This is a genomic window from Parafrankia colletiae (assembly GCF_001854655.1).
GTDB classification, from domain to species: Bacteria; Actinomycetota; Actinomycetes; order Frankiales; family Frankiaceae; genus Parafrankia; species Parafrankia colletiae.
Genome location: NZ_MBLM01000130.1, coordinates 1 through 57,539, shown reverse-complemented (window position 1 = coordinate 57,539; position 57,539 = coordinate 1). Strand labels below are relative to the sequence as shown.

General features: G+C 69.9%; 48 protein-coding genes, 1 tRNA gene and 2 pseudogenes (1 of these 51 running past the window's edge). 23 read left to right on the top strand and 28 right to left on the bottom strand.

Annotated features, from left to right (window positions below):
* The 6 genes from CC117_RS20935 to CC117_RS20910 form a co-directional block, all read left to right on the top strand.
* Positions 1-40: the 3' portion of an ABC transporter ATP-binding protein gene (locus CC117_RS20935; protein WP_071086728.1), read on the top strand. It extends 1,835 nt beyond the left edge of the window; only the last 40 of its 1,875 coding nucleotides appear in the window; the start codon falls outside the window, past its left edge; its stop codon occupies positions 38-40.
* Positions 33-1,943: an ABC transporter ATP-binding protein gene (locus tag CC117_RS20930; protein WP_071086725.1), complete on the top strand. Its 1,911-nt coding sequence runs from the start codon at positions 33-35 to the stop codon at positions 1,941-1,943. Before CC117_RS20935 ends, CC117_RS20930 begins: the two co-directional genes overlap by 8 nt.
* Positions 1,944-1,993: 50 nt before the next feature.
* Positions 1,994-3,076, top strand: a complete 1,083-nt coding sequence (locus CC117_RS20925; RefSeq protein ID WP_071086905.1) for an LLM class flavin-dependent oxidoreductase — start codon at positions 1,994-1,996, stop codon at positions 3,074-3,076.
* A 71-nt stretch (positions 3,077-3,147) separates the two neighbouring features.
* Positions 3,148-3,843, top strand: a complete 696-nt coding sequence (locus tag CC117_RS20920; protein WP_071086723.1) for a VWA domain-containing protein — start codon at positions 3,148-3,150, stop codon at positions 3,841-3,843.
* A complete protein-coding gene (locus CC117_RS20915; RefSeq protein ID WP_071086721.1) occupies positions 3,840-4,829 on the top strand; it encodes an LLM class flavin-dependent oxidoreductase in 990 nt (329 codons plus the stop codon). The genes CC117_RS20920 and CC117_RS20915 overlap by 4 nt, the downstream gene beginning before the upstream one ends.
* A 297-nt stretch (positions 4,830-5,126) precedes the next feature.
* Positions 5,127-6,941 carry a PP2C family protein-serine/threonine phosphatase gene (locus CC117_RS20910; protein ID WP_241830292.1) on the top strand — a complete coding sequence of 605 codons (1,815 nt, stop codon included), beginning with the start codon at positions 5,127-5,129 and terminating at the stop codon, positions 6,939-6,941.
* A 4-nt stretch (positions 6,942-6,945) separates the two neighbouring features.
* On the opposite strand, the gene CC117_RS20905 is transcribed toward CC117_RS20910, so the two are convergent.
* Both CC117_RS20905 and CC117_RS20900 read right to left on the bottom strand, forming a co-directional pair.
* A complete protein-coding gene (locus CC117_RS20905; protein WP_071086719.1) occupies positions 6,946-7,419 on the bottom strand; it encodes a PPOX class F420-dependent oxidoreductase in 474 nt (157 codons plus the stop codon).
* A 54-nt stretch (positions 7,420-7,473) separates the two neighbouring features.
* Positions 7,474-8,478, bottom strand: a complete 1,005-nt coding sequence (locus CC117_RS20900) for a ribonuclease BN (RefSeq protein ID WP_071086717.1) — start codon at positions 8,476-8,478, stop codon at positions 7,474-7,476.
* A 245-nt stretch (positions 8,479-8,723) separates the two neighbouring features.
* Here CC117_RS20900 and CC117_RS20895 point away from each other — a divergent pair, with 245 nt between their 5' ends.
* The 4 genes from CC117_RS20895 (at position 8,724) to CC117_RS20880 (ending at position 12,735) form a co-directional block, all read left to right on the top strand.
* A complete protein-coding gene (locus tag CC117_RS20895; protein WP_071086714.1) occupies positions 8,724-9,308 on the top strand; it encodes a lytic polysaccharide monooxygenase auxiliary activity family 9 protein in 585 nt (194 codons plus the stop codon).
* Between the two features lie 182 nt (positions 9,309-9,490).
* Positions 9,491-11,095: a flavin monoamine oxidase family protein gene (locus CC117_RS20890; RefSeq protein WP_071086712.1), complete on the top strand. Its 1,605-nt coding sequence runs from the start codon at positions 9,491-9,493 to the stop codon at positions 11,093-11,095.
* Between the two features lie 528 nt (positions 11,096-11,623).
* Positions 11,624-12,475: a hypothetical protein gene (locus tag CC117_RS38185; protein WP_198541927.1), complete on the top strand. Its 852-nt coding sequence runs from the start codon at positions 11,624-11,626 to the stop codon at positions 12,473-12,475.
* A 187-nt stretch (positions 12,476-12,662) separates the two neighbouring features.
* Positions 12,663-12,735: transfer RNA gene (locus CC117_RS20880), tRNA-Lys, on the top strand.
* A gap of 21 nt (positions 12,736-12,756) precedes the next feature.
* Here the strand turns inward: CC117_RS20880 and CC117_RS20875 are convergent.
* The 4 genes and pseudogenes from CC117_RS20875 to CC117_RS20865 all read right to left on the bottom strand — a co-directional run bounded on the left by CC117_RS20875 (position 12,757) and on the right by CC117_RS20865 (position 15,268).
* On the bottom strand, positions 12,757-13,395 hold the full coding sequence (locus CC117_RS20875) for a site-specific integrase (RefSeq protein ID WP_084132516.1): 639 nt from the start codon (positions 13,393-13,395) through the stop codon (positions 12,757-12,759).
* Between the two features lie 97 nt (positions 13,396-13,492).
* Positions 13,493-13,728 (bottom strand): annotated as a pseudogene (locus CC117_RS36530) (IS4 family transposase); the annotation flags it as partial.
* Between the two features lie 492 nt (positions 13,729-14,220).
* The gene (locus CC117_RS20870; protein ID WP_071086708.1) at positions 14,221-14,520 is read right to left on the bottom strand and encodes a hypothetical protein; all 300 of its coding nucleotides are present in this window, start codon (positions 14,518-14,520) and stop codon (positions 14,221-14,223) included.
* A 397-nt stretch (positions 14,521-14,917) separates the two neighbouring features.
* Positions 14,918-15,268: a COG4315 family predicted lipoprotein gene (locus CC117_RS20865; protein ID WP_071086706.1), complete on the bottom strand. Its 351-nt coding sequence runs from the start codon at positions 15,266-15,268 to the stop codon at positions 14,918-14,920.
* Between the two features lie 370 nt (positions 15,269-15,638).
* Between CC117_RS20865 and CC117_RS20860 the strand changes: the two genes are divergently transcribed.
* Positions 15,639-16,877 carry a PP2C family protein-serine/threonine phosphatase gene (locus tag CC117_RS20860; protein WP_071086705.1) on the top strand — a complete coding sequence of 413 codons (1,239 nt, stop codon included), beginning with the start codon at positions 15,639-15,641 and terminating at the stop codon, positions 16,875-16,877.
* 785 nt (positions 16,878-17,662) lie between these two features.
* Here CC117_RS20860 and CC117_RS20855 read toward each other — a convergent pair.
* The 3 genes from CC117_RS20855 to CC117_RS20845 form a co-directional block, all read right to left on the bottom strand.
* Positions 17,663-17,956 carry a hypothetical protein gene (locus CC117_RS20855; protein ID WP_071086703.1) on the bottom strand — a complete coding sequence of 98 codons (294 nt, stop codon included), beginning with the start codon at positions 17,954-17,956 and terminating at the stop codon, positions 17,663-17,665.
* 87 nt (positions 17,957-18,043) lie between these two features.
* Positions 18,044-18,244, bottom strand: a complete 201-nt coding sequence (locus CC117_RS20850) for a hypothetical protein (RefSeq protein WP_071086701.1) — start codon at positions 18,242-18,244, stop codon at positions 18,044-18,046.
* 16 nt (positions 18,245-18,260) lie between these two features.
* Positions 18,261-18,593, bottom strand: coding sequence for a hypothetical protein (locus CC117_RS20845; RefSeq protein ID WP_131803108.1), 333 nt, complete (start codon positions 18,591-18,593; stop codon positions 18,261-18,263).
* Between the two features lie 517 nt (positions 18,594-19,110).
* Here CC117_RS20845 and CC117_RS20840 point away from each other — a divergent pair.
* Together CC117_RS20840 and CC117_RS20835 are read left to right on the top strand one after the other, a co-directional pair.
* Positions 19,111-20,895: a polysaccharide deacetylase family protein gene (locus CC117_RS20840; RefSeq protein ID WP_071086697.1), complete on the top strand. Its 1,785-nt coding sequence runs from the start codon at positions 19,111-19,113 to the stop codon at positions 20,893-20,895.
* Between the two features lie 573 nt (positions 20,896-21,468).
* Entirely contained in the window at positions 21,469-21,774 is a 306-nt protein-coding gene (locus CC117_RS20835; protein WP_071086696.1) for a hypothetical protein, read from the top strand.
* A gap of 1,001 nt (positions 21,775-22,775) precedes the next feature.
* On the opposite strand, the gene CC117_RS20830 is transcribed toward CC117_RS20835, so the two are convergent.
* From CC117_RS20830 to CC117_RS20815, 4 genes are all read right to left on the bottom strand, one after another.
* Complete coding sequence (locus tag CC117_RS20830) at positions 22,776-23,324, bottom strand: hypothetical protein (RefSeq protein WP_071086694.1); 549 nt, start codon at positions 23,322-23,324, stop codon at positions 22,776-22,778.
* Positions 23,325-23,642: 318 nt separating this feature from the next.
* Positions 23,643-24,386 carry an SDR family NAD(P)-dependent oxidoreductase gene (locus tag CC117_RS20825; RefSeq protein WP_071086691.1) on the bottom strand — a complete coding sequence of 248 codons (744 nt, stop codon included), beginning with the start codon at positions 24,384-24,386 and terminating at the stop codon, positions 23,643-23,645.
* Positions 24,383-24,988 (bottom strand): carboxymuconolactone decarboxylase family protein, encoded by a 606-nt coding sequence (locus tag CC117_RS20820; protein WP_071086689.1) that lies wholly within the window; start codon positions 24,986-24,988, stop codon positions 24,383-24,385. Before CC117_RS20820 ends, CC117_RS20825 begins: the two co-directional genes overlap by 4 nt.
* A 5-nt stretch (positions 24,989-24,993) precedes the next feature.
* On the bottom strand, positions 24,994-26,232 hold the full coding sequence (locus CC117_RS20815; protein ID WP_071086686.1) for an FAS1-like dehydratase domain-containing protein: 1,239 nt from the start codon (positions 26,230-26,232) through the stop codon (positions 24,994-24,996).
* Between the two features lie 529 nt (positions 26,233-26,761).
* On the opposite strand from CC117_RS20815, the gene CC117_RS20810 reads away from it, so the two are divergent.
* Positions 26,762-28,588, top strand: a complete 1,827-nt coding sequence (locus tag CC117_RS20810) for a flavin-containing monooxygenase (RefSeq protein WP_071086683.1) — start codon at positions 26,762-26,764, stop codon at positions 28,586-28,588.
* A gap of 112 nt (positions 28,589-28,700) precedes the next feature.
* Here CC117_RS20810 and CC117_RS20805 read toward each other — a convergent pair whose 3' ends face one another.
* The 6 genes from CC117_RS20805 to CC117_RS20780 all read right to left on the bottom strand — a co-directional run bounded on the left by CC117_RS20805 (position 28,701) and on the right by CC117_RS20780 (position 35,042).
* Positions 28,701-29,642 (bottom strand): MFS transporter, encoded by a 942-nt coding sequence (locus CC117_RS20805; protein WP_071086680.1) that lies wholly within the window; start codon positions 29,640-29,642, stop codon positions 28,701-28,703.
* A 211-nt stretch (positions 29,643-29,853) separates the two neighbouring features.
* A complete protein-coding gene (locus CC117_RS20800; protein WP_407673560.1) occupies positions 29,854-30,876 on the bottom strand; it encodes an STM4011 family radical SAM protein in 1,023 nt (340 codons plus the stop codon).
* On the bottom strand, positions 30,876-32,186 hold the full coding sequence (locus tag CC117_RS20795) for an STM4012 family radical SAM protein (protein WP_084132496.1): 1,311 nt from the start codon (positions 32,184-32,186) through the stop codon (positions 30,876-30,878). Before CC117_RS20795 ends, CC117_RS20800 begins: the two co-directional genes overlap by 1 nt.
* The gene (locus CC117_RS20790; RefSeq protein ID WP_071086898.1) at positions 32,183-32,974 is read right to left on the bottom strand and encodes an STM4013/SEN3800 family hydrolase; all 792 of its coding nucleotides are present in this window, start codon (positions 32,972-32,974) and stop codon (positions 32,183-32,185) included. Before CC117_RS20790 ends, CC117_RS20795 begins: the two co-directional genes overlap by 4 nt.
* Positions 32,971-34,080 (bottom strand): STM4014 family protein, encoded by a 1,110-nt coding sequence (locus CC117_RS20785; RefSeq protein ID WP_071086678.1) that lies wholly within the window; start codon positions 34,078-34,080, stop codon positions 32,971-32,973. Before CC117_RS20785 ends, CC117_RS20790 begins: the two co-directional genes overlap by 4 nt.
* Positions 34,077-35,042 carry an STM4015 family protein gene (locus tag CC117_RS20780; RefSeq protein ID WP_071086677.1) on the bottom strand — a complete coding sequence of 322 codons (966 nt, stop codon included), beginning with the start codon at positions 35,040-35,042 and terminating at the stop codon, positions 34,077-34,079. Before CC117_RS20780 ends, CC117_RS20785 begins: the two co-directional genes overlap by 4 nt.
* A 208-nt stretch (positions 35,043-35,250) precedes the next feature.
* On the opposite strand from CC117_RS20780, the gene CC117_RS20775 reads away from it, so the two are divergent.
* Both CC117_RS20775 and CC117_RS40605 read left to right on the top strand, forming a co-directional pair.
* Entirely contained in the window at positions 35,251-35,655 is a 405-nt protein-coding gene (locus CC117_RS20775) for an SRPBCC family protein (protein WP_071086675.1), read from the top strand.
* A 238-nt stretch (positions 35,656-35,893) separates the two neighbouring features.
* Positions 35,894-36,094: pseudogene (locus CC117_RS40605) on the top strand (maleylpyruvate isomerase N-terminal domain-containing protein); the annotation flags it as partial.
* On the opposite strand, the gene CC117_RS20770 reads toward CC117_RS40605, so the two are convergent.
* Both CC117_RS20770 and sigJ read right to left on the bottom strand, forming a co-directional pair.
* Positions 36,008-36,703 (bottom strand): NAD(P)-dependent oxidoreductase, encoded by a 696-nt coding sequence (locus tag CC117_RS20770; protein ID WP_071086674.1) that lies wholly within the window; start codon positions 36,701-36,703, stop codon positions 36,008-36,010. The pseudogene CC117_RS40605 and the gene CC117_RS20770 overlap by 87 nt on opposite strands.
* Positions 36,700-37,641 (bottom strand): RNA polymerase sigma factor SigJ, encoded by a 942-nt coding sequence (sigJ, locus tag CC117_RS20765; protein ID WP_071086673.1) that lies wholly within the window; start codon positions 37,639-37,641, stop codon positions 36,700-36,702. Before sigJ ends, CC117_RS20770 begins: the two co-directional genes overlap by 4 nt.
* Before the next feature lie 304 nt (positions 37,642-37,945).
* Between sigJ and CC117_RS20760 the strand changes: the two genes are divergently transcribed.
* The gene (locus CC117_RS20760) at positions 37,946-38,626 is read left to right on the top strand and encodes a class I SAM-dependent methyltransferase (RefSeq protein ID WP_071086672.1); all 681 of its coding nucleotides are present in this window, start codon (positions 37,946-37,948) and stop codon (positions 38,624-38,626) included.
* Between the two features lie 81 nt (positions 38,627-38,707).
* On the opposite strand, the gene CC117_RS20755 is transcribed toward CC117_RS20760, so the two are convergent.
* Together CC117_RS20755 and CC117_RS20750 are read right to left on the bottom strand one after the other, a co-directional pair.
* The gene (locus CC117_RS20755) at positions 38,708-39,916 is read right to left on the bottom strand and encodes a glycoside hydrolase family 64 protein (RefSeq protein WP_071086671.1); all 1,209 of its coding nucleotides are present in this window, start codon (positions 39,914-39,916) and stop codon (positions 38,708-38,710) included.
* A gap of 18 nt (positions 39,917-39,934) precedes the next feature.
* Entirely contained in the window at positions 39,935-41,566 is a 1,632-nt protein-coding gene (locus CC117_RS20750) for a glycoside hydrolase family 18 protein (protein WP_071086896.1), read from the bottom strand.
* Positions 41,567-41,802: 236 nt separating this feature from the next.
* Between CC117_RS20750 and CC117_RS20745 the strand changes: the two genes are divergently transcribed.
* Positions 41,803-42,444, top strand: coding sequence for a WD40 repeat domain-containing protein (locus CC117_RS20745; RefSeq protein ID WP_084132492.1), 642 nt, complete (start codon positions 41,803-41,805; stop codon positions 42,442-42,444).
* A gap of 85 nt (positions 42,445-42,529) precedes the next feature.
* Here the strand turns inward: CC117_RS20745 and CC117_RS20740 are convergent, their stop codons facing one another.
* Positions 42,530-44,044: a sensor histidine kinase gene (locus tag CC117_RS20740; protein WP_071086669.1), complete on the bottom strand. Its 1,515-nt coding sequence runs from the start codon at positions 44,042-44,044 to the stop codon at positions 42,530-42,532.
* 16 nt (positions 44,045-44,060) lie between these two features.
* Positions 44,061-44,750, bottom strand: a complete 690-nt coding sequence (locus CC117_RS20735; protein ID WP_071086668.1) for a response regulator transcription factor — start codon at positions 44,748-44,750, stop codon at positions 44,061-44,063.
* Between the two features lie 112 nt (positions 44,751-44,862).
* Here CC117_RS20735 and CC117_RS20730 point away from each other — a divergent pair, with 112 nt between their 5' ends.
* From CC117_RS20730 to fxsT, 4 genes are all read left to right on the top strand, one after another.
* Positions 44,863-45,516, top strand: a complete 654-nt coding sequence (locus tag CC117_RS20730; RefSeq protein WP_084132490.1) for a hypothetical protein — start codon at positions 44,863-44,865, stop codon at positions 45,514-45,516.
* A 1,085-nt stretch (positions 45,517-46,601) separates the two neighbouring features.
* Positions 46,602-47,459, top strand: coding sequence for an SIR2 family NAD-dependent protein deacylase (locus tag CC117_RS20725; RefSeq protein WP_071086667.1), 858 nt, complete (start codon positions 46,602-46,604; stop codon positions 47,457-47,459).
* Positions 47,456-49,501: a tetratricopeptide repeat protein gene (locus tag CC117_RS20720; RefSeq protein WP_131803107.1), complete on the top strand. Its 2,046-nt coding sequence runs from the start codon at positions 47,456-47,458 to the stop codon at positions 49,499-49,501. Before CC117_RS20725 ends, CC117_RS20720 begins: the two co-directional genes overlap by 4 nt.
* Before the next feature lie 296 nt (positions 49,502-49,797).
* Positions 49,798-52,332 (top strand): FxSxx-COOH system tetratricopeptide repeat protein, encoded by a 2,535-nt coding sequence (gene fxsT / locus CC117_RS20715; RefSeq protein ID WP_116287854.1) that lies wholly within the window; start codon positions 49,798-49,800, stop codon positions 52,330-52,332.
* A 34-nt stretch (positions 52,333-52,366) separates the two neighbouring features.
* Here the strand turns inward: fxsT and CC117_RS20710 are convergent, their stop codons facing one another.
* The 3 genes from CC117_RS20710 to fxsA all read right to left on the bottom strand — a co-directional run bounded on the left by CC117_RS20710 (position 52,367) and on the right by fxsA (position 55,701).
* Complete coding sequence (locus CC117_RS20710) at positions 52,367-54,229, bottom strand: HEXXH motif domain-containing protein (protein ID WP_071086665.1); 1,863 nt, start codon at positions 54,227-54,229, stop codon at positions 52,367-52,369.
* On the bottom strand, positions 54,226-55,350 hold the full coding sequence (locus tag CC117_RS20705; protein WP_241830290.1) for an FxsB family cyclophane-forming radical SAM/SPASM peptide maturase: 1,125 nt from the start codon (positions 55,348-55,350) through the stop codon (positions 54,226-54,228). Before CC117_RS20705 ends, CC117_RS20710 begins: the two co-directional genes overlap by 4 nt.
* Positions 55,351-55,503: 153 nt before the next feature.
* Positions 55,504-55,701 (bottom strand): FxSxx-COOH cyclophane-containing RiPP peptide, encoded by a 198-nt coding sequence (gene fxsA / locus CC117_RS20700; protein WP_071086663.1) that lies wholly within the window; start codon positions 55,699-55,701, stop codon positions 55,504-55,506.
* 796 nt (positions 55,702-56,497) lie between these two features.
* Here fxsA and CC117_RS20695 point away from each other — a divergent pair.
* Positions 56,498-57,539 (top strand): toll/interleukin-1 receptor domain-containing protein (locus tag CC117_RS20695; protein WP_071086662.1); only part of this gene is annotated, 1,042 nt, incomplete at its 3' end.

Below are 57,539 nucleotides of genomic sequence, written 5' to 3'. Positions count from 1 at the left end.
CCTGCGCGCCTACGGACACCAGGGCGCGGGCGATGAGTGAGCGCGGCGTGGGGGAGGGCCTCGCGGACCTCGGCCCGGCGCGGGCGGGCGAGCTGCTGCGGCTGCTGCGCACCACCACCCCTGTCCTGACCAGCGGACTGACGCTCACCGCCCTGCTTGCGCTGGTCGCCGGTGCGGGGCGCATCGTCACGCCGCTCACCGTCCAGTACGCGCTCGACCACGGACTGCTCCACCCGCACCCCGGCACCGCGGACGTCGTCCTGCGCGCCGTCGGGATCGGCGCCGCGGGAACCGTCCTCGCGGCGCTGGCGTCCTGGTGGCTCAACCGGCGGATCTTCCGGCGCACCGAGACCGCGCTCGCCCAGCTGCGCGCGGACGGCGTCGCCCGCATCCACGAGATCCAGTTCGAGCGGTTCGGCCGGCTCCCCAGTGCCGACCTGGTCAGCCGCCTCACCAGCGACCTCGACGCGGTCACCACCTTCGTCCAGAACGGGGGCGTCCTGCTGCTGGTCAACGCCGCGCAGATGGTCATCGCGGCGCTGCTCATCACCGCCTACTCCTGGCAGCTGGCGCTGCCCGCCCTCGCCGCGGCGACGCTCCTGCTCGTGGTCATGCGCCGCATCCAGGCGGTCGTCGGGCGCCGCTTCACCGTCGTGCGCGAGCGGGTCTCGGCGATGCAGTCGGTGATCGGCGAGGCCGTCACCGGGATCGGCGTCGTCCGCTCGACCGGCACCGAACGGCGCAGCCGCGCCGCCATGGACGCCGCGGTCGAGGAGACGGCCGCCGCCCAGCGCCACACCCTCGTACCGCTGCACACCAACACAGCGCTGGGCGAGGTGGCGATCTCGTTCATCACCGCGTTCATCGTCGTCGCGGGCGTCCGCTGGTCGACCGACCACGCCCGGTGGGAGCCGGCGCTGCACCTGTCGGCCGGCGAGCTCGTCGCGATGCTGCTGCTGGTCACCTTCTTCGTCCGGCCGCTGCAACAGCTCGTCCAGATGCTCGGCGAGGTTCAGAACGCCGTCGCCGGCTGGCGGCGCGCGATGGAGGTGCTGGCGACACCGTCGGGGGTGGTCGCCGGGCCGGCTGCCCGCGAGCTCCCGCCCGGCCCGATCGCCGTCGACCTGCACGACGTCTCGGTCGCCTACGGCGACAACCCGCCCGCGCTGCGGGACCTCACCATCGGCATCGACCCGGGCGAGCATGTCGCCGTCGTGGGTGAGACCGGATCCGGGAAGAGCACGTTCGCCCGGCTGCTCACCCGCCAGCTCGCGGCGCGCCAGGGCCGGGTCCTGCTCGGCGGCGTGCCGATCGGCCAGGTCTCCGACCTGTCGTTCCAGCGCCGGGTCGCCATCGTCCCGCAGGACCCGTTCCTGTTCGACGCCAGCATCGCCGACAACATCCTGGCCGGCGTGCGCGGCGACGCGCGGGCACTCGACGAGATCGTCGACTCGCTTGGCCTGCGCGCCTGGATCGAGACGCTGGCGGACGGCCTCGACACCCGCGTCGGCGTGCGCGGCGCACGGCTCTCCGCGGGCGAGCGGCAGCTCGTCGCGCTCGCCCGCACCGCCCTGGTCGACCCCGACCTGCTCGTCCTCGACGAGGCGACCAGCGGGGTCGACCCGGCTACCGACGTCCGCGTCCAGCACGCGCTCGGTGCGCTCACCGTCGGACGGACGACGGTCTCGATCGCGCACCGCATGGTCACCGCCGAGCACGCCGACCGCATCCTGGTCTTCGATCACGGCCAGGTGGTCCAGAACGGCCCGCACGGCGAGCTCGTCGCGCGGCCCGGACGGTACGCCGAGCTGCACACCGTCTGGGTCGGTCACACCCTCGCGGGTGGTCCGGTCCCCTCGCCCCGGGACGAGTCCGCGCCACGCGGCTGCGACGAACGCCGCGGGCCGACCAGCACAGTCCGGAACGACAGGAGCACCCCTTGACAGCCGCTGCCCAGCCCGTCGCCACCGTCGGAGCCAGCGCGAGCGCGAGCGTGAGTGCCAGCGCCAGCGCCGGTGCTGGTGCCGCGGAACCGTCGGCGCCGCGGCGCCCGAAGCTCGGCTTCAACGCCCGGATCGCCTTCCCGACCGGGCACGCGGCCGAGGCGCTGCGCGACGGCATCGAGCTGTTCCGCGTCGCCGAGCAGCTCGGCTACGACACCGGCTGGGTCTACCAGCGCCACTTCGACAACTACCTGGCCTCCCCACTGGTCTTCCACGCCGCCGTCGCGCAGCACACCGAGCGCATCGGCCTCGGCACGGCCATCATCGGCGTCCGCTACGAGGACCCGGTGCTGCTCGCCGAGGCCGCCGGCACCGCCGACCTGCTCAGCGGCGGACGTCTGCAGATCGGCCTCGGAACCGGGCAGGGCGGCTTCGACGCCGTCTTCGGCCAGGATCCGAACGACGGGCGCGACCAGTCCCAGGCGCGGCTCGCCGGATTCCTGCGCGGGATCCGCGGCGAGCGGGTCGGTGTGGTGAGCGACCCGGCCGGGCTGGTGGCCGCCGGCACCGAGCTGGTCGTCCGTCCGACCAGCCCCACCCTCGCGGCGCGGATCTGGTACGGCGGCGGATCGGTGGCCTCCGCCGAGCGGGTCGGGAGCCAGGGCCTGCGGCTGCTGCTCAGCACCATCCTCAGCGGGCAGATCGACGACTACGGGGCCGAGCTCGCCCGGGCGATCGAGGCCTACCACGCCGCCTACGCCGCAGTCCCGAGGACGTCCCCCGCACGGGTGGCCGTGGCCCGGTCCGTGCTGCCCGCGACATCGCCCGAGCTCGCCCGCCTCTACGCGTCCTACGACGAGGAACGGCGCACCCAGGGACCGGCGGCCTCCCGCCCGCGCGGGGCGCTGGCGCCCGCGGCGGCCCCGCCCGCCAGGTTCACCATGAGCCCCGTCCACCACGGGGACCCGTCCGCCGTCGTCGACCAGCTGCTGGCGGACCCGAGCGTCCCGCTCGCCGAAGAACTGATCGCGTTCCTGCCGCCGGCATTCGGGCTGCGGGAGAACCTGCGGCTGCTGGAGGACATCGCCACCACCGTCGCCCCACACCTCGGCTGGGCGTCAGCCGCTTCCTGACGCCCGCGAGATCCGGCCCCCTGCATCCCCGATGACCTGGTGCTCCCGGTGGTGYCCGATAGCGTGGGCGCATGCCGATATCGATGGCGAAGATCGAGGCCAGTGCGCCGGGCCTGCTCAGCCTGGTGAAAGACGCTCGTTCCCGGCTGGCGAAACAGGCCCTGGACGGCGAGCAGGCCAAGGTTGCGCTGTGTGTTGACCACAGCGGATCGATGCGGGCGCTGTACACCAAGGGGGTCGTCCAGCGGCTCGCCGAGCGGGCCCTCGCGCTGGCGACGCAGTTCGACGACGACGGCGCGATCGACGTCTTCATCTTCGACACCGGGGCCGTCCACGCGGGTGAACTGCGCATGGACGACTACGCCGGGGGAGTGGACCGGCTGCGGGCCGGCCGCCGGATGGGCCGGACTGACTACGCCGCGGCGATGCGGCTCGTCCGCGAGCACTTCCCGGCCGACGGGCTGCCGGTGTACGTCCTCTTCGTCACCGACGGCGCGCCGGACAGCCGGACCGCTGCGAAGGAAGAGCTGGTCACAGCGTCACAGCGGAACATCTTCTACAAGTTCCTCGGCGTCGGCGAAGGCCCGTTCGACTTCCTGCGCCGCCTCGACGACCTGCGCGGCCGGCCCGTCGACAACGCGCACTTCGTCGAGCCGGACGACGTCGAGGCGATCAGCGACGAGGAGTTCTTCGACCTGCTGCTGGAGGAGTACCCCCAGTGGCTGGACGACGCCCGGGCCGCGGGGCTGATCAGGATCGAGCCGTGACCGTTCCGCTCTCGATCCTCGACCTCGCGGTCATCGGGGCGCAGGAGTCGGCTCGGCAGAGCCTGGAAGGCAGCGTCGAGCTGGCACGCCGCGCAGAGGCGCTCGGCTACCGGCGCATCTGGTACGCCGAGCACCACAACATGCCGCGGATCGCGTCGTCGGCGACGAGCGTGCTCATCGCGCACGTGGCGGCCAGCACGARCAGCATCCGGCTCGGCGCCGGCGGCGTCATGCTGCCGAACCACTCGCCGCTCACCATCGCCGAGCAGTTCGGGACCCTGGCCACCCTGCACCCCGGGCGGATCGACCTCGGCCTCGGACGGGCTCCCGGCAGCGACGGGCAGACCATGCGCGCCCTGCGGCGTGACGACCGATCCGCCGAGCGGTTCCCGCAGGACGTCCAGGAGCTGCGCGGTTACCTCACCGGCCGCTCCCTCGTCCCGGGCGTCGACRCCACTCCCGGCAAGGGGACGGACGTCCCGCTGTACATCCTCGGGTCGTCGCTGTTCGGCGCCCGGCTCGCCGCGCACCTCGGGCTGCCCTACGGCTTCGCCTCCCATTTCGCGCCGAACGCACTGCAGGACGCRGTGGCTCTCTACCGCCGGCTGTTCCAGCCCTCGGAGCAGCTCGACCAGCCGTATGTGATCGCCGGCGTGAGCGTCATCGCCGCCGACACGGACGACGACGCGCAGGATCAGCTGCGGACCACGCAGCGCCAGCGGGTCGGCTGGCTCCTCGGCGGCGGCCGGACCTTCGGCGACGACGAGGCCGACGAGGTCCTCGCCTCGCCACAGGGGCAGCAGATCACCCACATGATGCGCTACAGCGCGGTCGGAACTCCGGACACGGTCCGGGACTATCTCGACCGCTTCGCGACCCACGCCGACGCCGACGAGCTGATCGTCGCCCACCAGGCGCCGACGATCAGCCAGCGCCTCCACTCGGTGGAGCTGACCGCCCGCGCTGCCGGCCTGACACCGGTCTGAGACCAGACTCGTGCGTATACAGACCTGGCGGCCCATGCCCGGGCAGCGTCACGGTCAGGTCTGAGTCAACCTCGTCCAGTGACGAGTTTCTTGTGGCGGGTGGCATCACACCGACCGCCCGCTCGTTCCCCGTAGGAGAGCCCGGCCGGGGGTGCGCCAGGAGGCGTGCCGGGGGTGGCCAGGCTGCGCCGCCCGGTCCATGCGGAGGTTCTGATCAGAGCGTGTCCCGCCAGGCGGGTGCCCGCGCATGCCGCGTCGGGCCGCCCGCGGGATCTGGTGCACGGAGAGGTCCAGTACATGGAACAGCCGGGAGGCAGCCACCGCCCTCGCCATGGCCGCAGCCACCACAGCAGGACGCCGGCACCGGACACGGTGGCGGCCGGCCCGCCCGCGAGGGCCGGCGTGCTCGCGCCGGAGGCGCCGCTGCTGCCACCGCCGGCACCGGCGCCCACGGGCACGCCGGTGCCCGGCCGGGCGGGGCGTAGGGAACCGGTGCGGCGCGCGGCCAGCGACGGGTCGGCGCGCACCGACGGCGGTGCACCCGCGGACGTCGGTGCACCCGCGGACAGCTCGGCCTGCGAGGAGCACGGGTCGATGTCACGGCTCGCCCAGTCACTGGAACTGCTCGACTTCACCGAGGGCCTGAGCACGGCGCTCACCGTGGAGGAGGTGGCCCAGGTCGCGTTCCGCAGCATCGCCCGCCTCGGCGCCGCGTTCGTCGGAATGGTGCTGTTCGAGGACGACTGGGACGTCGGCGACGCCGACACCGTCGCCCCCGCCCCGGCCTCCGCCCCCGACCGCACCGGCGTGCGGACCCGGGTGCTCGCCTGGCCCCGCCCAGCGATCGTCGACCGGCTGTGGGCCGGCCCCGACGGCTACGGCCCGGCCGCCGCCGTCGAGGTCATGCGGACCGGGCGGGCCCGCTTCGACGACACGAAGGACACCTACCTCGGCGACTACCCGGACCGCGCCGAGGTCTTCGCGACGCTCGGCATCGACGCGACCGCCAGCATGCCGATCACCGTTGACGGCCGCACCCTCGGCGTGCTGCTGCTCTCCTGGCCCGACCCCAGGAAGTTCGAGGGGCCCTGCCGCTCGTTCCTCCTCGCCATCGCGGCCGCCTACGGGCGCGCCGTCGAGCGGGCCCGCCGGTACGAGCGCCAGATGTGCATGGTCGAGACCCTGCAGCGGGCGATCCTCCCGCCGCAGCTGCCGCGCGTGGACGGCGTCCAGCTCGCCGCCCGCTACCTGCCGGCCGGCCGGGACGTCGGCATCGGCGGCGACTGGTACGACGCCACCGTCCTCCCGGACGGGACCCTGGCCCTGGCCATCGGGGACGTCGGCGGCCACGGCCTGCGCGCCACCGCACTGATGGCCGAGCTCAGCCACTCGGCCCGGGCCTACGCCCTGCACGGGCTGTCCCCGGCGGCGATCACCACCCAGCTCTCCGCCAACCTCGCACGCAGCGGCAGCGAGATCCTGGCGACCGCGGTGATCGCCCACCTCGACCCCGCCACCGCCCGGTTCACCTGGTCGTGCGCCGGCCACCCGCCGCCCCTGCATCTCGCCGGCAGCGACGGCGGCCCGCGGTACCTGTCAGACGTCCACGGCCCGATGCTCGGGGTGCTCTCCGACCACCACTACGGTCAGAGCAGCCTCACCCTGACCGGCCCGGGCCTGCTCCTCTACACCGACGGCCTCGTCGAGCAGCGCGGCGTCTCCATCTCGACCCGGCTCGCCGCGCTCGCCGCCGCCAGCGCCGCCCGACTGTCCGGCACCGCCGCCCGACTGCCCGGCACCGCCGCCCTCACCAACGGTGCCGCGGCACATCTCAACGGGAACGGCCCGGGCGCCGACGGCAGCGGCGCTTCGGACGCGGACGCCCTGGACCTGCCCTCGCTGCTGGCCACCGCATCCGTCGCGCCCCCCGGCATGCCCCTGGCGGGACTCGCCTCGGAGCTCGTCGGGGTCCTGACGGGGACGCCCACCTCACCCCGTTCCACCCTCGACGGACTGTGCGACGTCCTGCTGGCCGAGATCGCAGGTCCTGCCGAGCGTGAGGACGACATCTGCATCCTCGGCATCGCGCTGACGGGCCGGGACGTCCGCTGACGGGTCAGGTCGCGCCGTTGAGGAGGCGGGGCGGGAAGCCGCCGCGGCTGATCGGGCCCCAGCGGTCGATCCGTAGCCGCAGCAGCACCTTGCCCTGCCTGCGCATCGCCTCGCGGTACTCGTCCCAGTCCGGGTGCTCGCCGCTGATGCAGCGGTAGTACTCGACCAGCTCTTCGACCGCCTCGGGCTGATCCACGACCGTGACCGTGCCGTCGACCTGCACCCATTCGCCGTTGAAGCTCTCCGAGAGGACACAGACGGACGCCCGTTCGTCCCGGCGCGCGTTGCGCGCCTTCGCCCGCTCCGGGTAGGTCGAGACCACGATGTCGTCGGCCGCGTCGACCCCCATGACCACCGGGGAGACCTGCGGCCGTCCATCCCGCCGGCTGGTGACGAGGATCCCGTGATGGCGGGGCCGGATGAACTCCATCAGGCCGGCTCGGTCCACGACAAGATCACGTGCGGCGGTGGGGCTCACCAGCCGATGCTAGTGGTGAACCCCGCCGGTCGCGCCAGAAGGCCGGGCCCGGCCTCACCGGCGCCGCGCCTGCTGATCCGTGTGACCTGCGCTGTCCCCACGACCGGCCCGACCCGCGCCTCCGGACCGCCCGGTACCGGAAGATCTGCGCACGACGTCCATGACCGATATCCCGGACTCGATGTACCAGCCACCGACGACCGCCCCGCCGATCATGACCACGCCGAAACCGATCAGCCAGGACAGAATCGTGAACACCACGCCGATCGAGCCGTAGGTGCGCTCGTTCGAGACGATCGACGTGGAGAACGCGAAGCGGCTGACGATACCGAGACCGGTCAGCCCGATCGTCGTGAAAAGAGCCGTCGGCCAGGCGTCCCGCCAGCCCAGCCGGCCCATCGTGAGCACCCGGACCCCGCCCCACAGGAAAAACGCGAGCATCACGGTGGCTATCAGGCCATAGCAGATCTGCCCGGCTACGGTGCCGGTCAGGACGGCGCCGAGCGCCGTCGAAACAGCCAGAAGGACAATCAACCCGCACAGCCAGCCGATCTGGCTGGGAAGGCCACGCAGTCCGGGCGCCGGGAACTGAAAGACACGCATGTACACCACCTGGACGGCCGTGGCCAGGCTCACCCCACCCAGCACCAGCCAGAGCACGCCCACCACCGACCAGCCGGTGACGACCGTTCCGCCCCGCGGGGCGAACAGCCGCTCGACAGCCATCGCCGCCTCGTGGTTCAGCCCCATGCGCCTGATCACGATGTCCGCCGCGCCCCCGCTGCGCAGCGGGGACGCCGCTGCCAGTGCGATCACGAACGGAAAGAACATCATCAGGATGAGCGCGGCGAGATTCATCGCCCCGTTGATCAGGTCCGCCGCGCGGAGCCTGGACGCCAGATCCCCGTTCAGGGACCCGCGGACCCGCCGGCGGAACACTCCGAAACCGGTACCGACCAGCCTGGACAGGCGTCCGAGGAGCCGAACCAACCCGGCCGCGCGGCCGGGTCGGYGCCACTCCCCACCGCTCTGCGCGGCACCTCCGGACTGCCGCTGCACCCGGCCATCCTCGCCGATGCACCGGGGAATGGCGCGGACCCGGGCCGTCGAAACCTCCGCGTGCGGCCGATGGCCCGATCCGGAACGGCTCGGTGACCCGATCCGGCCGCGACAGTCCCGGTCCAGGGTTTTCGCCGAAAAAGTTCGCAAACGACCTCCCGGATTCAAAGAATCATCGTCGAAGTCGCGGGCCTCCCCCATTTTTCGGGAATGCAAACCAGGAGGTGTGGCGCTACCGTTGCGTTATGACCCAGAGCAGAGTGGCGTCGCGCCACGGCCTCGTTTCCGACCCCGCCTCCCGTGCGAGCATTTATCTCGAGGAATGGCAGTCCGCCGGCCTCGAAGCCGGGAAGTTCTTCCCGGCGACGCAGTCCGGGCTGAAAGACCCGTACGCGCCGGACGACGTCTACAACGACACCCCGCCCGCCGACGGGAAGATCGCCAGCGCCGGCCAGGACTACGCCGCCGAACTGGACAGACCGGGATCCGACTGGCAGAAGCACTCCGTCCAGTCCGGTCAGCAGCTCACCGTGACCTGGGGTTTCCACGCCCCACACAAGACACGGCGCTGGAACTACTTCATCACCCGGGACGGCTGGGACCCGAAGGCCCCGCTCAGCCGCGCCCAGTTCGAGTCGCAACCCATCCAGCAGGTCCAGAACAGCGGGCAGCCCTACTGGTCGGCCGGCGACCTCATACCGGCGGACCCGACTCGGCACACCATCATGCTGCCGCAGCGGCAGGGATATCACGTACTGCTCGGAGTCTGGGAGGTCGCCGACACCTCCAAGGCCTTCTACCAGGTCATCGACCTGAACTTCACCGAGTGACCCCCGAGTAACACCTGAGCCCCGTCCCGGACTGTCTCGGTCCGGGACGGGGCCTTTCCGGCCGCGACCGCGGACCGGACCAGACCTCAGCTCCGGGACGTCGAAGTCCAGACATTCGACATCCGCACGCCACAGAAGAAAAGGTGGTTAAGCATGCGCGACGCCAACCGTGGACGACCCTCATGACCGCGCGAACCGCCGCCGACGCACTGCGCGAGGCGATGATCGGCCAGGGCGGGCCGGAAGCGACAGGCTGGTCGGGCTCGTTCGAGCAGCCCCCGGCGCCCCGCGCGGGTGCCACCGTCGCGATCCTCGGCGCCGGGGTCGCCGGGCTCACCGCGGCCTACGAACTCAGCAAGCTGGGCTACCGGTGCACCGTGCTGGAGGCCTCGGACCGCGCCGGCGGCCGCAACCGCACGGCCCGCAACGGCGACGTGCTCCGCGAGCTCGGGCCGAGCGGGGAGCCGGTCACCACCCACGAATGCTCCTTCGACGAAGGGCTCTACCTGAACCTTGGCCCCGGCCGCATCCCGCACCATCACCGCCGGGTACTCGACTACTGCAAGGCGCTCGGCGTCGCCCTCGAGCCGTACATCAAGGAAACCACGGCGAACGTCATTCATCTCGCCGACGGCAGGGTCGTCCGCTGGCGGAACCGGCAGGTCGCCAACGACACCCGCGGGCACATCGCGGCCATGCTCGCCGAAACCCTCGTGCAACGGGACGCCGTGACCGGAGAGCTGCTGGATCTGCTGCGGGTCTTCGGCCAGCTGGCAGAGGACCACAGCTACGAAGGCTCAACCCGCTCCGGGTACGTCGAGGATCCCAACGTGCACGACTTCCCCCGCCCAGCACCGCCGATCCCCCTGTCGGACCTGCTGGAATCGGGTTTCTGGCGCCACAGCTTCTACCAGCCGGTGGACTATCTGTGGCAGGCCACGATGTTCCAGCCGGTCGGCGGCATGGACCAGATCGTGACCGCCTTCGAACGGGAACTGAGCAAGAAGTTCGGCGACATTGTCGAGCTGAACTCCGAGGTCACCGAGATTCGTCTGATAGACGGGGGAGTGGCCGTCGAACACGTGCGCGGCGGCGAATCACGGACGCTGGTCGCCGACTACTGCGTCAGCAGTATTCCCCTGCCGGTACTCCGGGGAATTCCGGCGAACTTCTCGTCCGGGTTCAAGGACGCGATCAATGCCGTCGAGTTCGCGAACACCTGCAAGGTCGGCTGGCAGGCCGAGGAGCGCTTCTGGGAGAACGACACCGACCAGATCTACGGCGGGATCAGCTGGACGAACCACCCGATCACCCAGGTCTGGTACCCCAGCAACGACTACTTCTCCACGACGGGAACCGTCACCGGCGCCTACAACTTCACCGACGTGGCCGCGAAGTTCGGCGACCTCTCACCGTCGGAGCGCCTGGCGCAGGCGCGCGCCGGTGCGGCGGACCTGCACCCGAGGTTCGCCGACGAGAGCGTCGTTCCCACCGCGAAGGGCGTCACCGTCGCCTGGCAGAAGGTGCCATACCAGCTCGGCGGCTGGGCCGGCTGGGACTCGGGGGACCCCGCGCACATGGTGGCCTACAAGCAGCTTCTCCAGCCCGAGGGGGACGGGCGCTTCTACGTGCTGGGCGACCAGAGCTCCCCACTGCCCGGCTGGCAGGAAGGCGCGATGATGTCGGCCCACTACGTGATCGGCCAGATCCAGGGCATCATCCCGCTCACCGTTCCCGAAGCCGTCCGAGTGCCCGACTCGGTCGCCCTCACCCAGGGCTCCCGCTGACGCTCCGCTGTTCCCCCTGATCCGAACGTCTGGCCGAACGTCTGGCCGAACGTCGACATCCCGCCGCGGCGCGCATCGCCAGGCACCGAGACCGCGCGCCCACCGAGGCGGGATCGGCGCGGGTGTCGTCTACGCCGGCGCGGCTGGGACCTTGCCTGAGCGCACGGTCCGGCTGGTGGTCGGGGCCGAAACCAGGCGGCCCCGACCACCGTGCCACCCGAGTGGCCCCACCCACCCACCCACCCACCCGCCAGGCGTGGACGCACGACGAGTGTGCGTGGAGTCCGGACGTCCGCGGCCTGCCCGCCCGCCTCCACGCGTCGGTCCGCTCGGGGCCCGGCCCCTCAGTGGAAGCGCACGTATCCGACAAATGCGGGCCACCAAAGCCATCGCGGGCCATCAAAGTCACTGTAATGAGACGCAGTTCCAGCAACGTGGAAACCATTTCGGGTTGAAGCCGGACGAGATACCTACGCTGACCCGGTCACAGAAAGTTCGGGGGGAGATACAGAAGTGACCGATTCGGTCATGCCCAGAACCAGCCGGGCGACGTACAACCCGGAACCGCCGATCGGTGTGGCACCCGCAACGACGTCCCACGGGGAAGTACCCGGACCACGCTGCGGAAAGCCTCGCGCATCGGGACCCGGCGGACTCCGCAACCTGCGTCGTCGCCCGGCGGCGCCAAGCCGCGGCGCCGCCCGCGGCCGCCTCCTCGGGGCCAGCGCCGCCCTCGCCATGCTGTTGATCGCCGCCTGCCAGAACGAGGACTCCACCGGCGCGCAGGACGCCAGCCGCCTCGCCGGCGCCGCAGCCGGGCTACCCAGCACCACACCCGCCCGCGTTCCGGCCACAGCCACCTCACCGGCCACGACCACGCCACCGGCCACGACCGCGACCACACCACCGGCGTCATCGTCACCCGCAACCTCGCCACCGCTCGCCCCATCGACGGGACCTGCGGCGCGGGCAGCAACCGGCATCGCCGGAAGGCCAGGGTCAGGCGGCGGGACGGAAGCCCGGGCCGGGGCCCAGGCTGGAGCCGCCGGCCCTGGTGCTCCGGCACCAGCCCCCGCTCGAGGCGGCCAGCCGCCGGCCGCGCCGCCGCCCGCCGCTCAGCAGCCCGCCGGGCCGACACCCACCGCACCGGTGACCAGGGCAGCCGCCCCGCCGCCTCCGCCCGCCGCCCCGCCGCAGCAGCCGGCCACCTCGGCGTGCCACCCCTCCTACTCGGGGGCCTGCCTGGACCCGAACGCCTCCGACTATGACTGCGAAGGCGGCAGCGGCAACGGGCCCAAGTACGTGCGGGGCCCGATCGAGGTGCGGGGCTCCGACCCGTACCAGCTCGACGGTGACGACGACGGCGTGGCCTGCGAATAGCAGCGCGCCGCCGCCGGTGGCCGGGCGGTCGGAGCCGGGCAAGCGCCCCCGATCCATGCCTGCTGATCATCTGGTGCCGAGCACTTCCAGCCCCGGATGATCAGCAGGAACCGGCCACCACCCCGCGCGTCAGGTACCTCGCAGAGCTGGTATGGTTGTCCTCGTCGCCGCGGAGACGCGGGGGCAGGCGCCGCTAGCTCAATTGGCAGAGCAGCGGACTCTTAATCCGCGGGTTCGGGGTTCAAGTCCCTGGCGGCGCACCCGTATCAACCTGGGGTTTCTCATGATTCAGAGAACTCTGCGGACTCCTCATTCGGCAGTTGTGGGCGCGATGTGGGCACACGACTCGCGCGGGGAACTGCAGACGCCACCGCTTCGGCCGCGCGTTGCCTGGCAGAGCACAGCAGGTGCACGTACAGATCACTGGTGATTGCGGTGGAGCTGTGCCCGTGTCGCTTGCTGATCAGCGCAAGGTCCACTCCCGCATCCAGTTGGATTGACGCGCTGGAATGCCGCAGATCGTGCAGCCGGCGGCGGGAGAGCACCCGCTGCCCCAGTTCGTCCTTGGGTCGCAGGTTGAATGTCAACGGTTCGGCCAGGGTCAGCGTCGCTCCTGATCCTCGGCGCCAGATGCACTTGGTTACCGTCACTGCGCCGATGGGATCTCGGTCCCGGTAGACCATCCAGGTGCCCTCGGGCGCGATGTGGCGCCGTCCGACCGTGACCACTGCCGTGCCGGCCGACGCCGCGGACACGACCGCGCAGCACAGCCCGACACGGCGGGCGATGACCTGCATGTGCCGGGAGACGTAGGCCGGATCCAGGTGCTGTCCGTCCGGCCGGGTGAACATCAGGCCGGAGAGCACGACGGGCCGGCCGTGCTGGTCGGGCAGGGTGCCGTTCTCCCAGGCCTCGCCCATCGCTTCCTGGTCGGCGTCCTCCCGCGGCCCATAAGCGAGCAGAGAACCCAGGGTGCCAGCGTCCAGGTCCACCTTCCGCTTGCCGCGTCGAGCGGATGGCCGCGAGTGACCGTTCGTCGCTGGTGCAGGCGCCGATGGCGGTGGCGAAGACCGCGTGGGTGCCGCATTCGRCCAGCGTGACGACGTGCACCTTGGGAAAGGCGGYGGTCTTCGGTCCGTTACTGAAACGGCCGTACACCTCGGCGTTCTCGGCGTCCTCGGGGTGTCCGCGGTGTCGAGGTGGACGCCGTCCACGGCCACGAGTCGACGGGAGTCGAGCCAGGCGCCTTTCGTGTATCTCCGCGCTCCGCGCTGGCGATCGAACTGTATCGACTCGACAGCGCGTGACACGACACGCCTGACACGAAGGCAAACATGTCAGGCGGCGGAGGTGAAGGAGGGGGTCACATCGTCGAGTCGGTAGACGACGTATGAGGTCGGCGTGGTCACTGAGCATCGCCCCTGGCCAAAGACCGGGTGGCGACCGGGCGAATGGTGATTTCAAGGCCTGCGACCAGGATAAATCATTTTGGATGCTGATACGTAGGGCAACATTGATGTTGTTTGCGGGGACCGTCGGCTCGGGGACTGCCCCGGGTGCAGGTCGCGGGCCGGCCGGCCGTGCCGTCCGCCCGGTGGCGGTGGGACGGCCGGACTGCCGGTCCAGGCCCGCGATCTGTCGTTTTTGYCGCCGCGAGCCGCACCGCTGTGGCGACCACCCGGAACGACTCTCAGCCCGCAATCAAGCTTGGGTCGTTGGTATCACCGTGCACCCCCTGGGAGAGCTCAGCCCACGCGGGTGCCCGTGAAGGGCATCCCGGGCATGATGCCGGGCTTCGCCTTACCCGTCATCGTGTCGCCGCTTACGGTAGCCGTCGATTTGAGGGTGAGCTTCATCGGAGAGGTGACCGCGACCGACCAGGCGAGCTTGTCACCGTCGACACGACCGTCGGTGATCTCGAGCGTCATGCCGTCCTGAATCATGGAACCCGTGAATCCGGAGTCGGTGGTCTTGATCGTAAGTTCACCTTTCTGTTCCCCGATCGGTGATGAAAGAACAAGTTCCCAGCGTCCGTCGATGCTCATGCGCCGCTCCTTCGCCGTTGGGACAGCTGACAGCGCTTTATACCGCTCTAGCCGCACTGCGCGTCTATACCGGCACCTGAATGGACGGGGAGYGGCTCCCGCGGCGGACCTTCCGCACCCGCGGCGGACCTTCGCACCCGCGCGGACCGGACCACGTCCTCGCGGGTCACGACTGGTGCCTGGCGGGCCGAGGCGGTGGCTGGCCGGTCTCACCACCTCGGGTGCAGGCGAAGATGGACTGGACTCGGCCGCCGTGCCGCCCAGGCTGCCGCGGACCGACTCCTGGACCCGCCGGACGCCCAGGCAGAGGCCTTGGGGGGAGGTCGGCCTTCGATCTGGTCGCCGTCGGGTCCGACCACGAACCATTCGCCGCCGAACCTGTCGATTCCCTGGCCCATCACCGCGTCGGGGCGGTGTCCTCGGCGAAGTAGTAGCGCGGGTGGCCGTAGTAGGTCACCTGCGTCGTGCCGGCCGCTCGGGTGGTCGTGCCGATCTCGCCGGCCGTGATCTCGGTGCCGGCGTTCGGCTTCTCGGTCACGATCAAAGGTGGCCAGGCCGTCGCGCAGTCTCCTGTGCAGACGGAGGCGGAGCCCTGGTCGGCCACGAACAGGTAGAGCGTCCGGCCCTCGCCGTCGACCAGGATGGTGCCATCCTGGCTGGTGGTGACATCCGTCCGGCGGCGGCCGGTGCGGCTGTGGTGGTCACCTCCGCATCCGTGGTGGGCAGCCGAAGAACGAGCAGAGGGCACGCCAGTGCACTGCCGGGAGGCAGCGCCAGGGCGCTGCGCTCCCCGGGCCACCCGACCCGCAAGCCTGCCAGCGGCGAGACCGTCTGCGGCCGATTCGCAAACCCGAATCTAAATCCCGTGTGGAACTACGAGAACGAACTGCTATTCCGGCCTGTCTGAACGAACACGGACGTTGCGGACGAACGTGACCAACTTCGCAAGGTAGGGGTTAGGGGGGTCGAGCCCCCTCGTCTCCGCCGTCACCTACCAGGGCTTTCGTCGCCCTCCTCCCGTCGACCAGGGGTGAAGCGGGGTGTCGACGTGACCGGTTGACACCGCCCAGGGAGGCTCGCACAGGTATCAACGGCCAGACAGGCGAGATGGGGTGGCCATGGCGGCAGACGAACGGAAATCCAACAAGATCATGGTGGATCGGTCGGAGGGGTTCGGTGAACGACTGCTGGGTGTGCTGCTGGACCGCGCCCATGAGATGCCGCCGCAGCTGATCGCCCCGCTGGTGGCGGAAGAGATGAACAGGATCGGTGGGCGGGACATCTCGATCCTTCTGCAGGACTATGAGCAGCTGATGCTGACGCCGCTTCCGGGACGGGGCCTCACGGTTGGGAAGCCCGAGCCGATCGACGACTCCCCGGCCGGCACCGCATTCCTCCGCGCGAAGACCGTCGAACAGCCGCAAGCGGATGGCATACGGATGTTCCTGCCGCTGCTCGACGGTAGCGACYAGGTGGGGGTGCTGGCCCTCACTCTCGACACCGTCGACGATGACGACCGGCGGTTGCTCCGGCGACTCGCCGGCCTTGTCGCCGACATGCTGGTCACCAAGAGCAGTTACACCGACCAGTTTTTCCAGGCCCGGCGCCACAAACCGATGAGCGTGGCCGCAGAAATCCAATGGTCACTGCTGCCCCCGCTGACTATGATCACCCCCCAGGTTGCGGTAGCTGGCATCCTCGAACCCGCCTACGACATCGCAGGCGACAGCTTCGACTACGCACTCAACRACGACATCCTCCACGTAGCCGTCATCGACGCGATGGGTCACAGCCTGGACGCGGCGGTGCTGGCAACGGTCGCGATCGGCGCCTACCGGCACGCCAGACGAGCCGATATAGGACTTGCCGAGCTGTACATGTTCATGGACGCGGCCATCCACAAGCAGTTCGGCACCGACCACTTCGTCACAGCGCAGATGATGCGTCTGGATATCGGAACAGGCCACCTRCAGTGGGTCAACGCAGGCCATCCAGAAGCACTGCTAATACGCGATCATCAGGTCATCCGGGCGCTGGAGAGCCCGGGAACCCTGCCGGTCGGCTTCGGTGGTGACATACCGCAGATCAGTGAGCAGATGCTCTGGCGCGGCGACAGGGTACTGTTCTTCACCGATGGCCTCATCGAGGAGCATGAAACCGGCGGAGAACAGTTCGGTGAGGAACGCCTGATCAACTCTGTTGAGAGTATCCGGGGAAAAAGTGTGCGGGAGATGGTGCGAGGCTTGTCCCATGCGCTGATGCGGGAACGGCGCGGGATCACGACCGACGACGCGACTCTCTTCCTGGTCGAGTGGCGCGGGGGCACCGCAGACCATCTTGCCAGCCTAGATATGTAACCAGAACGAGGCCGGTGGYGCCTGATCGTCCCAGGTTCCGTCTCGTCCGCGTGGGTCCGCTGCCGTCCGCGAGGATGGGGGAGCGTGTCCGACGCGCGAAGCGAACGGCGACGGAGCGTGGCAGAGGCGCCACCGTGGCACGGAAGAGCAGACGGTCGGAGCCGAGTCTCTACGCCAGTTGACCCGCCGGCCATGCCATTCGCGTGCCAGCAGTAACGGTCGGCATCTGGAGAGACCGGTGGTCCACGGAGGGCACWGGACCGCCGTCGACCTGGGAGGACCGTGCCCGCCCTGGCCAGCACCGGAAGCCCACAGGTTTCCCAAGCTTGWGACGTGCGCCGGCCCGGTGCGGCACGTACAGCCATTCGTACAGTCAAGCCCACGGACTCTGGCGGACGTCAGCGGACGATGGCGGAACCGGATAGRCCGCTTTTAAGGCTGTTCGTTGTTTTTCGTCTTCGGTACGGTAGGCCGAATTAATTGTGATGTGCGTCCCCATTATTGGGGGATGCGCCTCGTGGCCGTCTCCGGACGGCGATGGACCCCTTCCGGCGTCACGGATTTTAGCGTAAATTGCGCGTTTCCAGGGGCTGAAAACGTCGAATTGTGCACATTATCGGGGCCGACCGGAGCGCCCGGGGGATGGCAGAGTTGCTGGTCGGCAATGTGAGCTTGTGGTGGCCTGGCTGCCGTGGTCGCCTGAGGGGCTGAGCGGGCTGGGGTGGCTTACAGCGGCAGAAGTACCGTGGGGGGCGGGAGGGGTCCGATCTGGAGGCTGTTGCCGGTCAGACGCGGAAGATGTCGTGGGTACCGACGCGCAGCCAGATCACGTGTGGGTCCGTGCCGTGGCCGGGCAGCGGCGACCCGTAGGTGAACAGTGCCCGACCGTCCGGCGTCCACGAGAGCTCGAAGGCGCCTGGGCGCAGTTTGAAACCCTTCACCCGCAGAGACGGGTGGAGCGCGCCCTCGGCGAGGCCGCCGACGAACAGCGTCCGGGCACGCAGAAAAGCGGCGCGCTGCTCGGGTCGCAGTCGGCGGTAGTCTGCCCAGAACCGGGCGACCGCCTCGTAGGTGGGCACTCGCTACCCCAATGGGCCGATCCCGCACTTTCCGCATCGACGCGACGTCCGGACGGCGCCGGTACGGTCATCTGCTCGCGGCGGCCGTCAGCTCGCCTTCGTGTGCGGTTCCGCGGCGAGTTCGGCGAGCAGCGCGCCGAACGAGGCTTCGGACGGGCAGATCACCGACCGACCGGCGGCAAGATCGTCGAAGGCCTCATCGAGGAGTCGCGCGGTCTCATGATCAGGCTCGTCGACCCACTCGTGAGGTTCCGGAACCGGGTACGGGAGATCGGTCGGATTTGTCATGATCCACCACCGTCCCTCATGTTCCAGCCTGTTCCAGGAAGTTACCCAACGTGGAACTTATCGCGTCGATGCCCAGAGGTATGCCTGAACATGCCAGGTAATGCATGGAGCTGCAGGTCGAGACAGCCGTGTGACCTCTGCTGCGAGCGACGATCCAGGAGGTCTGGCTGCACTCGACCGGCTGGCTGGGCCGCACCCATTCCGGATCAAGGAGTGCAGGTGCGAGCGGCCGGCCGATGAGGATCATCGTCATCTTCCGTCTCTCACCCCCGGTGGGCACCTTGATCTGCTCGGAGCCGAGATCGGGACGGATCGCGGCCAGCGCCCCGAGAGTGGGCCTGAAGGTCATGGTCCTCCGCCTCATCGGCCCGTGGCCTCCACCGCCCGCCGTCCCAAGGCCAGGACGACGGGCGGAAACAGGCCCCATCATGCGTGCGGCGCCGGGTACACCCACCTATGGCCAGCGCATCGGCCTCGCCCTGACCCGCCCGTCATGTCCACGGACGCAGGAACCTCGCCGAATGATCTTGAGCTCCGAAGGGCTGCTCGGCCCGGTCCACGACCTGACCACCGCCCGCGTGTACGACATCCCCACGTCGCCGGACGCTCCGAACCCCCCCGACGCCGGCCTCGGCTTCGCCACCGCCTGGCGACTGGGACACCCGCTACCGCTACGTCCACCGCGCCCGCGCCCCGCCGTGTCGGCACCACCGCCCGGACCATCCTCCCCTTGCCAACCAAGGGCATCCAGGTCAACCAAGGGCATCCAGGAAAACCCGGGACGGGGGGACATTGCCATTGGTCATGGCGGCATGGGTCCATGTTCACGAAAAGCGCATACGACGGCGCATTTTTGGGGGAATCACATGCAGTTCGACGTCGGTCCAGTCAGCCTGACGCCTGAGGTGCCTGGACCATTCGTGGTCTGGGCTGGCGACGACGGCTACGACACCCAGGCGGGATACTTCTCCCTGCTCGCCTCCAACGGGATCACGGGAACCCTCTTCCTGTCGGTCGACTGGGTGGACCAGGCCGGGACATCCCCTGTATACGGGGACGCTTACATCACGACGTCTCAGGTCGAAGCCATCGTCGCCGCCGGCCACGAGATCGCCACGCATGGCAAGAACCATGAAGATCTTGCGAACTACTATGTGGTTCATGGTCCAGCGGCGCTCGACCTCCTGCTTGGCGCCGCCATCGGCGAGATTCAAACGAAATTCGGCTTCTCGGCCAAGACGGGCTCCTATCCGGGCGGRTCGGCGAACGACCGGGTAAAAGAAATAGTCAGCCGTCGGCACGAGTACTTCCGGTGCAGCCGGGGCGTCGTCAGCCGAAACGCACCGGATCCGTTCAACGTCCCGGGGATAGACATCCTTGCTCCGTCCGAGTCGGACATCAAGGGGTACATCGACGAGGCTGTGGCGAACCGCAGCATCGTCGTCCTCTTCCATCACGGCTCCRTTGATTCGGCGCAGCTGATCAAGGTGTCCAACCTGATTTCCTATGCGAGTAGCGTGGGATGTGACCAGGGGACGTTCTACCGGGCGATGAGCCAGCGGACCAAATGGCTGTCGACGCGTGCGATGATCGATGCCCAGGGCAACGCATTCAATCCGACCGTCCACACCAACGAGGTGATCGTAGACCGCGACGACGGCCTTGGCGGCTACTACTTGCTGGGCCTGGACGAGTCGACGAACGCGCCGTTCGTGGACGCGACGGGTGGAACGCCATTTGAATTCAGAAAGGACCTCCTCGCGCTTGCCACACTCTCTGTGGGGCGCCGCCAGGTGTTCGCCGACTTCACGACGACCAACGGCTCGACGACCGTCTCGTCGGGGAGCGTGGGGTTCCGGGCCGACGACGTGGGTCTCTCCATCAGCGGTACCGGCATCCCGGCCGCCACGACGATCGCGGCTGTCGTGTCCCCCACTCAGGCCACCATGTCGGCTGCCGCGACGGCCAGTGCGACGAATGTGACGGTCACGCTCGGCCGACCCGCGTCCGGCAGCGTCACGTCCGCGGGAGAAATGCGTCTGTACAACGGGCTTTCCCTGTTCGGGACGACGTCGCAGGCGGTGTACTTCGGGCGCCTCGAATCGACGTTGGAAGGGGCCATCAGCGCGAACCAGTGGCTCAACAACGGTACGGCCGGCACCGGTGGTGAGATGATCATCGACTCGGGCAGCGGCGGGTCCTACGTGAACATCAATGGATTCGCGACCATGATCCGAAGCGAGGACGACACCGAACGCCTGCGCTTGGGGGCCGCCAAGGACGGCATCGATTTCGGCGTGGCCGAGGACGTGACACTCCAGCGGGACGGGAGCGGAAACCTCGCCGCCAATGTGACCTTCCAGACGGATGGCGATCTGATCGTAGGTAATGCCGGAAACGGGCTGCTGGTCAAGGAAGGGACCAACGCGTGCCTCGGTGCCGCCACGTTGTCCAGCGGCTCGGCCACGGTCTCCACGAGTGCTGTCACCGCGAACAGCCGGATCTTCCTGATGCCACAGAACCTGTCCGGGGTCGGYACGCCCCAGCCGATGGCTGTCTCCGCGAGAACAGCGGGAACGAGCTTCACGATCACATCGGCTTCCTCGTCCGACGCGTCGACCGTCGCCTGGATGATCGTGGAGCCCGCCTGACACTCCGCGGTCCCGCCAGAAGACCGCCCCGGTTCCYGCCATGTCGTGAGAGGCACGGCCGGACCGGGGCGGTCCTGCAGGAGATTTTCGCGTGCCGCCGCCTCCGCGTCACGTCACGCGCTCATTCTTCCTGCTCCCGGCGCAGTGCCCGCAGCTTCTCCGCGACCTCCGTCCGGGTCCTGCCCGAGAGGTATTTCCGCTGCCGCTTTCCGCCTTTCCACCCGAGGTCAACGGTCGCCCGCCAGCGGCCGGAGCTGTCCTTGTAGATCGCATCTTCCCTGGGGCCACGCCGCCTCTTGTGCGCGACATCAGGCCACGTCTGGTGGGTTGCCGTTGGGCCATTCGATGGTGTCGCACCAGGGGCAGCAGTACCGACTGTCGCCCATGTCGCAGGCGAACGTGGACTCACCGTCCGGGTGCGGGTAGAGCCGGCCCTGTCCGGCGCGGGCACGGTCGAGGTGCTTCCGAAGCGCTGCCGGTACAGCCGGGCGAGGATCGCGTCCCTTCCCATTGGCGGGCTCGGGAGGTTTGTGCCACTGTGGGCTGGTGGGAAAGCGACTACCGCGGAACCGGGTGCTTGGCGACCGGCTGTGGGATGACGCGGGGCGGGAGTGGCGCTATGCCGCCGGTCAGTGGGCCGATGTCGACGAGGTGGAGCGGCGCCTGGTCGATGCGCGGGTAGTCCTGCTCCATGGTTTCGGCCGCCCCTTGCAATGGCTCACCCGGGATGACACGGCGCGTCGTTGGGAGCAGATGCGGCACCATTTCGAGGTTCCGGGTCAGTACGGCGCGCGGGGCGACGACCAAGATCTCACCTATGCGGCTGTGGTGTGGCGCCGTGGCGACGAACAGCTTCTGGGCTTCGAGTCGTTCTGCTGAGGCCCGACGCACGGGAGCGCCCGGCAGCCAGATTGGCAGCCAAACCGGCGGACCACGACGGACGAGCGTGGAGGCCCGCGGAATTCGGACCGCGTGTGACTTACGCAAATGGATGTCGGTGGACGTCCACGGACAAGCGTTCGATGATCTCATAATCTTCCGGTCTATCCGTGGGCTCGGTCGTTGGCCCCGCCCCACACTGTTCGGTCTCGTGCGAGGTTCTTCAGTGCAGTTCGGCCGGCACACCGTCCAGAGGCTCAGAACGGCGGTCGGAGCCTTTCCGGACAAGGAGATTCCCACTCGCCGGTCGCTCCGTTGCACTCCCATCGCGCCAGCAGGACGCCCGGCTGACCCTCGGCCGCCCGACGCTCGTCATCCGACACGCGTGTGGTGACGTCACCGGCCTTGACACCCCCGAAGCCAGCCGCGCGCGCTGCACGAGCCACGTCGGACCACGATGACGACGCCATGACGAAGCGCGTCGTGCAGTCCGTCCAGGCGAAGACCTTGGCCACCACGATTCGAGCTTCGCATAGGTCCCGAAGACCAGCCATCGAGATAGAGGACGCGGTGCCCATCAGCTTGTTCGACCCTCCGTGACCACCATTCGGTGGCCCCCATAGGATGATCGTGGACCTGCGTCGGTCGGTGGGCGCCACCCCCGCTTACCGGGGGATCAGCCCGTTCGAGCCGGGCCAGATCAGGGCCCAGACTGCTTGCCCCTTGACTCCCATCGAGCCCGGCGACCGTGTACCCATCGCTGTACTCGAGCCGGTGGACGCCGGCGGACGCGGAACGGCGCTGAAGCCCAAGTCGCGCCGACCTGGTGGATATCAGTGGACGTCCGTAGACGTGAGCAACCCCGAGGGACCTACCCCGACCCCGGGGAGTCACCAGGAGCGGAGGCCCCGCCCCTTCATCGCATCAACAATGCTGGCGTGGATCAGTCCTGTTGACCTTTGATCGTTTCTGGCAGCCACGTTGGCAGTCACACGTTCGGATCAGGCTGCCGGAGGCCGGTCGATCCCGGCCGCTTCCGACCGGTAGCGGGCCTCGTCGATGTACTCCAAGGGGCGCGCGGAGATCGGCCCGCCGCAGGCGACGCATCGGGAGTGGTACCGATGCTTCGAGAGTTCCGAGCGGTCGTTGCCTCTCAGTAGCGTGAATAGCACTGGTTCCAGACAGACGACGCGCAGCTGTGCCCCGCAGACCGGGTGCCAGGTGYCGTCCGCGCCGCAGGCCAGGTGCCAGATGCCGCGCGCCTCGCCGACCACGGCACCCGCGAAGTCGGATTCGTCCGCGATACCGCCGACGACCATCTCGTCGAGCACCCGAAGATCGCTTCCGTCGCTCCAGTGGAGGTAGTACAGGCCGAGGCGCCGACCGGTCGTGGAGATCGGGAACAGGATGCGGCGCATGCGCGGATGCTCGGCGAGTAGACGGTCTTCCAGCTCATCGAAGTTCATGATCGGATCGCCTGCCCGGACGGGTTCCCCCGCGGGGAAGTAGACGACCTCGAACTGGCGGAACCGAACCACAACGCCGCTCACGGGCGCTCTCATCCTCATCAGACGTTCGACCGGACACCCCAGTCTTAAATACTTGAGCCGGACGGTACTCCGTTGTCGGTGTCCGGGCTGTGTGCGCGGTCCCACCTCAGCCTCGGCAGGACGACGTCAACGGCGTCCGCTTCGCTCGGCGCCTGGTCCGGGAACCTCCGGGAACCGGGAGGGTGAACCCGAGTTCCAAATTTCGCGGAACAGGTCAGAGCACTGCGAAGGATCACGCGGCGTTGCAATCTGGGCCGTTCCGTCCGCAATCCGTACCCTGCCCTCGTGGCGCCGACAGTGCCGGTCACTCCGCGGTCGTCAGGAAATCCGCCCGCCGTTGACGTTGACGATCTGGCCGGTGACGTAGCCGGCTTCCTCGCTGACGAGGAAGCCGCAGACCGCGGCGATGTCCTCGGGACGGCCGATCCGGCCGACCGGGGTGCCGGCCGTCTGCTCCTCGACCTTCATGAGACCGTTGTTCTCGGCGTCCCGCAGCATCGGGGTGTCGATGAAGCCCGGCGGGATCGTGTTGACGGTGATGCCGCGCCGGCCGAACTCGCGAGCGAGCACCTTGGTGAGCCCGACGACACCCGACTTCGCCGCGACGTAGGACGCCAGCTGAGGCGGCCCGCTGTGGACGCTCGACGACGAGATGTTGACGATGCGGCCCCAGCCCTGTTCGACCATGTCCGGGATGATCGCCTGGCAGCACTGGAAGGCACTGGTGAGGTTGACGGCGATGCTGCGGTTCCACATCTCGAGGGTGATGTCGAGGAAGGGGCCGGTGGGGGTCACCCCGGCGTTGTTGACCAGGATCGTCGGCCGGCCCAGCCGGTTCCGGACAGCCGCCACCCCGGCGTCGATCGCCGCGCGGTCGGTCACGTCGACGGCCAGTCCGATCGCCTTGCCACCAGCCTTCTCGATCGAGGCGGCCCTCGCCTCGGCGGCCTCGCCGTCGAGATCGAAGATCGCCACGGCGACGCCGTCGGCCGCCAACCGCCGGCTGATCGCCTCGCCGATACCGGATGCGCCACCGGTGACGACGGCGGTGTGCCCGCTCATGCAGTCGGCTCCTGACTGTGCGAAGGAAGGTACGGGACGAGGTCGGGTTCCGGTTCCACGCCGAACGAGCGAAGGGCCATGGCCACCAGCTCGTACGTCCCGACCGTGAAGACGAGGTCCATGAGCTGGTGGTCGTCGAAGAACTCGGCGAGTGCCCGCCAGGTGTCGGGGCTCACCTCGGCCTGGTCGAGCAGCTCGTCCACGGCTCGCAGCATGGTCCGGTCCGGCGACGTCCATTCCGCCGCGCCCGGACCCTCGGCGATGCGTGAGATCTCCTCGGCCGACAGTCCGGCGTCTTCGCCGAGAACCACGTGCTGCGCCCACTCGTAGTCGCACCTGCGACGGGCGGCGACGCGCAGGACGACGAGTTCCCGTTCGCGGTTCGACAGCGTGGACCCGTACAGGACGTGGCCATTGAAGGTCAGGAACGCCTGGGCGAGTGCAGGGTAGGACGCCAGTGTCCCGAGCAGGTTGGCTCCGGCCGGGCGGGTCCTGCGCTGCCCGAGCGGGTTGTTCTTCCGGTTGGCGGCGCGAAAGGACTCGATGTAGTCGTTGAGCTCCGGCGACCAGTCAGACTTCGGTAGCGGCGATAACCGGGCCATGGAACTCAGCCCCCCGCCTTGTCGCTGCCTCGCCCGGCTGGCAGCTCGATCTCGGCGGTGCAGTCGACCAGCACGCCGCCGTCCTGGTTGGTGAGCTTCAGCTTCACCTGGACCAGCGGCACACCCCACGCCGAGTCCGCCTGCTTGTCGACGACCTCGGCGTCGAAGTAGGTGACGTCGCCTTCGAAGGCGGGGCCGCGGAAGTTGGCCTTGGTGTGGCGGACCATGCCGTCGTGGCCGGCCCAGTAGGCGAGGTAGTCGGTGCACCAGGCGCCCATGGTGGCGCCGTAGCCGTAGGCGCGTGCCATGCCGACCTCGCTGGCCTTGTCGGCGTCGATGTGGCCGCGCGACGGTCCGACGTAGAGGCCGTCGCGCAGCCTCGGGTCGATTCTGGCGCCTTCTTCGTCGAAGCCGAAGCCGTCGACCCAGCCCGGGTCCTGGTTGATCCAGGGGTCCTCGATGCCGGGCGGCGCGGTCCAGTGGGACGTGCCCCAGATGTTGAACAGGAAGGCGCGGTACTCGGTGGTGAAACTGGCGATGCTGTGCGGGCCGATCACCCGGCGCGGCAACGTGTCCCCGATCCTGACGTCCGCGAAGTGCGGCGAGACGCCCTCGCGGTTGCTGAGGAGCCAGTCGTGGCGGACCTTCTCGACTGCGAGCAGCTCCGGGTTCGTCCAGCGCTTCACGGCGCCGAGCTGGTTCTCGTACATGCCACGTTTCTCGGCCTCAGAGGCGAGGTACCGGATCGCGGTCGAGCGCTCGCGGGCCACCAGGGCGCCGCGCTGGTTGGTGTGGACGGTGTCGCCGCGTGAGAACATCGTCGGGCCGGCGAACTTCGTCTCCACGACCTTGTAGTCGTGGAAACGCCGCTCCTGGAACAGCTTGTCGCCCACCCGGACCGGCACGCCGTAGAACCACCACTCCTCGCCACCGAAGATCAGGTGGCTGCCGGGGATGTAGCCCACGCACGCCGGCTGGGCGCCGTGGCCGAAGTCCAACGCGACCGCGATGGACTGTGGGGCGGTAATCCCGCCGAACCGCGATGCGCGGGCGAACTGTTCGTCCCAGTGCAACGGGTTCGGGTAGTCCATCGCCATCACCCAGCGACGGACGTCGGAGGAACTGCACGGGTCGTACAACTGCCCGCCACCGACCAACTGACCTACCCGGTGGTCGACGTCCGACAGGTCGAGTTCGAGCTTCTCCGGTGCCGCTTTCTCTGGTGCCGCGGACTTTCCACTCATCAAGCGCTCCCGACTGTCGGTTGACGGCTACGACGATGCGCGGGGTCGGGCGCCGAGGGTCCGGGGCGACTCGCGGGGCACCTCGGACCCAGCAGGCCGTCCCGTCGGTGGGACTCCTCACCGCCGATGGCTAGAACCGTATGGTGGATATTGACACCGCGATACGGTCGCGTCCAGAGTGAGCGCGGCGGAAGTCGGCCGGCCGCCTCACCGCTGCCGCGGCCGGGCAGCAGCGGTCTCTGGCACTCGCTTCACGAGCGGAGACGCGCTGTCATGACACCTGACTTCATCGACCTGACCGGACGCGTCGTCGTCAGYGGCGCGGGCGGCGGTGAACGCCGTGGCACCCGGCGTGATGGCGACGCCGGCGTCGTTGACCTACGTCGACGAGGACGCCGAGCGTGACCGGTAGGCCGCCGACCACACTTCGCATTTCCTCAACGACCAGGAGTTCGCGCGGCCATCACTCGCTGAGCTTTCGCCGCGCCCGACAACCGACCCAAGCACCGGCCCCGAAGCGAGGACCTGAATGCAGAACTGTGCTCCTACCGACACGCCTGAGGTCGATCACGATGCCCTCCGGACCAAGTACCTGTTAGAACGCGACAAGCGGCTGCGTCCGGAAGGGCAGCAGCAGTATCTGGTCACCGAGGGGGACTTCGAGGAGTTCTACGAGGCCGACCCGTACACACCGGTCGTGCCCCGGACGCCGATTGTCGAAGACGTCGACGTGGCGATCCTCGGCGGCGGCTGGGCCGGCCTGGTGGCCGCGGTCCGGCTCACCGAGGCGGGTGTCACGAATTTCCGGATCATCGAGCTGGCCGGCGACTTCGGCGGCGTGTGGTACTGGAACCGCTACCCCGGCATCCAGTGCGACACCGACAGCTACTGCTACCTGCCGCTGCTCGAAGAGACCGGTTACGTCCCCAAAGAGAAGTACGCCCGGGGTGACGAGTGCCTCGAGCACGCGCAGCGCATCGGCAAGCACTACGGGCTCTACGAGCACGCGGTCTTCAGCACGTTGGTGCGGTCGCAGGAGTGGGACGAGGAAGCCAGGCGCTGGAAGCTCGGCACGAACCGGAGCGACGAGATCCGGGCCCGGTTCGTGGTCATGTGCCAGGGGCCGTTCAACAAGCCGAAGCTCCCCGGTATCCCCGGTATCAAGGAGTTCACCGGCCACACGATCCACACCGCCCGGTGGGACTTCGAGTACTCCGGTGGCGACCTGCACGGCGGGCTGGACAAGCTGGCCGGCAAGAAGGTCGCGGTGATCGGCACCGGCGCCAGCGGCGTGCAGGTCATCCCGCACATCGCGCAGACCGCCGAGCACCTGTACGTCTTCCAGCGCACTGCGTCATCGATCGACGAGCGCGGCGACATCCCGACCGACCCGGAATGGGCCGCCTCGCTGCAGCCGGGCTGGCAGAAAGAACGCCGTCGTAACTTCCACACCGCCRCGTACGAGGCGTTCGCGCCGGGCCAGCCGGACCTGATCTGCGACGGCTGGACCGAGATCAGCCGCAACCTGCAGGCGCACCTGGACGCCACCGACGGCTGGGCCGCCATGGCGGACCCGGCGAAGTTCATGGAGCTGCGTGAACTTGTCGACTACCAGGTGATGGAGCGGCTGCGCGGCCGGATCGACGCGATCGTCAAGGAGGCGGACATCGCGGAGATCCTCAAGCCGTACTACCGGTTCCTGTGCAAGCGGCCGTGCTTCAACGACCAGTACCTGCCGACGTTCAACCGCCCGAACGTCACCCTGATCGACGTGTCGGCGACCAGGGGCGTCGAGCGCATCACCGAGAAGGGCATCGTCGCCGACGGTGTCGAGCGCGAGGTCGACTGCATCGTGTTCGCCAGCGGCTTCGAGATCACCACCGACCTCGACCGGCGGCTCGCGATCCACCCGTTCGTCGGCCGCGAAAGCCGGTCGCTCTACGACCACTGGCGCGAGGGCTACCGCACRCTGCACGGGATCATGACCCACGGCTTCCCGAACCAGTTCTTCACCGGCTACATCCAGGGCGGCATCACGGCGGCGGTGCCGGCGATGTTCGAGCAGCAGGCCGTCCACATCGCCCACGTCATCAGCGAGACCCTCGCCCGCGGCGCGGCGACCGTGGAACCCACGTTCGAGGCGCAGGAGGAGTGGGTCGCCACGATCCGCGCGAACGAGATCGACAACACCAACTTCGCCCGCGAGTGCACGCCCGGCTACTACAACAACGAGGGCGAGCAGCGGATCCGCTCCGTCCTCGGCGACCCCTACTGGCCTGGCTTCTACGCCATGGAGGATCTGCTGCAGGCCTGGCGTGACGCTGGCGACCTGGCAGGACTCACTCTCGACGGGTGACTGCTCGGCGCATTGCGCCGCCCGCCACCACACGCCAGGGCTCCGGGGCATGGTCGGGGGGACTATCCGGTCGGCGGCGAGAACAGTCCGGGTTCATCGGCGAGGGCGGTGCTCATCGGCGGAGGTGGCCGCGGTCAGGCAGGTCGTCCTGTTCGGGTCGGTACTGACGCGGTGGGTGCGTCTCGCCGCCGGTCTGCCCGTCCATCTCCCGCCCTCGTCCCTGCCGCCGGGGCTGCTGTCGGAACCGTTGCCGCAGTGCCGCGCCCAGCGGCGGGGAGTCGATCGCGACGTCCGGGCCGTTCTGCCAGGCGACGATGCGCGGTGCCTGCAGCCGCAGCCCGCCGCTCACGGCGATCCCGACCACGAGCAGGACGCCGACCACCACCAGCACGAAGCAGGCCAGGGCGGCGTTCCTGATCCCGGCGGTGAGGTCGTCACCGGTGGTCCGGGCCAGGTGCACGATGAGGGGCGCGGTCAGGAAGGCCGCGACGCCGCGGAGGAGCTCGACCAGCGCGAAGATCCGTGGAAGCTGTGTCGAGGGCAGCGCGAAGCCCGCGACGAACAGCCCCGGCGCCACCGACGCGCCCACGATCAGCCCCACCAGGCGGAGTACGCCGAGGAACATCGGAACGAGCACGGTCGGTGCGGTGACCGAGTGGTCGGCCAGGCGGGAGGCACCGAAGAAGGCCAGCGCGAGTGATTCGGCGTCGAACTTCAGTGCACGGTCCTGCGGTGGGAGGTCGGTGAACATCAGGACGGCGAGCAGGAGCGCGACAGCGCCGACCACCGCCGACAGCCAGAACAGCAGTCGCCAGTCGCCGAGGTCGTCGAACGCACCACCGATGACCGGCCCGATGGCGACCGCCCCGAAGATCCCCATGTTCATCACCATCGCGGTCACCCGCATGCGGGCCACCGGCCAGCCGAGCACGAGGAACGGTGTCAGCGCGCACAGCACCATGGCGACCGCGGCCGGGTAGCTGCCGGCAAGCGGGCCGCGCCACGTCCGAAAGCGGGACGCGGCGACGCCGTCCGGTGCCGGGGAAGCGGTCATTCGGCGAGGCACGTGATCAGATCCATGGGTGACCTCCCGATCGGGCCAGGTGGCGGACGTCAGCGGTCGGTCAGGGCTGCCAGCCAGCTCCTTGCGGACGGTGGTCGCCCCGGAGGCAACCGCGCCTGTCCAGCAGCCAAGCGCTTCGGTGCCGGCCCGGGGAGGTCCCATGAGTCCAGGTACCGGCAGCATCTTCTGCTCCCGAGCTCAATCAGGTATGTGCCGGAAAGCCGTTCGCCGCCGGGGGTCCTGGTGCGTCCTGCGGTCCGGTTGCCTGCCGTCCGCCTGCCCGTCGGCTCGGCCAGGCGGCGGGGATGCGTTCCAGGATGCCGCCGGCGAAGGTGCGGGACAGGCCGAGCGGTTCCAGGTGGACGTAGCCGATGTGGCAGTCGCACCGGGGGAGGGGGCACGGCCGGGGGCGCAGCGCCGCGCGGAACGAACCGTCGTACAGGTTGCCCAGCACGGCCGGGACGAAGTGGCACCGCCGAACCGTTCCCTCGCCGTCCACGGACACGACGGTCTCGCCGGTTCGGCAGGGCAGGCCGCGGCTGGGATGCGGGTGGCGGCTGTGGGCGAACAGGGGGTCGATCTCCGCCCAGCCGGCGGCCTCGGCGTCGGTATAGGTACGACCCTCGGCCGCGTTCACCCACAGGTAGACCTCGCGGGGGAGATCCCCGCGCAGGCGGCGTGCCGCGTCCAGATGCTCGGGCTGCCCCACGACGCCGGCGCTGAAGCGGACTCCCCGTGCGGCCAGGTCCCGGCACCGGCCAAGGAAACGTTCGTACCGCACCTGGCCCGGGTGGTAGGTGCACCACAGAGCAAGCCGGGACGGATCCGCCTCGGCCGTCCAGTCGACGCGGTGGCTGAGATTGGTCTGGATCGCGACCCGTTCCACCTGCGGGCAGTGGCTGAGCTCGACCAGAGCCCGCCGGTACCAGGAACGGGCGAGGCCCTCACCCCACGGCGTGAACAGCACCGAGACACCGTGGCCCTGCTCCCGGACCCAGCCGACGAAGCGCTCGAGCGCCGCCCGGTCCGCCCGCAGCTGCGCGGGCGTGTCCCGCCGTTTCGCGAACGGGCAGTAGGAGCAGTCGTAGTCACAGCTGGCCAGCGGGCCGCGATAGAGGATCGTCAGCTGCCGCGGAGCGACGTGGTCGTGGCGCTCGGGCACTGGTCCGGGTGCACGTCCGGGTGCGGGTCCAGGCCGGTGTGGGCGTGGGAGTGGGAGTGCCATCAGTGCAGGGTGTAGTCGGTCATCAGGGTGCGGACCTGCGGTGAGAAGAGGGCCGGGCCCAGGGCGTCGGAACGGGCCAGACCGTCGGGGGTCAGCCGCAGGGTGGTCGGGGTCTGCTCCAGCCAGCCGCGGTCGGCGAAGGCGGTGAGGTCGAAGTCGGCGGCGGCGTCGGTGCCGAAACGTTCCCGGTAGGCGGCCCGGTCCAGGCCGTCGGCCTGCAGCAGTGACTGGATCAGGTGGCGGCGGCGGCGCTCCTCGCCGGTGAGGGCGAAACCGACCCGGGCGCTCGCGAACTCGGTCTCCCGGACGTAGTCGTCGATGATCGCGCGCACGTGCCGGGCACCCACCGCGTACTCGAACGAGTAGTGCAGGGCCGAGGTGTAGGAACGGGCGCCGCACCCCAGGCCGACCATCCCGTCGGTCTGGCAGCAGTACTCCGTCCCGGTCGGGCGTCCCCTGAAAACGCGGTTCGCAGCGCCAGCGGTGCTGGGGGGCAGGCGGAACATGCGCATGGAGACCTGCTCGTACCCGTTCGCCAGGAGGTGGTCGCGGCCGAGGCGGTACAGCTGCAGGCGCTGGTCGTCCCAGTCGAGCTCGCGCCGGCCCAGGCCGGTCAGCGGGCGGACGTACAGCGGGTACAGGTACAGCTCCTCCGGGCGCCAGGCCAGGGCGGCGTCCAGGGAGTGCAGCCAGGTGGCCGGGGTCTGGCCGCCGATGCCGTAGATCAGGTCGATGTTCAGCGTCGGAAAGCCTGCGGCGCGGATGCGTTCCAGCGCGGACTCGACCTCGGCCCGCCGCTGGGGCCGGCCGGCCGCGCGGGCCTCGACGTCCAGGAAGCTCTGCACGCCGATCGAGACGCGGGTGGTGCCGCGTTCGCGCAGGACGGCGAGGCGGTCGGCCGTCGCGGTGGCCGGGGAGGTCTCCACCCCGAGCGGGACGGCGCCCAGCGGGGCGAGGCGGGCGGCGATGTCGCAGAGGCGCCCCAGCTCGGGGGCGGTCAGGTAGGTGGGGGTGCCACCGCCGAAGGCCGCCGTCGCGAACGCGGCGTCGCCGAGGGCGTCCGCGACACCGGTGGCCTGGCGTTCGAGCGCGTCCAGGTAGGCGCCGGTGAGCTCCTCGGGCGCGCCCGTGCGGGTGAACAGGTTGCAGAAACCGCACCGCATCTCGCAGAACGGGACGTGCAGGTAGAGAAACAGCGCGGAGCGGTCCTGGGCGGCCCACACGTCCCGCAGCGCAGGTCTGGGTGACAGCGGGCGGTAGGCGGTCTTGTGCGGGTACGCGTACACGTACTGCTGGTAGGGCCCGCTCATGCGAGCACGAACTCTCCGTAGGGGACGGTCCAGACGACCTCGTGGCCGAGGCGGTGGCCGGTGTGGCCGTCCTCGCCGTACGCCGTTCCGTGGTCCGAGCAGACGATCACGAGGCAGGGGCGGCGCATCAGGGCGAACAGGCGCCCGAGCTGCCGGTCGACGTGACGCAGCGCCGCGGCGTGGGAGTCGCGCGAGTCACCGTGGTCGCGGGTGGCGCCGGCCAGGTAGAACCAGTTCGGCTGGTGCAGGGCGGCCACGTTGAGCAGCAGGAACAGCCGCCGGTCGGGCGGAAGGTACCTGATCACCTCGCCGACCCGGTCAATCTGGTGGGTGAGGGAGTCGGGATCGGTGACGCCGAAGCCGGGCTCCCAGTGGCTCTCGACGAACAGGGACGGCAGTGCTGACCCGAGCGGGGTGAGCTTGTTGAAGAAGCCGACCCCGCCCACGCAGACCGTGTGGTAACCGATCTCGGCCAGGCCGGTGGGGAGGTCCGCCGCGTCGAAGGTCCAGGTGCCGGGAGCGGTGGTCTCGCTGCCGGGGAACCGTGCGGCGAACAGCCGTGGGTGCGGGCCGGGACGGGTCGGTGTCGGCAGGAATCCCGCGAGCATGGCGGTGTGTGCCGCGTAGGTGAAGCTGCCCGGGGTGTGGCGCCGTTCCCAGCGCCCACCGGGCAGCAGGCCGCGCAGGGTCGGGGTCTGCCCGGCGGCGGCGAGTTCGGCCGCGACGTCGTAGCGCAGGGTGTCGAGGGTCACCAGCAGCAGGTCGTGGCTGCCGATGACCTCGTTCATGTCGCGCACGCCGCCAGCGCCGCGTCGACCTGGGCGGCGTAGGTGTCCAGCCCTTCCGCCCGGGTGCCGGGCAGGCCGGTGATCCCGGGCAGCAGATCGCCGAAGGCGTTGACCTCGCCGACGGCCACCCGCCGCCAGCCGATCCCGACGAGGAGGTCGACCCCGACCATGAGACTGCCGGGGAAGCATGCGGCGGCCTGGGCACACACGCCCAGGGCCCGCTCCCAGCCGGCGGTGCCGAGCGCGTCACGCACCGCCGCGACCGAACCCCGCAGGCCCCCGAGGTGCAGGTTGGTCATCGGAATGTGGCTCGTGCGGACAACCACATGAGTCGGCTCCCCGGCGATCACCACCACCCGCAGATCGAGGACACGGCCACCCAGCGCGGCCTTGGGTAGCCACCGCTCCACGTGCAGCCCGTCCGGTGCCAGCAGGTCGATCAGCCTGGCCACCTCGCTCTCGCTCTCGTGGACACGGACCCGCAGCGAGTTCACGAGACCGGTGCCGCCGCCGGTGCCGCTCCCGCTGCCGGTGCCGCTTCCGGTGAGTGCGGCGGAGGTGACGGCCCTGATCCGCCCGGCGGGCGTGGCCCGCAACGCCACGACACCGGACGCGGACGAGCCGTGCGCCGGTTTCACGAACACCTGGTGCAGGCCGGCCTGCACCATCCGGGCGCGCAGCTCGGCGTAGCCGTGCACAGGTGGCAGTGCCTCCGGGACGGGGACACCGGCCGCCGCCAGCCGGGCGTGGCAGCGCCTCTTGTCGCACATCACGGCGATGTCGTCGACGTCGCCCAGCGGGCGGGCACCGGCCCGCTCGGCCGCGGCGGCGACACGCCCCAGCGCCGCGGTGAAGGCCGCGTACCACCGTGCACCGCCGCCGACCCGGGCCGGATCACCGGGCCCGCGCAGCAGGGCGTCCACCTCGGGATCGTCGCCGGGCGAGTCGATCCGCAGTGGCGCGCCGGGCACGACCGGCACCTCACCGCCGCGCAGCACCTGAGCCCACGGGACGACACGGGGCGCGGCCAGGCCCGCGACGCGGCACGCGGCGGCGAACAACCCGGTGCGCCGGTCGCCCGGCGCACCGACCACGGTGAACATCATTCGGAGACCGCGACGTAGAACCAGTCGTCCTCCGGCTTCTCCTGCTGCTCGAGGTCGACCTCGACGCCGGGCAGCGCGGCGCGCACGCGCTCGACCATGGCGTCGCCCAGGAAGTGGTGGTGCAGGTCGAGCCGGTCCAGGTGGATGAGCGACTGCCCGGACAGCAGCGACTCGGCGCCCCGGTCGGTGAGCGCCCCCATGGCGAGGCTGAGCGATGTCAGCCGGGCGACGACCGGCGCGCTCGCGACCGCCGCGGCCACCTCGTCCGCGATCCGGGCGTCCTCCAGCCCCAGGTGCGCCAGCGCGGGCAGCCGTTCGCCGCCCAGGATCCCGGCCAGATCGGCCGTGGTCGCGTCGCCGCCGTAGTCATCGGTGCCCAGCCACAGGTCGAGGTGTTCCAGGGCGGGCAGGTCGCTCTCGCCCACGGCCCGCACCACCGCGGCGGGCAGCCCGCCCGACTCGAACCGCAGCGTTCTCAGAGCACGGCTGTGGACGGGACGCAGCCCCAGCCCCTCACTCCCGCGGACCTCCAGCCGCTCCAGCCCGGGGAAGGCTTCGAACAGCGGCGTGACGTCGGACTGCTCGATCCAGGAGATCTCCGACTCCTCCAGCACGATGTCGCCCAGGAACAGCGCACGGAGCGCGGGCAGCTGCCCGGCGGCCTGCACCAGCCGGCCCACCGGGCCGACGGCGTCCGTGGCGTCATAGGAGGCGCCCCAGTAGCCGATGACCAGATGGGTCACCGCGGCGGTGTCGACCTCGTCGAGGAACGCCTGGAGGACGTCGCCGAAGCTGGGACCGTCGAACCAGGTGCCGACCCGCCAGGCGACGTCGCCGGGGGCAGCCGGGGTGCCGGCCGCGGCGGGTCTGTGGTGATCGTCTGACGACTCACCATCCCGCTCGTACCGGAAGCCCCGCACCGGCTTCCCGGCGAACTCGGTGAGATGTTCGTTGATGGTCATCTGGTTCCCTTCGGGACGCCCTACGGGAACCGTCCTATCAGTCGCCACCGACACGACCGGGCGGCGGAAGGCTGTCACCGGGCGTGACAGTGCCCGGTCCCGTCCTGTGGGCTGCCGTGACCTGCGAGTCCGCCGGCGCGGTCGGTGAGCTGCTGACGGGCGGATCCACGGGGGGACCGACCGCCGTGGCTTCTCGTAACCTGTTCGGATGACCTGGCGAGCACTGCACCTCTCCCAGCCCATCGAGCGCGCCCCCGAGGCGGTCGCCGCCTTCGCGGGGAACCCGGAGAACCTTCCGCTGTGGGCCGCGGGACTCAGCAGTGGCATCCGGTGCGAGGAAGGGCGCTGGGTGACGGACTCGCCGATGGGAAAGGCCGAGGTGTCCTTCTCGGGTCCGGTGGAGCACGGTGTGCTCGATCACGACGTGACCCTCCCGGACGGCACGGTGACGCACAACCCGCTCCGCGTGCTTCGCAACGGCGAGGGGAGCGAGGTCGTCTTCACGCTCTTCCAGCTTCCCGGCGTGGCGGATGACGCCTTCGACCGGGACGTGGCGCACGTGCGTGCGGATCTCGCCCGACTGCGGAACCTCCTGGAGTCCCAGGGGCGGTAGATGCATCCGGCCGGGCCGGGTGCGCTGGCCGGGCCGGGTGCGCAAGGGGCAGTGCGCCCCCGCCCCGCCGCCAGGTGAGGATCGTTCAGGGCCAAGGTCAGGTCTGAGTGTGTGGGGACCGATGAGTTCGGCTGGCAGGCCGAGTCACAGCAGGGAGCGGTAGCGCGCGTTCCCGCGCGCGGGAACACCGCGTCTCAGTGCTGGAGGCTGACAAGATCGATCTTGGACCGCCGCTCGGTCGATGGCGACCGTGATCCGCAACGTCCCCGACGGGACGCTTGCCCTGCCCACACCGTGCCCGGACTATCGACTCGGGGCATTGGTCGGTCATGTCGCCGGCCTGGCGGTGGCGTCAGTCTCGTTTGAATGCCTCCCTGCGCAGCATCTGGAACAGCGTCGGGGCGCCTTCGGAGGTGGTCACGGCGACGAACTTCCGTAGGAACCGGATGTCGGTGGCCTGCCCGAGCATGCTGGCGGCGAGGTCCGCGCGGCTGGTGAAGATGCCGGCCGCCTGGTTCTCCTGAAGGCCGTAGCTCGTCACGCCAGGCGCGTCGAACAGACCCGAGGGGCGCATGATCGTCCAGTCCAGATCGCTGGCACGCGCGAATTCCTCCATGCGGCGCATGTCGGCGTAGGTGGTCCTGCCGATGGTGGCGGTGAGTACTGGTTGGAGAATCCGGTTCATCAGAAAGCCGCCGTCGGCGTGATGATGCGGTTCGGTGGCGCTGGAACTCACTGCGACCAGGCGCCTGACCCCGTGCCGGCGCATCGCGGCGTCGATGGTGTGGATTCCGGCGCTGTAGACGTCGACAGGCCGGCGGGTGAACGGCACGCCGAGCGTGGACAGCACCGCGTCGGCTCCCTTGACGGCTCGGTCGACGGCCGGCCGATCGTGGGCGTCGGCCTCCACGACGTCCAGGCGAAGGTGCGTGATCGGGAACTCCGCCGGTCGCCGGGTCACCGCGGCGACCTCGTGGCCGGCGGCGAGCGCCTGCTCGGTCAGCAGCCGACCGGTGGGCCCGTTGGCTCCGAAGACGGCGATTCTCACTGTGTCGTTCCTCCTCGTTCAGGTGCGCCTGTAGGCACGTGTGGTTCCGGTTGTTCGCGGGGCTCGACGGCATCCAGTTTCACCGGATCGAGGATCAGGTTGATCTCGACGACAGTGGCGTCGACGACGGTCATTCCGGCGACCGCGATGACGCCGTCCGGCCCTCGAGCGATGATTCCGGCGGCTCCGTTGACCAGCGCCGGGTGACACAGCTGGGCGAAACGCGGTCCCACCGTGGCGGCATGCCTGGCAACTGCTTCGCGRCCGCTGATCAGTCCGGGCAGTGGTATCGGCATGGGGCGGGAGCCGATGTCGATGCGGAAGACCACGTCGGGGTGAAGGATGTCGAGCAGCGCGTGGAAGTCGCCGCCGCGAGCGGCTGCCAGGAACGCCGTCACGACCTCGCGTTGCCGGGCGGGATCGGTCTGCGTCGCGGTCGGGGCCCCGCGGACCCGGCGGCGCGCCCGGCTGGCAAGCTGGCGGGCGGTCGCGGGTGTCCGGTCAAGGATCGACCCGATCTCCTCGAAGGGGACCGCGAAGACGTCGTGCAGGACGAACGCGAGCCGTTCGGCTGGTGTCAGAGTCTCCAGCACGACGAGCAGCGCCATCCCGACGGCGTCGCCGAGCTCGGCCTGCTGCTCGGGCCCGTCCTGGGCGTCGGCGACGACGAGCGGTTCGGGCAGCCAGGTGCCCTGATGGTTCTCCCGACGAACCCGGCGGGAGCGCAGCATGTCCAGGCAGATCCGTCCGATGACCGTCGTGAGCCAGCCCCGCAGGTCGGCGATTGTGTCCGGCGCGCCGCCGTTGAGCCGCAGCCACGCCTCCTGGACGGCGTCCTCGGCATCAGCGCGCGAACCCAGCATCCGGTAGGCGACCGCGAACAGGTGCTGTCGCTGCGCCTCGAACTGCGCGGTCGTCCACGCCTGGTGCGTCGTCATCGCCGTGAGACCTCCGCCGCCGTTGGTTCCTGCCCTGGTGGACGCGCAACGCCGAGCGAATGTGACATGACGTCCGGCGGTTCGACATCGAGGTGACGGTCACCGCTGTCGCCGATGGTTCGGCCGCCATCGCTGTGAGGGCCACCCCCGCCAACCAGTGCCTGGTGCCGTGACCAGCGGGGTTCGTCCGGCGGCCCGCGCCTGCATGGCCTGCTCGGCCGGCCGTGGGGTGATGACCGTGGGCTGCTTGCCGAAACGGCAAAGAAGCTTGGGGGTGAGGGACGTCATGGATGAGAGTGGTCGAATGATCGACAACGCTGCGGCCGGATCGCCCACCTCCCACGCCCCCTCGCCCACCGACGCCTTCCTCGGAGACCCCGCGGTGCAGGAGCAGTGGGACAGGCGGTACGCCGAACGGGAACAGCTGTGGAGCGGCCAGCCCAACGGCGCACTCGTGGCCGAGGTCGCCGGCCTGACGCCCGGCCGGGTGCTGGACGTCGGCTGCGGCGAGGGAGCGGACGCCATCTGGCTGGCGAACCACGGCTGGGACGTGACCGCGGTCGAGGTCTCGGCCGTGGCGCTGGAGCGGGCGACCAGGCACGGGCGGGACGCCGGTGTCACGGTGCGGTGGGTGCATGCCGAACTCACGGAGGCGGCGTTCGCACCGGCGTCCTTCGACCTGGTCTCCGCCCAGTACCCGGCCCTGCTGCGGACGTCCGACGCCGCGGCCGAGCGGGCGCTGCTCGCGGCTGTCGCACCGGGCGGTGTGCTGCTGTTCGTGCACCACGCCGGTGTGGACACCCATCCCCAGCACGACGGCGGCTTCGACCCGGCCGACTTCGTGTGGCCCGCGATGATGGCCGCGCTGTTCGACGACGACTGGGTGGTGGAGGTGGACGAGCAGCGGCCGCGCGTCGCGCCGGTCGGCGGAGCCGGCGCCCACCACGTCGACGATGTTGTCCTGCGCGCGCGTCGGCTCCGCTGAGGTTCGCCTGAAGGCCCGAGATGCGCCTGGGATTCGCCTGAGGTTCGCCGCCCCGGGAAGGGGTCCCGGGGCGGCGGGTTTCTAGAAGGGGGTCAGCCAGAGGGTCGCCGACGTCGGCGCCGTGTCCTGGATGTAGGAGGCGAAGCCGGCGACGTCGTCGAAGGCGAAGCCGTAGGCGCGGCCGTCCTCGGTGTGCTCGTGCAGCGCCCGGGCGTAGTGGTTGGTGGTCGGGTCGCGGTAGAAGCCCGCCGGGTCCGTCGCCGGCTGGGTGGGCTGGGTCAGCAGGGTCGACCGGTTGAAGCCGGCGCCCAGCACGGCGGCCACCGGGCCGGTGACACCGTCGTTGGGCGCCGCGAGCGCGCCGTCGCAGAACAGGACGTCCCGCGTGCTCGGCCTCGCGAAGGGCGCGACGCCGCCGTCGAAGCGCAGCAGGCCACCGTCCACCGTGCCGGTGTGGGTGCGCGTCCCGACGTCGACGGTGAGCGGACGGGTGGCGGCCTGGCGCCACACCGCGTCGATGTAGCCGTCGTAGTAGGACGCGGGGAAGACGCCGGCTTCCAGACCGTGCCCGGGCGCGATCACCCGGGTGTCGCCGACGACCAGGGGAGTGAACGTGGGATGGGCCCGCAGCGCGTCGAAGACCGCGGCCCGGCCGCCCGCGGCCAGCCGGCCGGTCGTCTGGTCGGCGGCGCCGCGCAGCCGCAGCGCCATCGGCACGCTGAACATGTCGACGGCCGTGGTGTTGCAGAACATGCCGGCCGCGTTGTGCGTGAACTCGACGAAGTCGTGCACCACGCCGAAGCTGGGATCACTGCGCACCCAGCCGGCCGGATGCTGCAGGGCCGGGGCGCCCGCACCGTCGGCGACCACCTTGAAGCGCAGTTTCGCCCCGGTGGACACGTAGATCCGCCCGGACATCGCGGGCGGGACGACGAACGGCGTGTCGCCGTCCGGCACGAGGGGGATGGCGAGGTCCGCGAAGCCGTCCGGGCCGTTGTCGGCCGGCGAGACCTGGGCGAGACTGCCGTCGGGACGGGCGTACACCTGCCGGCCGGTCGTCAGATCCGTACCGACGACGTAGAGCCAGATCTGGTTGTTCGCATACCGGTAGGTGTGGTTCACCACGGTCAGTGGCAGACCGGTGCCGCTGGAGGCGGCGGCCAGCGTCGCGGCGAGCGGGTGCTCCTGGCCGTGGCCGCCGGCTCCGCCGGTGACGGACCAGGCGGCGCCCCCGGCGGAGCCGGCGGCCACGGCGGACGCCGCCAGCAGAAAGGTGCGGCGGTTCGGCATGAGATGCCTTTCGTTGGCTCAGAAGGCGTTGAACACGCGGGTGAAGTCGAGCGGTGCCGTGGCGAGGCCGCCGCAGGTCGGCTGGGCGTAGGAGACCGGGCCGCCCGGGCAGGGCTGATCGCGGGTCAGCGACCACATCGACAACCAGGCAAGGTCGACCCGGTCGGCGAAGTCGACCAGCTGCTGTGCGTCCGCCAGGGTGAACACCTCGCTGGCGACGTCGTTCACGCCGATCATCGGGGTGACCGCCACCCGCGCCCACGCCTGCGCGTCCGACAGCTCGAACACGCCCCTGATCTGGGCCTGCGTGGCGGTGGCGGCGTCGATCGCGTACTGGCCCATCCGGCCGGCGGGGTTCGGTGCCGCGCCGTCGCCGTAGTCCATCGCCATGACGTTGACAGCGTCCACTGTCACGCCGTTGTCCCGGGCGTTGGCCAGCAGGTCGACCCCGTCCTGAGTGAGGCCGGACGGCAGCACCGGCAGCGTGAACGAGACGTCCAGGTGCCGGCCGGCGGCTGTGGCCTCCCGCTGGAGCTGGGCGATCGCCTGGGCCCGCCGGGTGTTCGCGGTGACGTCGGGCAGGGCGGCGCCCTCGACGTCGAAGTCCAGGCGGGTCACCCCGTAGACATCGACCACCCGGCGGTAGGCGGCGGCGAGATCGCCCGCGGTCGAGCAGGCCCGGGCCAGCTCGGTGCCGGCGACTCCACCGAACGACACCCGGACGTCCCCGCCCAGTTCCCTGAAGCGGCCGATCTGGCCGGGCACCCCGTCCATCGTGAGGTCGGTGACGCCGCCCCATCTGGGTGTGCAGCCGCCCCCGCCGGCCACCACGAAGGCGAGGGTGACGTCCCGCAGTCCGGTTGCCTGCGCCGTGGCGACCAGGTCGTAAGGCGGATACAGCGAGGTGTCGACGTACGGCGCGAACCCGCCTGAGCCCGCTGAGCCGCCGAAACCACCTGCGCCGCCGAAACCACCTGCGCCGCCGGACCCGCCGGACCCGCCGGACCCGTTCGAGGGCGGCGGGGCCGAGGTGGTCGGGGCCGCCGTCGGCCCGCCGGTCGTCGGCTCGTCGGTGGGCGGGACGGGCGGAGAACTGGTGGACGGCGGCGCGGTCCCGGGCGCGGTGGCGGACGGCGCCACGGACGGCTCCGCGCCGGGGCTGCCGGGGCTGCCGGGGCTGCCAGGGCTGCCGGGGGTGCCGGGTGTGCCGGGGCCGGTGGTGCAGTCCGCGCCGTTGATCCGGCAGCTGGCGGGGTCGGCGACGCCGTCCGGCGCCGCGACGACGAAGCCGACGTCGAGTGACTCCCGGGAGGCGAGCGTGGGCTGCCAGGCTGGTGGGGTGACGGTGACGTGCCGTCCGTCCACCGTGTAGGCGGCGTTCCACAGCGAGGTGAGCCGCGCCCGCTCGGGCAGGTCGAACTCGAGGGCGAAGCCGTCCGGCGCGTCCGCCGAGTTGGTCACCCGGTACTGGGCCGAGTAGCCGGTGCCCCAGTCGCCGGTGCGGCTGTAGGCCGCGCCGAGCCCGGCGGCGTCGGCCGTGCCGGGCATGACCGCGGCCAGGGCTATCCCGCCGCCGAGGGTGAGCGCGGCCGCGCCACCGGAGATGATCTGACGACGGCGGCGACGGTGCCGGCCTCGCGAAGACGACATGTCGTACATACCTCCCGCGCTGGGTGATCTGCGGGTGGACGCTAAGGGCAGGTACGACGTCCGCCGGCTGTGCTTAGCCAGCGCAGAAACGCCCTTAAGGCCTGCTTAGGGTGTCGGCGTTTCGCTGGTCGGAGTCGGCTGGAACCGGATCCTTCGAGAGGGCGTCTGAGCCCATCCGGTTGATCGTTCCCGTGCGGAAGTGGGCGGATCCCCTGCAGCGCTAGGGTGATCGCGTCATGGCGAGAGCATTCAGGGGCGGTCAGTACGAGGCGCCCGCGCCTCAGCACAGCATGATCGGCGAGTGGCTCGAAGTCGGCGCCGAGCCTCGGCCGTGGCGGAAGCCGAGGCGGCGGAAGGTCCTGTTCGCGCTGGCCACGGTCCTGCTGATCGCGCTGACCGTGATGATCGCGCTGGTCTGGCCAGGCAGTGAAGCGGATGCCCCCCTGCCCGGTGCGACCCCCGAGGAGTGGTCCCACGCCGCCCCGCTCGAAAAGACCCTCCACGGCCATACCGGCTGGGTGCGGTCGGTGGTGTTCTCCCCGGACGGACGCACGCTGGCCAGCAGCTCCGATGATGGCACGGTGCGGTTCTGGGACATGTCCGACCGCACCAACCCCACCCGCCTCGGCGAGCCCCTCACCGGCCACGCCGACGCGATGGCAGCGGTCGCGTACTCCCCGGACGGACGCACCCTCGCGACCAGCTCCACCGACCGCACGGTGCGGTTCTGGGATGTCACCGACCGCACCAGACCAACCCTCCTCGGCCAAACCCCCACCGGCCACACCGACCGGCTGGAGTCCGTGGCGTTCTCCCCGGACGGGCGCATCCTCGCCGTCGGCTCCGATGACCAGACGGTGCGGTTGTTGGCGCCGTGAGAAGACCCCTCGCCCCTGACCGACAGCACTGAGGGAACGCGGTCGGCGACGGGGGCCGGACGGAGGAGCCGGTGGGACGGCAGACTCAGCGTGCGCGGGTCCGGGAGCCTCGTCGGTGGCGTGTGCGGCGCCTGCCGGCCGGTGCGCCGGCGGCGGAGGTCTCGGTGCGCAGCCGCAGCCGTAGCTCCGCGCCGCCGAGCGGGGACCGGCCGACTGTCAGCTCACCGCCGGTCGACTCGGCGAGGCGCCGGGCGATGTCGAGCCCGAGTCCGGTCGAGCCCGCTCCGCCGGCCCCGCCACCCCGGCGAAGCGCCGCGGCCGGGTCGGCGACCCCCGGACCGGCGTCCAGCACCCGCACGGTGACAGCCTGGTCGGTCCGCCGAAGGTGGACAGCGAAGGCGACGCCCTCGGCGGTGTGTCGGAAGACGTTGCCGAGCAGAGCGTCCAGCGCGGTCGCGAGCTCCGCGGGTGCCACCGGGACCGGGGCCGGCCGGCCCACTCCGGAGACCGACCAGCTGCGTCCCTGGTCCTCGGCAAGCACGGACCAGAAGTCGGCACGGTCGCGGAGCACGTCGGCGGCGTCGCAGCGTGGGGCGACGACCTGCTCGTCACCCAGCGCCCGGGCCGCGCGGATGATGTAGTCGACCTCGTGCTCGAGCTGCGCCACGGCATGCCGGACAGCCGTGGCCGCCGCCGCAGCCGCCGCGTCACCTCCATGACCGCTGCCCGCGAGGCCGCCGCCGACTCGGCCGTCAGCGGAACCGTCGACCCAGCCGTCGGCCTCACCGTCGCCGTCGAAGGAGCCGCCGCCCAGAGCGGCGGTGTTGAGGCGTAGCACGGTCAACGGGGTGCGCAGCCGGTGGGACAGGTCCGCGGCTCGTTCCCGTTCGGCCGCCAGCAGCATCCGGACCCGGTCGGCCATCGTGTTGAAGGCGACGGCCGCCTCGTGCAGTTCGGCGGGCGCGGCCTGGTCGGCGACGTGGGCGCGGGCGGTCAGGTCGCCCGCGCCCAGTTCCCGCGCGGCGCGGGCAAGGCCACGGGCCGACCGCACGATGCGGGTGCCGAGGCGGTCGGCGACCAGCACCGAGGCCAGCACCAGCGCCGCGGCGACGCCGCCCAGCACGAGACAGGCCCGCGCGACGCCCCGGTCAAGCTCGGTGTCCGGGATGAACACCTCGATCACCGCGATCCGCGCACCCGTCACCGCGACGGGTCGCAGCAGGACGGACCCGCGGGGAACCGCGACCACCGCCGAGCTCCCGGCGCGCGCGACGGAGGCCAGCTCGCTGTCCCCGACCCGTGACCGACCGACGGTGACGAGGGGCGCGGCCCGGGTCCGCGCTGCTGTGGACCCCGGAGCAGGGACGTGGACCGCGACCCGGCCCTCGGCTCCGCCGCGGGTGCTGGCCAGGGCACGGCGCAGTGCCGCCTGGTCCGTCGTGACCGCCAGCGCCGGACCGAGTTCGGCGGCCCGGCGCTCGCCGTCGGTGAACGCCCGGTCATGCGCGGTGCGCTGGACCGTCAGCACGAGCGGGACGAGGAACGCCAGCGCCACCATCGTCGTCACGGCGATCGAGACCCGGGCAAGCGCCCACCTCATCGTTGCCTCGCTGGCCTCATGGGCGAGGAGGATCCAGCTTGACCCCGACGCCGCGCACCGTGTGCAGATACCTCGGCCGGGCCGCCGTCTCCCCGAGCTTGCGCCGCAGCCACGACAGGTGGACGTCGATCGTCTGGTCGCCGCCGTACGCCTGCTGCCAGACGGCGGCCAGCAGCTCGCGGCGCGGCACGACCTCACCGGGGCGGGCGGCCAGGTAGGCGAGCAGGTCGAACTCACGCCGGGTCAGCTCGAGCTCCCGCCCGTCCACCACGGCGGTGCGCTGCCGGGGGTCGACCACCAGGTCACCCACCCGGAACGCCGGCGTGCGGCCGGCGGTGGCGGGGGGACCCGAGCGGCGCAGCACGGCAGTGACACGTGCGTCGAGATGCTCCGGGGAGAACGGTTTCACCAGGTAGTCGTCGGCGCCGCTGTGCAGCAGCCGGACCATGGCCGGCTCGTCTCCCCGCGCCGTCGCGACGACCACCGGGACGTCGCTGACACCGCGCAGCATCCGCAACGCCGCGGCCCCGTCCAGATCCGGCAGACCCAGATCGAGCAGGACGAGGTCACAGCCGACCTGGGTCACCTCCCGCAGTGCGTCGAGCGCCGCGCCGACGCTGCGCACCGCGTGCCCGGCCGCTGACAGGTGCCGCACCAGCGCGGCGCGCACGTACGGGTCGTCCTCGACGACCAGGATCGTCGCCACCCGGCTACCGGCTCGCCTGCGACGTCATGGGGTGACTCCTCCCGACGGGCGGGGCGGCGGTGGGCGACGCCGTCGACCTGAACTGTCACGGATATGGCAATATCGCACCGCAATGGCTGGGACACTGAGCCGCCTGGCCGCCTGGGCGGTCGCCACGGCGCTCGCCGTCACCCTGTCCTGGTTCGCCGTCTCCGACGTCCTCGCGGGGGAGACGCTCGTCGAGCGGCCGGCGTCAGCCGTCGCCCTCGACCCGCCGACGGCCAGGCCCGGCTCCCCGAACGGTGCGCCGCTCGGCTCGCCCTCGGCGCTGCCCGGGCCGCCGTCAGCATCCTCGACGCCGGCGACCACCGAGGCCCTGACCGAGGCTGGAACGGGGGATGGGAGCGGATCCGGGGCTGGAACCGGGCCCGCGTCACCCGGACCCGCGGTGGAGGGCGCGCTGCCGCGTTCGCCCGGTCCGGCGGAAGCCCCCCGTGCCGGAACCGGCACCAGTGACCCGGCCGCGTTCCCCCCGTCGACCGCGACCCCCACACCGGCAGCCGCCGGCGCTCCCGCAGCCCAGAGCTACCAGCTGGACGGAGGACGCGTCGTGATCGAGACGACCGAGGTCTCCGCCCGCCTGGTGTCGGCCACCCCGGAGCCCGGCTGGACGGTTCAGGCCTGGCAGGCCGAGGGGTGGCTACGGGTCGACTTCAGCCGCGACGGTCGGACGTCCTCGTGTTTCGTCACCTGGAACGGTCATCCACCCTCCGTCCAGATCACCTGACGGGGGCTCATGGCCGCAGGGGTCCGATGAGTTCGCAGGCCCGGGCCAGCCATAGCAGGCAGGGGAGTGGTAGCGCGCCTGCCTGCTGTGGGCTGGCGGGAACACTGCGATCTCACTGCTGGAGGCTGACATGATCGATCTTGGACCGGCTGCCCGGTCGATGGCGACCGTGCTCCGCAACCTCCCCGACGGGACGCTTGCCCTGGCTACACCGTGCCCGGAGTACCGGCTCGGGGCGTTGGTCGGTCATGTCGCCGGCCTGACGCTGGCACCGGGTGATCGGCTTCAGCGGAAGAGACCCGCGTCCGCCGCGGTTGGTTCCTGCCCTGGTGGACGCGCAACGCCGAGCGAATGTGACATGACGTCCGGCGGCGCGGCGCGGTGCGGTGCGGTGCCGCCGTCGTGGCCCGGCCGTGCCTGTCAGCGGAGCCGGCGTCCACCACGTCGACGACCTGGTCCTATGCGCCGGCCGGCTCCGCTGAGCCACAGCCCGTGACCGGCGTCCCGCTCACCTGGAACGGCCGCCGTCTCGTTCCCGGCGGCATGGCAGAAAATCCTCCGGGGCGATCCCGGAGTCGCCTTCTTCGCCCGGCGGGAACGCTTGGGTCGGCGCGCTCGAAGACGGCCGTGTGCTCACGCTGAGCCGGCAGCCCGCGCGCGCTGAGGGCAACATATGATCTACTGGAGTGTGGCCGCGCAGTATGGCCGTCGGACCCGCTGAACCATGGCTCCGCTCCACCGGCAGTGCGAACCCGGTCGGCACAAGTTTCCGCAGCGAGTGAGATCGCCTGGATCGGCCGAACTGCCTGGTGTTGGCGGATCCAATTTCTCTACCAGGCAATAGTGAGGATTTCGGGTGAGGTGCCCTGRCCCGGTGTTTTGGGTGCGGGTCGCGCCACATCCGAAATATCCTACACCGGGCGGCGTCATCGGCTACACCGTGGCAGACTGGGGTCGGCAGTCTGTCCACCCGCGTTCCAGCCTGYACTGTCGCCCTACTACAGTTCGTCGAGTGTCAGGTGCCGCGAGGCATGCGGACGGACCGGCCGGGAGTCAGGGTGGAAGACCGAGCATGGGATCGGCTCGTGAACCAGCTTCGCAACGGCGAGTGCACCCCGTTCCTCGGCGCTGATGTCTGCCATCCGACCTTGCCCACGGCCGGGCTCCTCAGCGCCGACTGGGCCGCCCGCTACAACTACCCGTTTCCGGACTCGGCGACCGAGCTCCCTCGCGTCATGCAGTATGCGGCCACGGTAGAGGGTGAGGACCTCTACATCAAGGAGCGACTGGGTGCGGAGCTGGCCGCCAGAGGCCAGCCGGACTTCTCCGACCTCTCGGAGCCTCATGCGCTGCTGGCCGAGCTTCCCGTCAAGGTCTACGTCACGACCAATTATGACAACTTCATGACGGACGCGCTCCGGGCATCCGGAAAGAATCCCCGGACTCTGGTCTGTGGGCGAGGTGAACAGCCCGGATCGGGGGTAGGCGCTCCGAACCACGACTTCGACCGCCCGCAGGTCGACAGGCCGATTGTCTTCCATCTGTACGGGAATCTCGGAGATCCGCATACCCTCGTGCTCACCGAAGACGACTATCTTGACTTCATGGCAAATCTTTCGGCCAACCGCACCGCGATACAGCAGATTATTCCGATCTCGGTGCTTCCGGCCCTCAAGAACACTCCGTTGCTGTTCATCGGCTACAGGTTCGGGGACTGGAACTTCCGGATTCTCTTTCATACGTTGCTGCGTGCACTGGCACCGGTCCACCTGCGGCGGCACATCAGTGTGCAGCTTGCGCCGAACGGTAACGGAGAAGCCGGCCTCGACGCTCGTGCGCGGGCCTATCTCGACAAGTACTTCGACAAGCGGAACATCACGGTTTTCTGGGGCAGTGCCACGGAGTTCTGCGAGCGGCTGCGGTTCCTGATGGGGTCGGCGTGACAGCGGCCTCGCCGGCCGGACCACGCCGGTCGCCCTATGTGGGGCCGCGCTCGTACCGGGCAGAYGAGGAAGATCTCTTCTTTGGCCGGGAGCGCGAGTCGATCGAGGTTGCGACCCTGTGGTCCGCCCACCGACTACTCGTGCTGTACGGTGCCTCCGGGGTCGGCAAGACGTCGCTCGTGGCCGCTGGAGTCGTGGCCCAGGTCGCCGGCGGATCTGCGGAGATCCTGCCACCAGGGCGGGTGTCGCACTCCTCGCCGGTTCCCACCGCGGCGCGTTCCCAGCACAACCCGTACACGTTCGCGCTGCTGTCGTCATGGTCACCGCATGATTCACCGAACCAGCTTTCCGGAATCTCGGTCACCGAGTTCCTGGAACGGCGTACCGAACGTCGCGACCGATATGGCGATCCGCTCCCGCTGTTCGCTGTGATCGATCGTTTCGAGGATGTTTTTCGGGATCATCCGTCCCGCCAGAAGTATCGGGGCGAGTTCATCGAGCATCTTGCGGATGCTGTCCGGGCGATACCGCGCCTCCGCCTGCTGATCTCGATCAGAGAAGACAGCCTGGCCAGCCTGCTTCCGCACGAGGCCGTTATCTCCGGAGAATCCAGGACGCGTTTTCGGGTCGACTCGTTGTCGGTGGAAGCCGCAGTGCGCGCGGTCGCGCGCCCCCTGGCGGGGAGCGGTCGTTCCTTCGCTCCCGGAGTCGCCGAGCGTCTTGTCGAGGATCTGTGCACGAGTGACTTCACCGACAGGCTGGGGAACACCACGGTCTTCAGGTCGGAGACGGTCGAGCCGGTTCAGATGCAGGTGGTCTGCTCCGCTCTCTGGGACGCGCTGCCCGCCGATGTCAGCGTGATCACGGAGAAACACCTGCGTGACCACGGTGACGTAAGGCGAACGGTAGCGGACTTCTGTCTGCGGGCCATCGCGGACGTCGCCCGCGACCACGGTCTCACCGAACTCGACCTGCGTGACTGGTTGGCGAGGTCCTTTCTGACCGAGCTGGGTACTCGCAACACGGTTTACGAGGGCAACGGTCAGACCGCGGGAATGGAGAACTCCGTCGTCCACGCGTTGGTGGACCGGCATCTGCTGAAAGTGGAATGGCGTTCTGGATCCCGTTGGTTCGAGCTCCAGCACGACCGCCTCATCGAGCCGGTCAGGGCGGGTGTTCGGCATTCGTTCGACAGTGACGACGGGCAGCCGGGCCAGGCCATCGACTACCTGCGGGCAGCCGAGTGGGCGCTCGCCGACGGAGAGCTCGAACTCGCCAACAAACACGCGCTGGAGGCGGTTCGGCTGGCTGAGGGCGATCCCCGCACCCTGGGGGAGGCCGAGTCCTTTCTCGGAAATCTCGCCTATCAGAGTGATCGCTACGAGGATGCCGAGAAGCGCTATCGCCGGGCGGCGGTGCTTTTCGAACTGGTGCAGGATTCGACGGCGGTCGGGATGCTGCTGGCGGCGATCGGTCAGCTCCTGCTGCGGGCAGGTCGCCACGCYGAGGCCCTGAGCGACCTGCAGGGTGCCGTCACCCGGCTGCAGGGCGATGTGATGCTGCGGACCGAGCTCGCGCACGCGCTGCGCCAGGCGGGTCAGCTCCGCGGCGCGGAGGGCGCCTACGGCGGGGTGCTGAGCTACGCGCCGACCACTGTGGACGCACTGGCCGGGCGCGGCGCCGTGCGCACCGAGCTGGGGGACTTCGCCGGTGCGCTGGCGGATCTGGACAATCTCGCCAGGCTCAGGCCCGCCGTGGCGAAGAGACCTCCGGTGCTGGCCGCCCGGGCGCACGCCCTGGCAGAGCTGGGGCGGATCGACGAGGCGCGGGCGCTCGCGACCGAGGCGCTTGCCAAGGAGCCGGCAGACGGCGCGATACGTTGGCGCGCGGGGGTGGTCGCGGCCAGAAGCGGAGACACCATGCGCGCCGTCGCCCATCTTCGAGCAGCGCTCGAGAACGCGGACCCGCCGCTCATGCCGCACCAGCGTGCAGGCGCCCGGCAGCTGCTGGACGAGCTCGCCCCGGAGCAGGAGGACGGCTGACCGTTGATGCGTCCGTTTTCGGGCTTGTGCTAAGCAGCAAACATCCTGACCGGAACCGGTCAATGCGGCCCGATTGCGTGCGTCCTGGTGCGCAGTAGTGACCGGGCAACGCCGTAGGGCCTCCGACGGCCCAATCCGGACCCTCGGCGGGGTTAGATGGTTGGGTCAAGGGTTCTGCTTGCTGCTTGGAGTCGATCGGTACGGGTTCATGACGGCCAACCAGTTCGACCGGTTACGTATGGGTAGCGGGATACAATCAATTTGTCGTGTGCACGGCGGGGCGGGAGGAAGTGCTGGTGAGCGGCATCTCGGGGGACAGCTCCGGTGGAGGGGAGCGGGTGCCCGCGGTCTGGGGCAACGTTCCGCAGCGGAACAAGAATTTCACCGGACGGACGTATCTGCTCTCCGAGCTGCGGGAACGTCTCGGCACGAAGACGACTGTTGTGCTGCCCCAGGCGGTGTACGGCCTCGGCGGTGTCGGTAAAACCCAGCTCGCCATGGAATACGCCTACCGCTTCGCGCGCGACTACGAGGTGGTCTGGTGGGTGTCGGCCGATCAGCCCGGTCTGGTCCGGGCTGGCCTGGCCGCGCTTGCACCCCGCCTCGGTCTCAACGTTCCGCTGGACCGGACGGAGGATGCCGTCGCGGCCGTACTCGACGCCCTCCGCAGAGGCGAGCCATACACACGCTGGCTACTGATCTTCGACAACGCCGATCAGCCCGAGGACCTCAAGGGTGTTCAGCCGCAGGGCACCGGGCACCTCCTCATCACCTCTCGCAACCGCCGCTGGCAGAGCGTGGTCGAGACGATCGAGGTCGACGTCTTCGCCCGAACCGAGAGCCTGGAGTTCCTCCAGCGCCGGGTTCCTGGGATCGCGCCGGAGAGCGCCGATCTTCTCGCGGAGGAACTGGGTGACCTGCCGCTCGCGCTGGAGCAGGCCGGTGCCCTGCAGGCCGAAAGTGGCATGACCGTCGACGAGTACCTTGCCCTCTTCGCGGAGAAGGCGAGTCAACTCCTCGCCGAGAACCTGCCGGCGGACTATCCGCAGACCGTGGCCGCGGCCTGGAGCGTCTCCAAGACGGCTGTGGCCGAACACAATCCCCAGGCGCTGGAGCTGCTGCGGCGGTGCRCTTTCTTCGGGCCGGAACCGATTCGCCGGGATTTCTTCAGCAACGGTCGTTTCGCCCTGGATGAGCCCATGCGCGGATTTCTCTCCGACGGGCTTCTCCTCGCACGGGCGACTCGGGAGCTCGGTCGATATGCGCTGGCGCGCATCGACAACAACGAGAACACCCTGCAGGTCCACCGGCTCGTTCAGCGGCTTGTCCGGGAGGAGCTGAACGCGGCGGAGGCGGAGAAGATCCGCCATGACGTCCATCTGATCCTCGCGGTGGCGGACCCTGGCAACCCGAACGACCCCAAGAACTGGCCCAGCTACGCGGAACTGTCGGCACACGCGACCAGTTCCCATCTGGTCGAATGCCAGGATCCCGGTTCCCGGGATCTGTTCACCAACATCGTCCGCTATCTGTACGCCTCCGGGGACAACGAGGTCGGTTTCAAGGAAGCGGATCACGCGATCACGAGGTGGAGTGAGGACTCCGGCCCCGACGATCGTCACGTCCTGGTCATGACCGGGCACAAGTGCAACCTGCTGTGGGCGTCCGGCGAGTACCAGGACGCCTACGAACTGCGCCGCTCGACACTGGAGCGCATGCGGGAAACGCTGGGCCCCGCCCACGAGGAAACGCTGGCCCTTCTCAGTGGGCACGGGGCGGACCTTCGCGCCCGGGGCGAGTTCGCCGGAGCCCGGGTGCTGGACGAGGAGTCGGTCGAGCTGCACCAGGAGGTCTTCGCGGACCACCTGTTGACGTTCTACGCTCTCAACAACCTCTCGGTCGACCTGGGGCTCACCAGTGACTACAAGGGCGCGCTCGAACTGAGCGAAAGGAACTACGACGACCGCCGAATCTTCTTCGGCGCGGACGACAGCATCCACGTGGTGCGGGCGCAGGCGACCCTGGCAATGGACCAGCGCCAGGCCGGGCTGTACCCGGAGGGCCGGCGCACCGCCGAGCGAGCCTACTCGCTCTACCGTGAACTGATCGCCCGCGGCACGCTTCGTGAGCTGCATGCGGACGTTCTGCGCGCAGCCAGGATCCTGTCGGTGAACCGGCGCAAGGCAGGTGACTTCGTCGAGGCGCTGGCCCTCGCCGAGGAGACCTACGAGAAATACACGACGAGCCATCCCCCGGACCACCCCGACCGCCTCTACGCCGGGCTGAACCTCGGCAATGCCCTGCGGGCGGTCAATCGGACCGAGGAGTCCTTCAACCGCATCAACCGCACCGTCAGCCGGTTCGCGGACGCGCTGGGTCCGGCCCACCCCTACACCTACGGCAGCGCGCTCAACCTCGCGTTGGTGAGGCGRCAGATGGGTGATCTCACCGAGGCCCGCAGTATCCTGGACAAATCGCTGGCCGGCCTGACCGATCGGCTGGGGCAGGATCACCACTACACGTTGACCTGCCTCGCCAATCTCGCCACGGCCATCTCGGAAAGTGGGGATGCCCCCGCGGCGCTCCAGATCGGTGCCGAGACGCTGCCGCGCTTCCGCGAGCTGCTCGGGCCGAATCATCCACACACGTTGGTCTGTGCCACCAACTACGCCCTCGACCTCCGGCAGGTCGGTCGTCTCGACGAAGCCGACGCTCTGGCGGCTGAGACGAACGAGCGCTACCACGAGGTCCTGTTCTCAGGGCATCCGGACGTCGTCGCGGCGGTGGAGGGCGAGCGGCTGGACTTCGACTTCGAGCCGAACCCGCTCTGATCTCAGGAAGGGCCCGGCGTAACACTGTCGGCTGCTATTCATGGGCCTGCGCATCGAGCCACCCTGCGAGGGCCTCCGGGTCCGGCCCGGCACCGGTGCGCTCGCGGAGGCACCGGTGCAACGTGCAGATGGTCTCCGGGCGTGCGATGAGGACTCGTTGAGCGGCGGTGTGCATCGTGCGGTGCGCCAGTGTGAGGCCCGCCCAGGCCTCGGTCCGCTCCGGCGTGTGCGCGATCTCCCGCAGGTAGGCATTCCGGGCCGCCCGGCGGTCACCCGCGATCAGAAGCAGGTCTGCCGTAGACGCGCCGGGGACAGCAGACAGGGGGAGATCCGGGTCGTGAAGATCGCGGCGTAGGGCCGCGAAGCGGTCTGGTTCCCGCAGCAGAAGATGGGCGAGCGAGAGGTAGGGGCTGCGGATCTCACCCCGCGGGGCACCACGCACGGCCCCTGAGGCTGTTCGCCAGTCCGGGCCGGGTCGCCCCGCCAGCCATGCGTCCGCCGCCAGGGAGACCCAGCCCTGGTCCACGTCGACGTTGCGCAGCCGCCAGCTCGTCCAGTGCTCGGCCGCGGCTACCCGTGCCAGTCCGCGGGGGAGTGCAGGAACCGCCTCGGCGCACCACCGGGCGGTGCTCGTCGTCATCCCGGCGAGGAAGTCACGCCCCAGCGCCGTCAGGTAGGCGGAGCTGCGCAGTTCGCCGAGCACCCGACGGACGGCTTCGCGCCAGCGCGCGAACTCGAAGTGGGYCAACCACAACCATGGCTCTTCGGCTGTCCGACGGTAGGTGCCCCAGAACTCGGTCAGGCCGAGATAGGCGTAGACCCCCTGGAACATTCCGCTGAGTGGACGCGGGTCGGAGCGCCAGGGCGCGTAGTGGAGGTCTCCACCGGGCTCACAGAGCCTGACAGCGTCCTGCAGAGCAGCGAGTTTGGTGTGCTGCAGCTCGTGGACCAGCGCTGTCGCCAGCTCGAGCCCGTCGGCGGCCGGACTCAGCCCGACGGCACCGGGCGCGTCGGCGGAGGTGGCGCTGAGCTTGCGCGCCATCGGGTCGGGGTCGAGCGGCACCAGACAGCGAACCCCGGCGGCGACCGCGTCGGCCTGCTTCGGCAGATGTCGCACGAGCAGCTCCCAGGCCTCGTCCAGCCGCGCGTTCCAGCCCATGATCTCAGCCGGGGCGAGGCGCTGGGCGTTGCGGAGCCCGGCGAAGCCGCGGAACGGATCAAGATCATCCAGGACGACCCTCAGCGATCGCCCGTCAACGGTGGACCGCAGCTGCCGCAGAGGCAGCCAGTGCGCCCAGCCGGTCAGTCCGGAAACGTTCCCCTCGGCCGAACTCTCCTCGGACCGGCTCGAGTCGGGGACGCTGACGGTCTCGTCCCCGCAGATGATTCTCAACGTCCCGGCGGGGGCATGCGCCTGTGCCCGCCCCCATCCGTTCGCGGCCTCCGTCCTGAACAGCCCCACCGTCGGGATCATCACGGATCCGTCGCGGACGCTGACGGTCGTCTCGAAAGTGAGGCCGGCGCGCCAGGCCGCGGCGGCCGCCACGGCTCCGAAATGACCGAGATCAGGTCCCGCCGAGGCCTGCTGACCGGTGGGGCCGAGCATCAACCGCAGGCAGTGCATGATCCAGCCACCGACCTGGGGATCCAGGAGCACTGCGGCGGCGGCTTCCGGAGCTTTGCGGCGCGTTTCGGCCAACACGGTCAGGGCGTCGGGGAAGCCACCTTCGGCGAAGGTCTGCGGCTCCTGCCTCCGCGACACTTCGGCGAAGAGGTGAACGAGCAGGATCCGTCTGCTCAGCTGCATCTGCCAGAGAGCGGCCAGGGTCGAGGGGCCGCCACCACCGGTCGCGAGCGCGTCGAAATCCGCCCGGGCCAGGCGGTGTGCCTCGTTCACCTGGCCTGCGTCGTGAGGCGCAGCAGGTCGGTCCGCACCCGGCCGCGGATGTGCCGGATCAGCGCCAGCAGATCGGGGCAGTAGACGGACGGGTTGACGAACCCCGCGCCCGCCCGATAGCGGTGTGGATAGTAGCCGCCACCACAGACCTCCAGGATCTCGCAGCGACGGCATTCGTCCGACAGGGAGACGACTCCCTGCTGCCTGGCGATCACGCCGGGGTGGGTCAGAGTCWGGTCGAAGGGAYCGTCCRCCACGGTCAGGCCCGTTGCGGCTGCCCCCGGATAGGCGGCCTTGAGTRCATCGACCTGCTCCAGAGCGCCGTCCGTCTCCACGACGAGGACGCTGCTGGGGGTCAGACCAATCTCCTCAGTGCCGCTCTGCCCGCCGAGCAGGACGTGGATGATTTCGGAGAAGAGTCGGATGTCGGTGCGCCGCCGGGGCGCGTCATACCACTCGTCGAACACTGGGATGAGCCAGTCCGCATACGGGGTGCGAGGATCGCCCGGTACCCGGCCGGGAGGCGGTGTRCTCCAGGTGCCGTGCGGAAGCAGAAAGTCGATGGTGGGTGGCTCGTGGCGCAGGAGCTCACCGAAGACCGCCAGCGGGTCGTTCCCAAGGTCGACGACRCACAGCAGGCCGGCGAACAGCTTCCGGTGCCGTTCGCTGCCCAGTCGCGCCAAGGCGGCCGCGACCTGGGCATGGCTGCCCCTGCCCGCCGCGGACATTCGGTGCCTGTCGTGGGCGGAAGCGGGGCCGTCGAGGCTGACGCCGACCCGCACGCCGTGCCGGTGCAGGACGGTCAGGACGTCCTCGTCGAGGAGAAGCCCATTGGTCTGCAGTGCGAGATCCAGTGACACCTCCCGGGGTGCGGTGGCTCGCAGAATGGTCAATGCCCTGTCCAACCACGCGGCCCCGGCCAGCAGCGGTTCGCCGCCGTGCAGAATCACGTGGACCGAAGCCAGTGCGTGCGCTCTGGCATGTTCCTGGATTCGGTGAGCTGTCAGGGCGAGTACGTCGAGGGCCATCACTGTCGGTCTCTCCCGCCAGCTCTGGTCCGCCATCTCGTACATGTAGCAGTAGCTGCAGGAAAGATTGCAGCGGCTGGCAATCTTGAGCACGAACTGCCGAAAAGGCTCCGCCCTCCACCCGCTTTTCGGTTCCGGGTTGGATCTGAGCCCCACCGAAAAATCCCCGGGCCCGCCTGTCGGCGGTCTCCCGGGGCTCGTGAACGGCACGACCATGGGACCACCATTTCCGGTTCTGTCGACCGTTCAGATGGACGACTGGAAACCGGCAATGGCGCTGGCCGGGTTTTTCGCCTCCCGAAGAATCCGTTGCAGGGCATGTGCGAGTGCCGAATCCGGGGATGTTTCCCCGGTCTGGTGGGACGGTATCGAGCTGAGCTGCTCGAAGTCGACCTCTGTCAGGTCGACGAGATCCGTCACGATCTCCGACGGAGACTCGTTCACCCGCGATCTCCTTCTGTTGCCTGTGGCGGTGGCCGATCGGTCTGGGGGCGCAAGGCCAGCAGACACGGGCTGGGCAGGTCATGAGGAACGCCTCGAGCGGCACCCAACTTGGATGGGAAATAAGAGTGTCCGATTTTCTCCGCAACGGCGCAACCATTGCCGCCCTGAGGCGCCGCACCCGGACCGGCCTGCTGACCTGCCATGATCGTGGCCCGGGCGGTTTTCTCGGTGAAACTCGTGGAGAGATGGTGTGGTGGTCGGGGCGGCATGGCAGCCATGGGCTGGGCCGATGAGCCGACCGACCCGGCCCGGAGCAGGTGCGTCGATCGTGCCGGACGTCGGCCGTGTGTTTGCTGACCGGTGGCAGATCGGCGCAGGGTCTCCATGCGGAACCCGGGCCTCATCCGCCTGGTGGATCGTGCGATGTGAGTGGCGCGCAGCCCGGTCGGACGCGCCGTTTCCCGGGCTATCCGGGCCGCATCTCGGACCGCCTGGGCAGCGCGGCCGGTCTGGCAATCCCCGGGGCCGCACGCTGGACCCCAGGCCCCGGCCTGGCGGCCGAACCGGCTGAAGCCCTTCCTTGGGGCTCCCGTGTCGGATGATGAGCGGGTCGGTCGCACCCACACCGCCCCGCGCGGGGTGGCGTGGGTGCGACCGTGGTGTGCGGTGTCGGCGTGGGTGGTCCCGGCAGTGTGGCCGGAGGCGGTGGACACTGTTGCCCGGAAGTCTCTATGTCACATTTCGTTGGTGACATCAGTCGGGTACGGCCGGCCTTCCAACAGGGAGGATCAGCTGCGTGTTGGATCCAGGAAACGGCGACGGGTCGTTCGCGTGGGACTTCTTCGTCTCGTATGACCCTGCCGACGTCCGCTGGGCGGAGTGGGTGGCCTGGCATCTGGAGGAGGCCGGTTTTCGGGTCATGCTCCAGGCCTGGGACACGGTGCCGGGTTCGGACCGGGTACAGCGCATCAACCAGGGGATCATCGGAGCGCGGCGGACCATCGCGCTGCTGTCCACCGTCTATCTCGGTTCGGTGTACGCCGGCGCGGAATGGCGCGCGGCCCGCGCGGATGATCCCGATGGCTTCGCCCGGAAGCTTCTCCCGGTGCGGATCGAGGAGTGTGAACAGCCGGGTCTGCTGCGGAACCTGGTCGGGATCGACCTGTTCGGGCTGTCGCCGGAGGCCACCCGCGCCTGTCTTCTCGAACGCGTCGGCCACGCGCTGGGGAACAGGGCGAAGCCGTCAGCCGAGCCGCCGTTTCCGCTGCCTGGCCAGGCGACGCCCCCGAGGGCCGAGMCGCCCTTCCCGCCGGAACAGCGGATCGGGGGGTCCGGAGAGCCCGAAACCCAGGCCCTGGTCGGCCACACCGGCGCCGTCGAGTCGGTCTTTTTCTCGCCGGATGGTGCGCTGCTGGCGACGGGTTCGCGGGATGGGACTGTTCGGCTGTGGGATGTGGCGCGTCACGTGGCCCGAGCGCCCCTTGAGGGTCATACGGACTGGGTGTGCTCGGTGGTGTTCTCGCCGGATGGTGCGCTGCTGGCGACGGGCTCTCGGGATCGGACTGTTCGACTGTGGGATGTGGCGAGCGGCGCGGAGGTGGTGAAGCTTGAGGGGCATTCGCAGTGGGTGTGCTCGGTGGTGTTCTCGCCGGATGGTGMGCTGCTGGCGACGGGCTCTCGGGATCGGACTGTTCGGGTGTGGGATGTGGCGAGCGGCGCGGAGCGGGTGAGGCTTGAGGATCATACGGACTGGGTGCACTCCACGGCGTTCTCGCCGGACGGAAAGCTTCTCGCGACGGGTTCCTGGGACAGGACGGCGCGGGTGTGGGATGTGGACA

What these genes read in the sequence shown, in the direction of transcription:
- CC117_RS20755 (WP_071086671.1), bottom strand. Translation starts at nt 39,916, where the DNA reads ATGCCGAACCGCCGCACCTTTCTGCTGGCGGCGTCCGCCGTGGCCGCC.
- CC117_RS20930 (WP_071086725.1), top strand. Translation starts at nt 33, where the DNA reads ATGAGTGAGCGCGGCGTGGGGGAGGGCCTCGCGGACCTCGGCCCGGCG.
- CC117_RS20790 (WP_071086898.1), bottom strand. Translation starts at nt 32,974, where the DNA reads ATGAACGAGGTCATCGGCAGCCACGACCTGCTGCTGGTGACCCTCGAC.
- CC117_RS20785 (WP_071086678.1), bottom strand. Translation starts at nt 34,080, where the DNA reads ATGATGTTCACCGTGGTCGGTGCGCCGGGCGACCGGCGCACCGGGTTG.
- CC117_RS20910 (WP_241830292.1), top strand. Translation starts at nt 5,127, where the DNA reads ATGGAACAGCCGGGAGGCAGCCACCGCCCTCGCCATGGCCGCAGCCAC.
- CC117_RS20890 (WP_071086712.1), top strand. Translation starts at nt 9,491, where the DNA reads ATGACCGCGCGAACCGCCGCCGACGCACTGCGCGAGGCGATGATCGGC.
- CC117_RS20850 (WP_071086701.1), bottom strand. Translation starts at nt 18,244, where the DNA reads ATGACAAATCCGACCGATCTCCCGTACCCGGTTCCGGAACCTCACGAG.
- CC117_RS20820 (WP_071086689.1), bottom strand. Translation starts at nt 24,988, where the DNA reads ATGGCCCGGTTATCGCCGCTACCGAAGTCTGACTGGTCGCCGGAGCTC.
- CC117_RS38185 (WP_198541927.1), top strand. Translation starts at nt 11,624, where the DNA reads ATGCCCAGAACCAGCCGGGCGACGTACAACCCGGAACCGCCGATCGGT.
- CC117_RS20800 (WP_407673560.1), bottom strand. Translation starts at nt 30,876, where the DNA reads ATGGCACTCCCACTCCCACGCCCACACCGGCCTGGACCCGCACCCGGA.
- CC117_RS20870 (WP_071086708.1), bottom strand. Translation starts at nt 14,520, where the DNA reads ATGAGCATCGACGGACGCTGGGAACTTGTTCTTTCATCACCGATCGGG.
- CC117_RS20745 (WP_084132492.1), top strand. Translation starts at nt 41,803, where the DNA reads ATGGCGAGAGCATTCAGGGGCGGTCAGTACGAGGCGCCCGCGCCTCAG.
- CC117_RS20815 (WP_071086686.1), bottom strand. Translation starts at nt 26,232, where the DNA reads ATGAGTGGAAAGTCCGCGGCACCAGAGAAAGCGGCACCGGAGAAGCTC.
- CC117_RS20805 (WP_071086680.1), bottom strand. Translation starts at nt 29,642, where the DNA reads ATGACCGCTTCCCCGGCACCGGACGGCGTCGCCGCGTCCCGCTTTCGG.
- CC117_RS20795 (WP_084132496.1), bottom strand. Translation starts at nt 32,186, where the DNA reads ATGAGCGGGCCCTACCAGCAGTACGTGTACGCGTACCCGCACAAGACC.
- CC117_RS20740 (WP_071086669.1), bottom strand. Translation starts at nt 44,044, where the DNA reads ATGAGGTGGGCGCTTGCCCGGGTCTCGATCGCCGTGACGACGATGGTG.
- CC117_RS20775 (WP_071086675.1), top strand. Translation starts at nt 35,251, where the DNA reads ATGACCTGGCGAGCACTGCACCTCTCCCAGCCCATCGAGCGCGCCCCC.
- CC117_RS20730 (WP_084132490.1), top strand. Translation starts at nt 44,863, where the DNA reads ATGGCTGGGACACTGAGCCGCCTGGCCGCCTGGGCGGTCGCCACGGCG.
- CC117_RS20760 (WP_071086672.1), top strand. Translation starts at nt 37,946, where the DNA reads ATGATCGACAACGCTGCGGCCGGATCGCCCACCTCCCACGCCCCCTCG.
- CC117_RS20780 (WP_071086677.1), bottom strand. Translation starts at nt 35,042, where the DNA reads ATGACCATCAACGAACATCTCACCGAGTTCGCCGGGAAGCCGGTGCGG.
- CC117_RS20750 (WP_071086896.1), bottom strand. Translation starts at nt 41,566, where the DNA reads ATGTCGTCTTCGCGAGGCCGGCACCGTCGCCGCCGTCGTCAGATCATC.
- CC117_RS20920 (WP_071086723.1), top strand. Translation starts at nt 3,148, where the DNA reads ATGCCGATATCGATGGCGAAGATCGAGGCCAGTGCGCCGGGCCTGCTC.
- CC117_RS20845 (WP_131803108.1), bottom strand. Translation starts at nt 18,593, where the DNA reads ATGACCTTCAGGCCCACTCTCGGGGCGCTGGCCGCGATCCGTCCCGAT.
- CC117_RS20895 (WP_071086714.1), top strand. Translation starts at nt 8,724, where the DNA reads ATGACCCAGAGCAGAGTGGCGTCGCGCCACGGCCTCGTTTCCGACCCC.
- CC117_RS20875 (WP_084132516.1), bottom strand. Translation starts at nt 13,395, where the DNA reads ATGGGCGAGGCCTGGGAGAACGGCACCCTGCCCGACCAGCACGGCCGG.
- CC117_RS20825 (WP_071086691.1), bottom strand. Translation starts at nt 24,386, where the DNA reads ATGAGCGGGCACACCGCCGTCGTCACCGGTGGCGCATCCGGTATCGGC.